The organism is Pseudomonas sp. UBA5666 (assembly GCF_002420785.1).
GTDB lineage: Bacteria > Pseudomonadota > Gammaproteobacteria > Pseudomonadales > Pseudomonadaceae > Aquipseudomonas > Aquipseudomonas fulva.
Genome location: NZ_DIIQ01000041.1, coordinates 1 through 56,717 on the forward strand (window position 1 = coordinate 1; position 56,717 = coordinate 56,717).

General features: G+C 61.1%; 51 protein-coding genes, 3 tRNA genes and 1 pseudogene (1 of these 55 running past the window's edge). 35 read left to right on the forward strand and 20 right to left on the reverse strand.

The genetic code is table 11. From position 1 onward, the window contains the following. Positions 1-230: 230 nt before the first annotated feature. The 10 genes from B2Y33_RS16980 (at position 231) to B2Y33_RS17025 (ending at position 10,943) form a co-directional block, all read left to right on the forward strand. The gene (locus B2Y33_RS16980) at positions 231-2,168 is read left to right on the forward strand and encodes a flavin monoamine oxidase family protein (protein ID WP_196110484.1); all 1,938 of its coding nucleotides are present in this window, start codon (positions 231-233) and stop codon (positions 2,166-2,168) included. Positions 2,169-2,313: 145 nt separating this feature from the next. Next, complete coding sequence (locus B2Y33_RS16985; RefSeq protein ID WP_206405722.1) at positions 2,314-3,210, forward strand: nitrilase family protein; 897 nt, start codon at positions 2,314-2,316, stop codon at positions 3,208-3,210. Between the two features lie 9 nt (positions 3,211-3,219). After that, positions 3,220-4,371: a hypothetical protein gene (locus B2Y33_RS16990; RefSeq protein ID WP_206405721.1), complete on the forward strand. Its 1,152-nt coding sequence runs from the start codon at positions 3,220-3,222 to the stop codon at positions 4,369-4,371. Then, positions 4,368-5,303 (forward strand): asparaginase, encoded by a 936-nt coding sequence (locus B2Y33_RS16995; protein WP_206405720.1) that lies wholly within the window; start codon positions 4,368-4,370, stop codon positions 5,301-5,303. The genes B2Y33_RS16990 and B2Y33_RS16995 overlap by 4 nt, the downstream gene beginning before the upstream one ends. A gap of 144 nt (positions 5,304-5,447) precedes the next feature. Further along, positions 5,448-5,999, forward strand: coding sequence for a UPF0149 family protein (locus B2Y33_RS17000; protein WP_206405719.1), 552 nt, complete (start codon positions 5,448-5,450; stop codon positions 5,997-5,999). A gap of 14 nt (positions 6,000-6,013) precedes the next feature. Further along, a complete protein-coding gene (locus B2Y33_RS17005) occupies positions 6,014-6,514 on the forward strand; it encodes a UPF0149 family protein (RefSeq protein WP_241194937.1) in 501 nt (166 codons plus the stop codon). A 208-nt stretch (positions 6,515-6,722) separates the two neighbouring features. Then, entirely contained in the window at positions 6,723-7,352 is a 630-nt protein-coding gene (locus B2Y33_RS17010) for a glutathione S-transferase family protein (protein ID WP_027914188.1), read from the forward strand. Positions 7,353-7,379: 27 nt separating this feature from the next. Next, a complete protein-coding gene (locus tag B2Y33_RS17015; RefSeq protein ID WP_206405717.1) occupies positions 7,380-9,404 on the forward strand; it encodes a pyridoxamine 5'-phosphate oxidase family protein in 2,025 nt (674 codons plus the stop codon). 71 nt (positions 9,405-9,475) lie between these two features. Then, positions 9,476-10,372, forward strand: coding sequence for a LysR family transcriptional regulator (locus B2Y33_RS17020; protein ID WP_027914190.1), 897 nt, complete (start codon positions 9,476-9,478; stop codon positions 10,370-10,372). A gap of 112 nt (positions 10,373-10,484) precedes the next feature. Continuing rightward, positions 10,485-10,943, forward strand: coding sequence for a hypothetical protein (locus B2Y33_RS17025; protein ID WP_027914191.1), 459 nt, complete (start codon positions 10,485-10,487; stop codon positions 10,941-10,943). Positions 10,944-10,998: 55 nt separating this feature from the next. Here the strand turns inward: B2Y33_RS17025 and B2Y33_RS17030 are convergent, their stop codons facing one another. From B2Y33_RS17030 to B2Y33_RS17045, 4 genes and pseudogenes are all read right to left on the reverse strand, one after another. After that, a complete protein-coding gene (locus B2Y33_RS17030) occupies positions 10,999-12,285 on the reverse strand; it encodes an MFS transporter (protein ID WP_027914192.1) in 1,287 nt (428 codons plus the stop codon). Between the two features lie 281 nt (positions 12,286-12,566). Next, positions 12,567-12,731, reverse strand: a pseudogene (locus B2Y33_RS17035) (IS5/IS1182 family transposase); the annotation flags it as partial. A 154-nt stretch (positions 12,732-12,885) separates the two neighbouring features. Further along, positions 12,886-14,139, reverse strand: coding sequence for a ribonucleotide-diphosphate reductase subunit beta (locus B2Y33_RS17040; RefSeq protein ID WP_023536270.1), 1,254 nt, complete (start codon positions 14,137-14,139; stop codon positions 12,886-12,888). Positions 14,140-14,354: 215 nt separating this feature from the next. Beyond that, entirely contained in the window at positions 14,355-17,234 is a 2,880-nt protein-coding gene (locus B2Y33_RS17045) for a ribonucleoside-diphosphate reductase subunit alpha (protein ID WP_023536265.1), read from the reverse strand. A 675-nt stretch (positions 17,235-17,909) separates the two neighbouring features. Between B2Y33_RS17045 and B2Y33_RS17050 the strand changes: the two genes are divergently transcribed. Beyond that, positions 17,910-18,608 (forward strand): response regulator transcription factor, encoded by a 699-nt coding sequence (locus B2Y33_RS17050; protein WP_206405716.1) that lies wholly within the window; start codon positions 17,910-17,912, stop codon positions 18,606-18,608. Next, positions 18,599-20,209, forward strand: a complete 1,611-nt coding sequence (locus B2Y33_RS17055) for an ATP-binding protein (RefSeq protein WP_206405715.1) — start codon at positions 18,599-18,601, stop codon at positions 20,207-20,209. The genes B2Y33_RS17050 and B2Y33_RS17055 overlap by 10 nt, the downstream gene beginning before the upstream one ends. A gap of 3 nt (positions 20,210-20,212) precedes the next feature. Here B2Y33_RS17055 and B2Y33_RS17060 read toward each other — a convergent pair whose 3' ends face one another. Further along, entirely contained in the window at positions 20,213-20,914 is a 702-nt protein-coding gene (locus B2Y33_RS17060) for a 4'-phosphopantetheinyl transferase family protein (protein ID WP_111475394.1), read from the reverse strand. 156 nt (positions 20,915-21,070) lie between these two features. After that, complete coding sequence (locus B2Y33_RS17065; RefSeq protein ID WP_027914197.1) at positions 21,071-21,865, reverse strand: dienelactone hydrolase family protein; 795 nt, start codon at positions 21,863-21,865, stop codon at positions 21,071-21,073. Between the two features lie 129 nt (positions 21,866-21,994). On the opposite strand from B2Y33_RS17065, the gene B2Y33_RS17070 reads away from it, so the two are divergent. From B2Y33_RS17070 to B2Y33_RS17085, 4 genes are all read left to right on the forward strand, one after another. Then, positions 21,995-22,600 (forward strand): outer membrane beta-barrel protein, encoded by a 606-nt coding sequence (locus tag B2Y33_RS17070; protein WP_206405714.1) that lies wholly within the window; start codon positions 21,995-21,997, stop codon positions 22,598-22,600. A 150-nt stretch (positions 22,601-22,750) separates the two neighbouring features. Then, entirely contained in the window at positions 22,751-23,428 is a 678-nt protein-coding gene (locus tag B2Y33_RS17075; protein ID WP_023536231.1) for a response regulator, read from the forward strand. Next, the gene (locus tag B2Y33_RS17080) at positions 23,425-24,771 is read left to right on the forward strand and encodes an ATP-binding protein (protein WP_028687377.1); all 1,347 of its coding nucleotides are present in this window, start codon (positions 23,425-23,427) and stop codon (positions 24,769-24,771) included. Before B2Y33_RS17075 ends, B2Y33_RS17080 begins: the two co-directional genes overlap by 4 nt. Positions 24,772-25,055: 284 nt before the next feature. Beyond that, positions 25,056-26,378 (forward strand): dicarboxylate/amino acid:cation symporter, encoded by a 1,323-nt coding sequence (locus B2Y33_RS17085; protein WP_027914199.1) that lies wholly within the window; start codon positions 25,056-25,058, stop codon positions 26,376-26,378. Positions 26,379-26,496: 118 nt separating this feature from the next. Here the strand turns inward: B2Y33_RS17085 and tsaA are convergent, their stop codons facing one another. The 5 genes from tsaA to rimO all read right to left on the reverse strand — a co-directional run bounded on the left by tsaA (position 26,497) and on the right by rimO (position 30,384). Then, complete coding sequence (gene tsaA, locus B2Y33_RS17090) at positions 26,497-27,189, reverse strand: tRNA (N6-threonylcarbamoyladenosine(37)-N6)-methyltransferase TrmO (protein ID WP_027914200.1); 693 nt, start codon at positions 27,187-27,189, stop codon at positions 26,497-26,499. Between the two features lie 6 nt (positions 27,190-27,195). Further along, positions 27,196-27,657 carry a DUF1456 family protein gene (locus tag B2Y33_RS17095; RefSeq protein ID WP_027914201.1) on the reverse strand — a complete coding sequence of 154 codons (462 nt, stop codon included), beginning with the start codon at positions 27,655-27,657 and terminating at the stop codon, positions 27,196-27,198. 49 nt (positions 27,658-27,706) lie between these two features. Next, positions 27,707-28,417, reverse strand: coding sequence for an rRNA pseudouridine synthase (locus B2Y33_RS17100; RefSeq protein ID WP_023536258.1), 711 nt, complete (start codon positions 28,415-28,417; stop codon positions 27,707-27,709). 75 nt (positions 28,418-28,492) lie between these two features. Further along, positions 28,493-28,948, reverse strand: a complete 456-nt coding sequence (locus B2Y33_RS17105; RefSeq protein ID WP_027914202.1) for a GNAT family N-acetyltransferase — start codon at positions 28,946-28,948, stop codon at positions 28,493-28,495. Positions 28,949-29,052: 104 nt separating this feature from the next. Continuing rightward, positions 29,053-30,384: a 30S ribosomal protein S12 methylthiotransferase RimO gene (gene rimO, locus B2Y33_RS17110; RefSeq protein WP_023536322.1), complete on the reverse strand. Its 1,332-nt coding sequence runs from the start codon at positions 30,382-30,384 to the stop codon at positions 29,053-29,055. A gap of 235 nt (positions 30,385-30,619) precedes the next feature. Between rimO and B2Y33_RS17115 the strand changes: the two genes are divergently transcribed. Continuing rightward, positions 30,620-32,530, forward strand: coding sequence for a potassium transporter Kup (locus B2Y33_RS17115; protein WP_027914203.1), 1,911 nt, complete (start codon positions 30,620-30,622; stop codon positions 32,528-32,530). A gap of 410 nt (positions 32,531-32,940) precedes the next feature. Here the strand turns inward: B2Y33_RS17115 and B2Y33_RS17120 are convergent, their stop codons facing one another. From B2Y33_RS17120 to B2Y33_RS17140, 5 genes are all read right to left on the reverse strand, one after another. Then, positions 32,941-34,233: a virulence factor family protein gene (locus B2Y33_RS17120; protein ID WP_104925898.1), complete on the reverse strand. Its 1,293-nt coding sequence runs from the start codon at positions 34,231-34,233 to the stop codon at positions 32,941-32,943. Then, entirely contained in the window at positions 34,233-36,875 is a 2,643-nt protein-coding gene (gene mprF / locus B2Y33_RS17125) for a bifunctional lysylphosphatidylglycerol flippase/synthetase MprF (protein ID WP_027914205.1), read from the reverse strand. Before mprF ends, B2Y33_RS17120 begins: the two co-directional genes overlap by 1 nt. Positions 36,876-37,134: 259 nt before the next feature. Beyond that, a tRNA-Met gene (locus tag B2Y33_RS17130) sits at positions 37,135-37,211 on the reverse strand. A 160-nt stretch (positions 37,212-37,371) separates the two neighbouring features. Further along, a tRNA-Met gene (locus B2Y33_RS17135) sits at positions 37,372-37,448 on the reverse strand. Between the two features lie 135 nt (positions 37,449-37,583). Beyond that, a tRNA-Met gene (locus B2Y33_RS17140) sits at positions 37,584-37,660 on the reverse strand. A gap of 214 nt (positions 37,661-37,874) precedes the next feature. On the opposite strand from B2Y33_RS17140, the gene dinB reads away from it, so the two are divergent. Further along, positions 37,875-38,933, forward strand: a complete 1,059-nt coding sequence (dinB, locus tag B2Y33_RS17145; protein WP_371920340.1) for a DNA polymerase IV — start codon at positions 37,875-37,877, stop codon at positions 38,931-38,933. Between the two features lie 178 nt (positions 38,934-39,111). Here dinB and B2Y33_RS17150 read toward each other — a convergent pair whose 3' ends face one another. From B2Y33_RS17150 to B2Y33_RS17160, 3 genes are all read right to left on the reverse strand, one after another. Further along, positions 39,112-40,062 (reverse strand): hypothetical protein, encoded by a 951-nt coding sequence (locus B2Y33_RS17150; RefSeq protein WP_288633187.1) that lies wholly within the window; start codon positions 40,060-40,062, stop codon positions 39,112-39,114. Positions 40,063-40,082: 20 nt separating this feature from the next. Beyond that, on the reverse strand, positions 40,083-41,798 hold the full coding sequence (locus tag B2Y33_RS17155; RefSeq protein WP_027914208.1) for a proline--tRNA ligase: 1,716 nt from the start codon (positions 41,796-41,798) through the stop codon (positions 40,083-40,085). Between the two features lie 159 nt (positions 41,799-41,957). After that, complete coding sequence (locus tag B2Y33_RS17160; protein WP_027914209.1) at positions 41,958-43,229, reverse strand: OprD family porin; 1,272 nt, start codon at positions 43,227-43,229, stop codon at positions 41,958-41,960. A 586-nt stretch (positions 43,230-43,815) separates the two neighbouring features. On the opposite strand from B2Y33_RS17160, the gene B2Y33_RS17165 reads away from it, so the two are divergent. Continuing rightward, positions 43,816-44,247, forward strand: a complete 432-nt coding sequence (locus B2Y33_RS17165) for an HIT domain-containing protein (RefSeq protein ID WP_140174662.1) — start codon at positions 43,816-43,818, stop codon at positions 44,245-44,247. Beyond that, positions 44,237-44,443, forward strand: coding sequence for a SlyX family protein (locus B2Y33_RS17170; protein WP_206405712.1), 207 nt, complete (start codon positions 44,237-44,239; stop codon positions 44,441-44,443). Before B2Y33_RS17165 ends, B2Y33_RS17170 begins: the two co-directional genes overlap by 11 nt. A gap of 78 nt (positions 44,444-44,521) precedes the next feature. Here the strand turns inward: B2Y33_RS17170 and B2Y33_RS17175 are convergent, their stop codons facing one another. Further along, the gene (locus B2Y33_RS17175) at positions 44,522-45,115 is read right to left on the reverse strand and encodes a cold-shock protein (protein ID WP_027914212.1); all 594 of its coding nucleotides are present in this window, start codon (positions 45,113-45,115) and stop codon (positions 44,522-44,524) included. A gap of 273 nt (positions 45,116-45,388) precedes the next feature. On the opposite strand from B2Y33_RS17175, the gene B2Y33_RS17180 reads away from it, so the two are divergent. From B2Y33_RS17180 to ybgF, 15 genes are all read left to right on the forward strand, one after another. After that, positions 45,389-45,862: a Dps family protein gene (locus B2Y33_RS17180; protein ID WP_023536324.1), complete on the forward strand. Its 474-nt coding sequence runs from the start codon at positions 45,389-45,391 to the stop codon at positions 45,860-45,862. 138 nt (positions 45,863-46,000) lie between these two features. Beyond that, complete coding sequence (locus B2Y33_RS17185; protein ID WP_027914213.1) at positions 46,001-46,330, forward strand: ribbon-helix-helix domain-containing protein; 330 nt, start codon at positions 46,001-46,003, stop codon at positions 46,328-46,330. A gap of 92 nt (positions 46,331-46,422) precedes the next feature. Next, on the forward strand, positions 46,423-46,644 hold the full coding sequence (locus B2Y33_RS17190; RefSeq protein WP_023536249.1) for an FmdB family zinc ribbon protein: 222 nt from the start codon (positions 46,423-46,425) through the stop codon (positions 46,642-46,644). Between the two features lie 93 nt (positions 46,645-46,737). After that, the gene (aspS, locus tag B2Y33_RS17195) at positions 46,738-48,513 is read left to right on the forward strand and encodes an aspartate--tRNA ligase (RefSeq protein ID WP_027914214.1); all 1,776 of its coding nucleotides are present in this window, start codon (positions 46,738-46,740) and stop codon (positions 48,511-48,513) included. A 107-nt stretch (positions 48,514-48,620) separates the two neighbouring features. Then, positions 48,621-49,367, forward strand: coding sequence for a YebC/PmpR family DNA-binding transcriptional regulator (locus B2Y33_RS17200; RefSeq protein ID WP_023536325.1), 747 nt, complete (start codon positions 48,621-48,623; stop codon positions 49,365-49,367). Between the two features lie 160 nt (positions 49,368-49,527). Continuing rightward, on the forward strand, positions 49,528-50,052 hold the full coding sequence (ruvC, locus tag B2Y33_RS17205) for a crossover junction endodeoxyribonuclease RuvC (RefSeq protein ID WP_023536229.1): 525 nt from the start codon (positions 49,528-49,530) through the stop codon (positions 50,050-50,052). Positions 50,053-50,160: 108 nt separating this feature from the next. Then, entirely contained in the window at positions 50,161-50,778 is a 618-nt protein-coding gene (ruvA, locus tag B2Y33_RS17210) for a Holliday junction branch migration protein RuvA (RefSeq protein ID WP_027914215.1), read from the forward strand. Next, on the forward strand, positions 50,775-51,821 hold the full coding sequence (gene ruvB / locus B2Y33_RS17215) for a Holliday junction branch migration DNA helicase RuvB (RefSeq protein ID WP_023536242.1): 1,047 nt from the start codon (positions 50,775-50,777) through the stop codon (positions 51,819-51,821). Before ruvA ends, ruvB begins: the two co-directional genes overlap by 4 nt. 125 nt (positions 51,822-51,946) lie before the next feature. Then, a complete protein-coding gene (gene ybgC / locus B2Y33_RS17220; protein ID WP_027914216.1) occupies positions 51,947-52,399 on the forward strand; it encodes a tol-pal system-associated acyl-CoA thioesterase in 453 nt (150 codons plus the stop codon). 2 nt (positions 52,400-52,401) lie between these two features. Beyond that, positions 52,402-53,097, forward strand: coding sequence for a protein TolQ (gene tolQ / locus B2Y33_RS17225; RefSeq protein WP_027914217.1), 696 nt, complete (start codon positions 52,402-52,404; stop codon positions 53,095-53,097). Between the two features lie 14 nt (positions 53,098-53,111). Next, the gene (gene tolR, locus B2Y33_RS17230) at positions 53,112-53,564 is read left to right on the forward strand and encodes a protein TolR (RefSeq protein WP_003254760.1); all 453 of its coding nucleotides are present in this window, start codon (positions 53,112-53,114) and stop codon (positions 53,562-53,564) included. Further along, on the forward strand, positions 53,564-54,685 hold the full coding sequence (gene tolA / locus B2Y33_RS17235) for a cell envelope integrity protein TolA (RefSeq protein ID WP_033694990.1): 1,122 nt from the start codon (positions 53,564-53,566) through the stop codon (positions 54,683-54,685). The genes tolR and tolA overlap by 1 nt, the downstream gene beginning before the upstream one ends. A 26-nt stretch (positions 54,686-54,711) precedes the next feature. After that, entirely contained in the window at positions 54,712-55,983 is a 1,272-nt protein-coding gene (tolB, locus tag B2Y33_RS17240) for a Tol-Pal system beta propeller repeat protein TolB (protein WP_023536327.1), read from the forward strand. Between the two features lie 54 nt (positions 55,984-56,037). After that, positions 56,038-56,541, forward strand: a complete 504-nt coding sequence (gene pal / locus B2Y33_RS17245; protein ID WP_023536326.1) for a peptidoglycan-associated lipoprotein Pal — start codon at positions 56,038-56,040, stop codon at positions 56,539-56,541. A gap of 6 nt (positions 56,542-56,547) precedes the next feature. Then, positions 56,548-56,717 carry the beginning of a tol-pal system protein YbgF gene (gene ybgF, locus B2Y33_RS17250; protein ID WP_028687384.1) on the forward strand. The gene runs 637 nt beyond the window's last position, so the window shows 170 of its 807 coding nt (coding positions 1-170); it begins with the start codon at positions 56,548-56,550; its stop codon lies off the right edge, out of view.

The following is a 56,717-nucleotide window of genomic DNA, read 5'->3' on the forward strand; positions in this document are numbered from 1 at the left end:
GCAGGTAGGGGTTTTGTCTTTTTGCATTAATATATTTTCGATGCTCTGACTAACGCTCTCTCAATCTGGACGACCCGACTACTGCAGTTGAATATAGACGCCGTTGTGAACTATATAGATGCATCACGCCGCCCTTGGCAACGCTATGAGCAGGATGCTGTATTTAGTTAACACCGCCCGGTTGAGCAGAACAATCATCCTTCGCTCTCCAACAAGGAGAGCGTCCAATAATGACCATCGGCTCAACACATAATCACCCTGCAGATCTGGATATAGACCCGTCGCTCAGTCTTGAACCATGGGCGGTCCGTTTTCCTAATCCGCCTGACCTCTGCTTTGACTACCGTCGCGTAGTTGAGCAGCAGGGTGGTGTGGCTCAAGCCACTCAACCCTCCCATCGTATTTGTATCGTTGGTGGCGGTGTTACCGGGCTCACTGCAGCACGCGAGTTACTTCGATGTGGTTTTGAACGCGTGACTTTGATTGAGCAGTCCAATCGTATAGGTGGACGCCATCTGACAATTGCCAATCGCGCCAACGATCATAAGGCACAGAATACGCCATTTGAAATGGGCGCTATGCGCATGCCATTTTTCAATAGAACGGGCGAGACACCTCAGCAAGGACGCTCTCTTATGGCCTACTACGCCAGTCTGTTTGAGTTACGTCTCTCTCCTTTTCCAAACCCTGGGACACCCTGGGTTAAAGCAACCGGAATTTACTTACGAAATGGCCAGCTCGATGCAGAAGATGATCCTAAGCTTTTAATTTGGAAAAATTCCGAAGGCGCATCGCCTCCACCGGGCGCCATGCTTCAGCAGGTCTTCGATAAATGGCAACGATTTGCTCAGCGCTTTGCCGCTCATATCGCTTCGATCTACGGAACACACGAGTGGCCTAAGGCATGGTCTGCAATCGTTGAGCACTACCATCAGATGTCTTTCAGGGATCTTGTTAGGCTGCCTGAGCGAGACACATGGGATCCCGCGACTCCAGGTGACTTCGGCGGGTTGGGCATGGGTCCAGATGAGTCCGCCATTTTCTATTCCATTGGTATAGGCGATGGCAGCTGGGGCGCCTTCTATGATGTATGCTGTTTGTACCCGCTGCGTACAGCACTATTTGGGTTCAGCAGCCATCTACAGTTAGTACACGGCCGCGTCGATGGGGAAGGTGAGCCCTATGCCGCACCGTATCTTGGGGTTGAGAAGGTGTTAGACAGCAAGGGGGTAGGTTTTCAAGCTCCCTGCTACATCGGTTTGGCTGCATTAGATGAGAGTCTGATGTTCATGAGCATCGCTGAACGGGGCATATCACTATATGAACACCTCGTTCAGCGGCCGGATGGGTTACTGACCGACAGCTCCGTATTCTCATTACGGAAGCTAGAAAATGGTCGTATTCAAGTTGGATACAAGTGGCTACACAGTGACCCTGAAACGAGCACGTTGGCGTACGAGGACTTCGATACTGTCATCTTGACTACGCCTTCCTGGCTCATCGAAACCAATATGAACCTAAGCGGCTTCACCCAGGAGATGTTACCTCAAAGGATTATAGACGCCTGGAAACATGCTCATTGGGAAACGAGCTGCAAGGTTTATGCCCCTTTAAAAAAAAGCTTTCTAAGTAGCCAATCATCTATTCCTCAGATTCTAATCACCGACAGTTTTGTGCATGATGTGTACGCCTATCGCTATAATGAATCCTATCCTGATGATTGTATTCTGCTTAGCTACACATGGGAGGACGATGCCACGAAGTTGGCATCGTTTTCCGACGGTGAATTGGTTGGTAAATGTTTATCCGAATTAGATCGTATCCTTCTCCGCTGCTCTAATGTGGCCCAGCCTATTTCGCCCTACGTTGATCATCAAAACGTTCGAGTTCAGCGTTGGATAACAGACAGCAATGCGTTGGGTTGTGCCAAACTCTATCGGGCCGGCACGTACTATGAGGCGATGGGGTTGATGAAATACAATCGCGATATTAGTGTTCATTCTGGATTATATTTGGCGGGTGAATCATTTTCTGTAGATGCTGGCTGGACAGAGCCTTGTCTGCGTACAGCCCTAGACACAGTGATCAATATTTGCGACCGCACATCAGCCGTGTTCAATGGTGGATTTACCCTCGATCACTACCCTCACTATCAAGCGGAGGGTTGACGCTGGAGGCAAATATTGCCGCGAAAAATCCCACACGATCGTCCTCTTGATCCTACGGGCGTGTAGGAACTGCCTGGCTTTAAACTCGAGATCAAACCCCGCTCTACTGGCCTCCTTCAAAAATAATCACAAGAAGGAGGCTGTCATGCCAGATATCCCCACGTCCATCAGCCCTGTACGCATTGCAGTGGTTCAGTCCGACCCTCAGGTGGGTCTTGAACAGCGCAGCGCTAACCTGACTAAGACGCTAGCGTTTGCTCGTAAAGCGATCAGAGCCGGAGCAAACATAATCGTGCTGCCGGAGCTGGCAAATACCGGATACACCTTCAACTCCCGCGCTGAGGCCTACGCCCATGCGGAGACGCTGCGAGACGGGTCAAGTGTTGCTGCATGGGCAGAGGTGGCCAGGGACTACAACGTGTACGTGGTAGCCGGTTTCGTCGAAAAGGAGGGAATGAAACTCTATAACAGCGCGGTTCTATTGGGACCTGACGGGTTACTTGGACATTATCGAAAAACGCATTTGTGGAATCAGGAGAAATTGTGGTTCACCCCCGGTGACCTCGGGTTTCCAGTATTCGAGACGCCGCTTGGACGGATAGGTTTGCTGATTTGCTGGGATATCTGGTTTCCGGAAGTGCCGCGCATCATGGCTGCGCAGGGGGTAGACCTTATCTGCAGCCTCAATAATTGGGTCTGGACACCGCCACCTCTCTTCGATGCATCAGACCGCTGTATGGCCAATTATCTGACCATGACAGCTGCGCACGTGAATAATGTCTATATCGCGGCGGCCAATCGTGTAGGAAGCGAACGCGGCGGACGATTCCTCGGTTGCTCGATGATTGTCGGAACCCATGGCTGGCCGATTGGTGAGGTAGCAAGCCCGGAAGAGCAGACGATTCTGTACGCTGACATTGACCTGAGCAGCGCACGCTCCGCGCCAATTTGGAACAGTTTGAACGATCTTCCGCGTGACCGCCGGACCGACATGTATGACGCAACGCTTGGTTATCGTTTACATGCAGCTATGCCCCGGTGAGGAGGAGTCATGAACCCTGTTCAACTCATGGATTCTCAGCGCACGGCGCTTTGCGTACTTGCCGGCCTTTTCATACTGTTGGCTACAGCACTCGTAGCCAACCACTGGCTTGATTACGGCCAGCTGACTGCAACCCTCGAACAACCACTGAGTCGACTGCGATGGATAGCGGGTGATATCAGCGAAGTCGTATTTTACAAGCACGAGCTCCCGGCGCTTGGCTTGCTGATTGGCGCATGCCTCGCGCACTGGGCAGGTCTGCGTGGTTATCGCTGGCAGGGCTTTGCCATTTGCTATGGAAGTGGACTGTGGCCTTGGGTGTTCGTCAGCTCGTTGTTTGGATTGTTGTTAAGCCATCTACTGTGGGGATGGACGCTCACCGCCGGTATCTGGCAACCAACCTTCGTTGCTTTTGTATCCCTGCCGGCAGCAATGGTGCTTCTGTATGGGGGCGGCTGGCAGGTCGCAATCAGTGGAGCCGTTCTTGGTGCCGTGCTTGTAACGCCGGCGAGCCTGTTGATGGTCAATTACATCTGCTATCCACTGGGATTGCCGGCCGTAGTGGGCAATGTGAGTGGTATGGCCGTGGCGAGTATCCTGGCATTCATACTGTGCAAGCGGTTTCCTTCACTCGTACGGTCTGTGCACTTCTCAGCTCCCCGTGCACAAGCCCGCCAACCTGACTACGGAATACTATGGGTGATGCGCCGTGTACTTGCAGATTTTACAGAAGCCCCATTTTTCGGTAACGAACTGGCCAGCCTTGGGCTACTGCTGGGCGTCGGTGCAGCTTACGTGCTCGCGCCTGGTGCGCCTGTATACGGGTCGATGCTTCTGATTCCTATCATTGCCGGTCAAGCGCTGGCCTCGCTCACTGGAGTTTTATTCTGGCGAGGACAGTGGCGGATGCGAGGCTGGTATCCCACCTACATCCCCATCGTCTCAATCGTTCCGGCGGCCGTGCTCGTATACGGTGGCAGTTGGCAGGTCGTAGTCGCCAGTTCAGTCTTGGGGGCCCTCACTGCACCGCCTTTGGCTGTCGCAATTACACAGCGACTGCCAGCCTACGTGCATGGCTACGTCGGCAACGTTGCGTCCATGGCAATTGGTGTTCTAACAATTGTGCCACTCGTCGGGTTGATTACTGGGGGTAGAATATGACTGCGCAGAAAAAATTACCCACGCTCGCGATTGCCAGTCTGGGCGGCACTGTCAGCATGAAAAGTGACGCACTGGCAGGTGGTGTCAAACCTGCGCTTGGTTGCGGTATGCAGGTGGCGCAAGTGCCTGAGTTGCGAAACATGGCTTTGCTTGTGTTAGAGACATTGGCGCTCTTGCCGAGTGCATCGCTGAGTTTTTTATCCTTGCTCGATGTTTTTGCGTGGGCTAAAGCTCAGATAGAAGCCGGCGCTGTAGCGATTGTAATGACCCAAGGCACCGATAGCCTGGAAGAGACGGCATATTTTCTTGACCTGATTTGGCCATTCGATGCGCCAGTGGTCATGACAGGGGCTATGCGCTCTGCCAGCCAGCCCGGTCATGATGGGCCTGCCAATCTTCTTGCTGCAGTACAGGTTGCCCTGGCTGGAGACAGTCGCGGCCGCGGTGTGTTGGTGGTAATGGGGGATCAGGTCCATGCCGCGTCTCAAGTCCGTAAGACAGCCAGCTTATCCGCGTCGGCCTTCGAATCCCCTGGATACGGCCCGCTGGGGATGTTGATTGAGGGTTCAGTCCTTTACCATCATGCAATCAAGCGAACCGAAGCATTGCCGTTACCTTTTCGTACTGATCACAGGGTTGCGTTGCTTGAATCATGCCTGAGTGCCGATGTAGACCTTCTGCTGGCCGTTAAGGAGCTTGGATACGAGGGATTGGTCATCGCCGGCTTTGGCGCAGGTCATGTATCCGAGAGCTGGTCAACAGCCTTGGGACGCATTGCACCCATGCTGCCGGTAGTTGTCGCCACCCGCACCGGAAGTGGTTCAACGGCGCGGGCGTCTTATGGATTTGTCGGGGGTGAGATCGACCTGCAAGCAAAAGGCATCCACATGGCAGGCCGGCTTTGTCCGCGCAAATGTCGGATTCTTTTATGACTATTGTGCGCAAGTAACAACCAGCATCGTCTTGAAAGCTGGTTAACGTGAATCCAGAGTCGCCCACACGAGGATTGCGTGGGCCTCTCTAACGAAGGGCTATGTTAGTGTACCCCTACGTCTCACTTGCCAGGATATCTGTAGATGCTCCCCACGCTTACCGAAAAAGAGCTCAATCGCCTCGAAGACATGTTGATCGTCTACGGCAATGATTACTCGGTCATCAATCTGGCAGAGCTCAACGGGTTCTTCACCGCCCTGGCCAGCTCACCCAATACCGTCCAGCCTATGGAATGGCTGCCAGCAGTAGCCGGCGGTCATGTTCCCAAGTTCAAGAAGCTGGCTGACGAAGAGGCCTATACGGCATTGATGCTGCGCTACGCCAGTCAGGTGGCCGAAGACCTGGAAGACAATGTCGATGGTTTCCAGCCGCTTTTCGAGCAAGGCGAGGGCGACCAGGGGACCGAAGTCGTCATGGAGGAGTGGTGCTTTGGCTACATGCGTGGCACCCAAGTCGCGGGTTGGGCTGCTCTGCCTCCAGAACAGGATGCGCTGCTCAAGACCATCTCGCTGCATGGGCTGGAAGATAACGTCGAACTGTTGGACCAGATGTCCGAACAGGATATCCAGCAGTGCGTGCCCCACGTCATCGATGCCGTTCGCCAGCTTTACCGATTTCATTCACAGCAGCGGTAAGGCAATGAGAGTTGTTGTTCAAGCACGGTAACGACAACGCCATACTTACCCTGTCCGAGCTGGACGGCTTCATGAACGCGCTGTGCAGCACACCGCGCGTTGTACCCCCAAGCGAATGGCTACCCGTGGTAGGTGGGGGAGAGCTGCCTCATTTCAAAAGCAAGGCGCAGAGCCAGCGTTATTTTGATCTACTCATCAAGTTCCACAACCGTGTGTTGCAGATGCTTGCGCAGGCAACCGATGAACTTGAACTGCTATTCGAAGTACGAGAATTTCCAGACGGCGATGTCGTGGTTCTCAAGGACTGGTGCTTTGGCTACATGAAAGGGGTAGAAGTAGGTCAGTGGCCGCCTTTGCCTGCTGGGCTTCGACATCACTTCGATGCAATCGCGCTCCATGGCGAGGAGAAGAGTTTTCCATTGCTCGATAAGATGAGCTCTGAGGAACATCAAGCCACAGTTCCCCGCGTCGTAGAGGCTGTGCACCGGCTCTATCTCCACAACCGTCATTCCTGAAACACAAGCCCTTGCAGTCACTGCCGCACAGAGCTTGGTACATACGTGTGTCCGGTCACTGCATCACCCTTTATAGCCAGCGCTACACAGGCCAATTGTTTCGACCAGCGAAATTGAGGCTTGCTCCAGGCGCTGATTCTGCTCCTGCACCGATACATGCAGTATGGCTCTACCAGCGCTATGCCGGCGCTGATCAGGAGCCATGCCGATGTCCACCCCAATAAAGCTCTACAACTTCCCCAAGTCCGGTCACGCGCACCGCATCGAGCTCATGCTTTCCCTGCTTGGGTTGCCAACCCAACTGGTTTTCGTTGACCTGGCAGCAGGCGCACACAAGCAACCCGAGTTCCTGGCCCTCAACCCTTTCGGCCAGGTGCCGGTGATCGATGACAACGGCACGGTGATCGCTGATTCCAACGCCATCCTGGTGTACCTGGCCAAGAAATATGACAGCGGCGCATGGCTGCCCGAAGATCCGGTGGCAGCCGCTGCCGTGCAACGCTGGTTGTCGGTGGCTGCCGGCCCGCTGGCCTTCGGTCCGGCCGCCGCGCGCCTGGTGACCGTGTTTGGTGCGGCATTCGATACCGACGAGGTCATTGCACGCGCCCATGGGCTGCTCAAGGTGATCGATACCGAACTGGCCAAAAGACCGTTCCTGGTAGGCCATACGCCAACCATCGCCGATATCGCCAACTACTCGTACATCGCCCACGCACCTGAAGGCAATGTGTCGCTGGAGCCCTATGCCAATGTGCGCGACTGGCTGATGCGAATCGAAGCGTTGCCCGGCTTCGTGGCCATGCCACGTACCCAGATCGGGCTGCAGACCAACGCCTGACACCGTACCGCCCCCGAGGACGTCGCCATGCAGCACATACACGACCATCGCCCATCGCCCTGGCACCCAGGCGAGAAAACCCTGCAGGAAAAGGTGGGTGTAGCAGCGCGCATGGAGGCGGTGGGGCATAAGGTCATTCGCGACTACATGCCCGATCAGCACCGCGCCTTCTACCACCAGCTGCCGTTCATTGTTGCCGCCAGCGTGGACGCGCAGGGCCGTCCGTGGGCGACCTTGCTGGAGGGGCCGGAAGGTTTCATCCGCTCGCCCCATCCTCGTGAGCTGACAATCGATATCCAACCGCCAGCCGACGATCCGGCGACGCCAGGGCTGGCCGCCGGGCAGGCAGTCGGCCTGTTGGGCATCGAACTGCACACCCGTCGGCGCAACCGTCTCAACGGCCGCATCCACCAGGCCACCCATGAGCAGTTGCAGGTGACTGTGGCTCAGTCATTCGGCAACTGCCCGCAATACATCCAACGGCGCGACTACACCCGGGTCGCGCAAATGCCCCAAGGGCGTATCGATTCCACAGCGCTGGATGCCGATGCCGTCAGTCTGATTCAGGCAGCCGATACCTTCTTCGTCGCCAGTTATGTCGAGCACGCCGACGGCCAGCGAGCGGTGGACGTCTCCCACCGCGGCGGACGACCTGGGTTCGTGAGGGTTGAAGGCAGTCTCCTGACCATCCCCGACTACGCCGGGAACCTGCACTTCAATACTCTGGGCAACCTGCTGGCAAACCCCCGTGCTGGGCTGCTGTTCGTCGACTTCAGCAATGGCAACGTGCTGCAACTGTATGGGCGTGCCAAGCTGCTGCTGGACGGCCCCGACATCCCATTGTTCGAGGGCGCCGAGCGCCTCTGGACGCTGGAGGTCGAGCATGTGGTATGGCGTCCGGGCGCAGTTGGCCTGCGTTGGGCATTCAAGGACTACGCGCCTACCACGTTGGCGACCGGCACCTGGAGCCGTCTGTCGCAACGCTCGCAACAGGCGCCATGGCAACCCTGGCGCGTGGTGCGGGTGGAGCAGGAAAGCCGTGATATCCGCTCGTTCTACCTCGAGCCGCCTGGCGCTAGCGCAGTGACGTTCGCGCCAGGGCAACATGTGCCGGTGCAAATCCCGCTGGACCCGCATAAGCCGCTGATCCGCACCTACAGCCTGTCCAGCGCGCCTTCCGACGGCCATGTGCGCATCAGCGTCAAGGCACAGGGGCCCGCTTCGCGCTACCTGCATGAGCGCGTCGTGGCAGGCGATGTGCTGCAGGTGCGGCCGCCGGTAGGCGGCTTCACGCTGGATCTGAACAGCACTCGGCCGCTGGTGCTGATTGGCGCTGGCGTAGGCATCACCCCTTTGCTGGCCATGTTGCGCGAGCAGTTGAAGCAAGGGCCGGCGCGGGTCATTCATCTTTTCCAGGGCGCCCGTAGCTTGGCTGATCTGGCATTCCCCAAGGAATTGGCCCACTTGCAACACCACGCCGCAGGGCTGCTGCACGTGCACCGCACCCTGAGCCAACCCGAAGATCACGCCCGGCCAGGCCGTGATTATCAGTTTGCCGGCCGGCTGAGTATCGAGCACGTCAAAGCCACACTGACATTGGATGACTACGATTTCTACCTGTGCGGCCCAGGCAGCTTCACCCAGGACCTCTACCAGGGGCTACGCGGCCTGCATGTGCCGGACACGCGGATTCATGCCGAGGCGTTCGGCCCGTCTAGCCTTCGCCGCCACTTCGACGCCGGCCAGCCGACCCTGCAGCAACCGCCTGCTGCCAGCGAGTCAGTCGCGGTCCATTTTGCGGCATCAGCCAAACAGGCGCAGTGGTCACCCTCCAGCGGCACACTGCTGGAGTTGGCCGAGGCACATGGCCTGTCGCCGGAGTTCAGTTGCCGGGGTGGAACCTGCGGCACCTGCAAAACGCGGTTGCTCAGTGGCCAGGTGCATTACCCTAACCTCCCAGGCGAAATGCCGCAGAGCGGGAGCGCGCTGATCTGTTGTGCGGTGCCCGCGAAGGTGGATGAGCCAGGGCAGGCGCTGGTGCTTGATATCTGATCGGCCAGAACAGGCAGCACAAGCGCCTTGAATCAAACATAATGCCTGCATTCCCACCCCAAGGAGCCCGCATGGACCAGATCCACCTGATGAAGGTGTTTGTCGCCGTAGGCGAACTGGAAAGCTTCGCCGCGGCTGCGCGTCGCCTGGATATCTCCCCAGCGGCCGTCACCCGTGCTGTCGTCGCCCTCGAGGAACAACTCGGGGTCAAGCTGGCGCTGCGCACCACCCGCAGTGTGCGCCTGACTGAAGCCGGCGGCCGCTACCTGGAGGACACCCGGCACATCCTCGCCAGCATTCACGAGGCCAACGAAGCCGCTGCCGGCATCAACGCCACCCCCAAGGGCGATCTGGCCATCACCGCCCCGAGCCTGTTCGGCAAGAAGTTCGTCATGCCGTGCATCGTGCAGTACTTGCAACGGTTTCCGGAGGTCGACATTAGCGCCTACTTCCTGGACCGCATCGTGAATATGGTCGAGGAGGGCATGGACGTGGCCGTGCGCATCGGCCCCTTGCCCGATTCGGGCCTCAAGGCATTGCGCGTGGGCAAGGTACGCCGCATGTTGTGCGCCTCGCCTGAATACCTGGCCCGCTATGGCACACCCGAACATCCTTCCGACTTGGCAAGCCATGCGGTGATTGGCACCACCGACCTGTCACCGCGCGCTGGTTGGCGCTTCGGGGTGACCGACGAATCGACCTTGGTGCGGGTCAAGCCACGGTTGACCGTCACCAGCAACGACGGGGCGATTGCCGCCGCCAGTGGCGGGCTGGGAATCGCCCGCCTGCTGTCCTACCAGGTGGCTGACGAGCTGGCCAGCGGGCAACTGCGAGTGATCCTGGCTGAATACGAAGAAGCCCCGTGGCCGATTCATGTGCTGCATCGGGAGAGCAAATACGGTTCAACCAAGGTCCGGACCTTCATCGACCTGCTGGCACAAAGCCTGAGGGCCCAACAGTTGGATTGACCTGCTACCCAGCCCATGGGCGGGGTGGGTCTGTCTGGTAAAGTACCGAACTGTTCGCTGGCAGCCCGCCAGCGCGCAATGCTCACAAAAGATTACGCAAGGAAGCCGCTGGATGAACAAACGCTTCACACGCACCTGGCTCGCCGCGCTGCTGTTGCCATGGCTTGCCGCATGTAACGGCCAAAAAGTCGAGCGCGTGCTGGTTTATCAGAACACGGTCTACGACTGGCGCATCGAACACGTGGTGGCCCACAACTGGCCGGCCGGCCCGCACCAGTACTACGAGGTGTTCCTCAAGGGTCGCTTACTGATACTGCCGGCCAACACCTTCAACGACGTGCGCGACATCCGCGAGTTCGTCGCCGCAGGCGGCTTCGATACCAACAACTGGCGCAACGATACGATCATCGTGGCGTTCGAGAATGTACAGGCGCGCAAGGGCGGCAACGAGCACTTTGTCCGCTCGCTGATGATCACCCCGACGCACCAGGAAGGGGAAGTGATACTGGCCGACATGACCACCCGCCAGCAGGTTGCCGTGCAGCGGGTGGAGCCGGGTGGTGATCACTAAAAGTGGATAATGACTTGCGCTGCAACTATAAGGTGAACAGCGGACTCAGGATGGTTCAAACTGGAACCCGGTCCTTCCTTGCTATTCGACGATACAACACAAGCGTCGCGCACAGCGCACACAGTGCAGCGAATGCGACCCAGTAAGCAGGCGCTGCTTTGTCACCGGTTTCATGGATCAACCAGGTCGACATGACCGGTGTGAAACCGCCGAACAGGGCCGTAGCCAAGCTGTAGGCTAGGGAGAAGCCCGCTACCTTCACTTCGACTGGCATGATTTCCGTGAGCGCCGGGATCATCGCACCGTTGTACATCGCATAGAGGAACGAGAACCACAGCAGTACCTCAAGCATGTGCGCGAAGCTTGCCGCATGGGCCAGGTAAGACAGTGCTGGGTAAGCGGTGAACAGGGTGAGTACGGTCATGGCGATCAGGATTGGTTTACGACCGAAACGGTCGCTGAGCGTGCCGCCGATGGGTAGCCAGATAAAGTTGGACACGCCTACCAGAAGCGTCACCAGCAACGCGTCATTTGTGCTCAGGTTGAGTACAGTCTTACCAAAGGTAGGAGCGTACACAGTGATCAGGTAGAAGGCACTGGTGGTCATGGCGACCATCAGCATGCCCGCGATGACTACCGATGAGTTGCGGCCTAGGGTAGCGATCACTTGCTTCATGGTCGGGCGATGCTGACGCTTCTCGAACGCTTCGGTTTCTTGCAGGTTACGGCGCAGGAAGAAGATGAACGGGATGATCATGCAGGCAGCGGCGAACGGAATTCGCCAGCCCCACTCGCTGATCTCGGCCGGCGCTAGGCTTTGATTCAGTCCGTAACCCAACGCGGCGGCGACCACGATGGCGACCTGTTGGCTGCCGGATTGCCAGCTGGTATAGAACCCTTTGCGACCCGGTGTAGCCATTTCGGCTAGGTAGACCGACACCCCGCCCAATTCAGCACCGGCGGAAAAGCCTTGCAGCAAGCGGCCAAGCAGTACGAGCGCGGGTGCCCAATAGCCGATCGTGGCGAAGCCGGGGACTAGGACGATGAGCAACGTGCCGCTAGCCATGATTGACAGCGTGACGATGAGGCCTTTGCGGCGGCCAACATCGTCGATGTAAGCGCCCAGAATTACCGCCCCCAATGGCCGCATGAGGAATCCGGCGCCGAACACAGCGAAGGTCATCATCAGCGAGGCGAATTCGCTGGAGGCTGGGAAGAAAGCTGAGGCGATTTGGGTGGCGTAGAAACCGAACAGGAAGAAGTCAAATTGTTCGAGGAAGTTACCAGATGTGACACGTAGAACCGCCGCGGCCTTGGACCGGGCGGGAGGCGAAGCAGGCATAGACGGTTCTCCAGCATGAATCTGTTCGTTGTTGAACGATCAATCCCCTCGATTATGCTGGACACATCCTGAAATGCTTAATGAAACATTCTGATCACTGCGGCGCAGGGCGCACAGGGGCCTTACGCGACAGGAGAGGTGACAAGCTCTAGTACCCACTCGCAAAGCTCATCGTTTGACGAAAGAATCGATTTCAGCCGCAGATCTGCCAGATCACCGGCTTTCTTCCAGGCTTCGGCTGCTTCCCAAGCCGGTACAACCCGGGTCGCCACAGATGACGCTACAGCGGCTACATTCGCCGCTATACCGTGTACAGGGTGAACCAGGCCCGATTCGGCATCGGCACTAACAGGCGCCTTCATGGCGAAGAAATATGAGTTACCTTTCTTCGCCTGGTGCATGTCGGGACCGCGCTTACGTTCCTTATTCCTGGTCGAACTGGGGTGCGTGGATGATGAATCAGAAAAATTTCAGAGGGATTAAGTGCACAATGAGCTCATCGGGGCATTGTGCACTTAATCAGCATCGCTTGTAGTATCAGGACTACGTTTAGTATTGGTGAAAAAATTCAGCCGGAGGTGAACACCTACGCCTTGAAGATCAATCCCAGCTCAACGCCCCACCGGTCTGGTACTCGATCACTCGCGTCTCAAAGAAGTTCTTCTCCTTCTTCAAGTCCATGATCTCGCTCATCCACGGGAACGGGTTGGTCGTGCCTGGGTACTCTTCCTTCAGACCGATCTGCGTCAGGCGACGGTTGGCGATGAACTTGAGGTAGTCCTCCATCATTGCCGCGTTCATGCCCAGTACGCCGCGTGGCATGGTGTCACGGGCGTATTCGATCTCCAGCTGAGTCCCCTGCAGGATCATCTGGGTGGCTTCTTCCTTCATCGCCGCATCCCACAGGTGCGGGTTTTCGATCTTGATCTGGTTGATCACGTCGATACCGAAGTTCAGGTGCATCGACTCGTCACGCAGGATGTACTGGAACTGCTCGGCAACGCCAGTCATCTTGTTGCGACGGCCCATGGACAGGATCTGGGTGAAGCCGCAGTAGAAGAAGATGCCTTCCAGAACGCAGTAGTAGGCGATCAGGTTGCGCAGCAGTTCCTTGTCGGTCTCGACGGTGCCGGTGTTGAACTCGGGGTCGGAGATGGCGCGGGTGTACTTAAGGCCCCAAGCCGCTTTCTTAGCGACCGACGGGATCTCGTGGTACATGTTGAAGATCTCGCCTTCATCCATGCCCAGCGACTCGATGCAGTACTGATAGGCGTGGGTGTGGATCGCCTCTTCGAAGGCCTGGCGCAGGATGTACTGGCGGCACTCGGGGTTGGTGATCAGGCGGTACACAGCCAGGGCCAGGTTGTTGGCAACCAGCGAGTCGGCCGTGGAGAAGAAGCCCAGGTTGCGCATGACGATGCGGCGTTCGTCCTCGGTCAAGCCGTCCTGGCTCTTCCACAGGGCGATGTCGGCGGTCATGTTGACCTCCTGCGGCATCCAGTGGTTGGCGCAGCCGTCGAGGTACTTCTGCCAGGCCCAGTCGTACTTGAACGGCACCAGCTGGTTAAGGTCGGCGCGGCAGTTGATCATGCGCTTTTCATCCACCGCCACACGGGCCGAGGAACCTTCCAGCTCAGCCAGGCCTTCGGCAACGTCCAGGGCGTCCAGGGCCGCCTTGGCGCGCTTGACGGCCTCGGAGTCCGACGCCGTGGCAGCGCGGGCTTCCAGGGCCGCGGCACCGCCGGCGCTGTCGAGTTTGTCGAGGGTGGCGGCGGCGTGAGCCTGCGCAGGGGTGTTGCCTTTGGCGGCGACTTCGCCGTCATCTTCTTTATCGAATTCGTCCCAGCTCAGCATGGTGAGAGTCTCCTGCTCGAGGGCCATCTGTGAAGTATGGCCGGTAGATCTTGGTTGCGGTGCGGTGCACGCAAATCAGCGGTGCCCGTGGCGGGCTGGCCCCAGCGGCGTGGCTGCGGCTTTTGTATCGGGTAGCGGGGCGGCAGCGCCACACCCGCAGGCTTGCATACGGCTCTACAAAAAAGAGGCTTCCCGCAGGAAGCCTCGGCCTGGCCTTACTGGCAGGCTTCGCAGTCCGGCTCGTCGATCGCGCAGGCCTTGGGCACTGGCGCAGGGCCGGCTGCCTGGACCGGGGCGCTGTCGCCACCGCTGGACACGGCGTTGAGCTTGCCGGTGTTGATGGTCGACTTCTCGGTGCTGGTGGCGGCCAGGGCACGGAGGTAGTAGGTGGTTTTCAGACCACGGTACCAGGCCATGCGGTAGGTCACGTCCAGCTTCTTGCCCGAGGCACCGGCGATGTACAGGTTCAGCGACTGCGCCTGGTCGATCCACTTCTGGCGACGGGAAGCGGCGTCGACGATCCACTTGGTTTCCACTTCGAAGGCCGTGGCGTACAGGTCCTTGAGTTCTTGCGGAATACGCTCGATCTGCTGCACCGAACCGTCGTAGTACTTCAGGTCGTTGATCATGACCGAGTCCCACAGGCCACGGGCCTTGAGGTCGCGAACCAGGTACGGGTTGATCACGGTGAACTCGCCCGACAGGTTCGATTTCACGTACAGGTTCTGGTAGGTCGGCTCGATCGACTGCGACACGCCGGTGATGTTGGCGATGGTCGCAGTTGGCGCAATGGCCATGATGTTCGAGTTACGAATACCTTTCTGTACCCGGGCACGGACCGGCGCCCAATCCAGGGTTTCGTTCAGGTCGACGTCGATGTACTTCTGGCCACGGGCCTCGATCAGGATCTGTTGCGAGTCCAGCGGCAGGATGCCTTTGGACCACAGCGAGCCTTGGAACGTCTCGTAGGCGCCGCGCTCGTCGGCCAGGTCGCAGGAGGCCTGGATGGCGAAGTAGCTGACCGCTTCCATCGACTTGTCGGCGAATTCGACGGCAGCGTCGGAACCGTAGGCGATGTGCTGCAGGTACAGCGCATCCTGGAAGCCCATGATGCCCAGGCCTACCGGACGGTGCTTGAGGTTCGAGTTACGCGCCTGCGGTACCGAGTAGTAGTTGATGTCGATCACGTTGTCGAGCATGCGCACGGCCGTGTTGACGGTGCGTTGCAGCTTGGCGGTGTCCAGCTTGCCATCGACGATGTGGTTCGGCAGGTTGATCGAGCCCAGGTTGCAGACCGCGATCTCGTCCTTGTTGGTGTTCAAGGTGATCTCGGTGCACAGGTTCGAGCTGTGCACCACGCCCACGTGCTGCTGAGGCGAGCGCAGGTTGCACGGGTCCTTGAAGGTCAGCCATGGGTGGCCGGTCTCGAACAGCATCGAGAGCATCTTGCGCCACAGGTCCTTGGCCTGGATGGTCTTGAACACCTTGATCTTGTTGTACTCGGTCAGGGCTTCGTAGTACTCGTAGCGCTCTTCGAAGGCCTTGCCGGTCAGGTCGTGCAGGTCCGGCACTTCCGAGGGCGAGAACAGGGTCCACTTGCCGTCGTCGAAGACGCGCTTCATGAACAGGTCAGGGATCCAGTTGGCGGTGTTCATGTCGTGGGTACGACGGCGATCATCACCGGTGTTCTTGCGCAGCTCGATGAATTCTTCGATGTCCAGGTGCCAGGTTTCCAGGTAGGCACACACAGCGCCCTTGCGCTTGCCACCCTGGTTGACCGCAACAGCGGTGTCGTTCACGACTTTGAGGAACGGCACGACGCCCTGGGACTTGCCATTGGTGCCCTTGATGTAGGAGCCCAGTGCACGCACCGGCGTCCAGTCGTTGCCCAGGCCACCTGCGAATTTGGACAGCATGGCGTTGTCGTGGATCGCGTGGTAGATGCCCGACAGGTCGTCCGGGACGGTGGTCAGGTAGCAGCTCGACAGCTGCGGGCGCAGGGTGCCGGCGTTGAACAGGGTCGGGGTCGAGGCCATGTAGTCGAAGGACGACAACAGGTTGTAGAACTCGATCGCGCGCGCTTCCTTGTCCTTTTCTTCCAGTGCCAGGCCCATGGCCACACGCATGAAGAAGACCTGCGGCAGCTCGAAGCGCACGCCATCCTTGTGGATGAAGTAGCGGTCGTACAGGGTTTGCAGGCCCAGGTAGGTGAACTGCTGGTCACGCTCGTGATCGATGGCCTTGCCCAGGCGCTCCAGGTCATAGGCTGCCAGGGCCGGGTTGAGCAGCTCGAACTCCACGCCCTTGGCGACGTAGGCCGGCAGGGCCTTGGCATACAGGTCGGCCATTTCGTGGTGCGTGGCGCTGTCAGCGACGTTCAGGAAGGCCAGGCCTTCGGCGCGCAGGGTGTCCATCAGCAGGCGAGCGGTGACGAACGAATAGTTCGGTTCACGCTCGACCAGGGTACGGGCGGTCATCACCAGGGCGGTGTTGACGTCCTTGATGGCCACGCCGTCGTACAGGTTCTTCAGGGTTTCGCGCTGGATCAGGTCGCCATCGACTTCGGCCAGGCCTTCGCAGGCTTCGCTGATGATAGTGTTCAGGCGCGCCATGTCCAGCGGCGCCAGGCTACCGTCGGCCAGGGTGATGCGAATGCTTGGGTGCGGCTCGACCACGGCGTCGGTGCTGACGCGGGTGGCGCGCTCCTTGGCGCGCTGCTCACGGTAGATGACGTAGTCACGGGCGACTTTCTGCTCGCCGGCGCGCATCAGGGCCAGTTCGACCTGGTCCTGGATTTCTTCGATGTGGATGGTGCCACCCGATGGCATGCGACGCTTGAACGTGGCCGAGACCTGCTCGGTCAGGCGCGCGACGGTGTCGTGAATGCGCGACGAAGCGGCGGCGGTACCGCCTTCAACTGCGAGGAACGCCTTGGTGATGGCCACGGTGATCTTGTCGTCGGTGTAGGGGACGACAGTACCGTTACGCTTGATCACGCGCAGTTGGCCAGGGGCAGTGGCGGCCAGATCCTGATTGGATTCGGCAACCTGCGGGGCCTTGGCCTGCGGGTTCTCGCGAGTCGTGTCGGTTTGCATGGGTGGGTGTCTCCACAGTTTCTATATTGATCAGGCGCCCAATTGGGCGCCCACCGTTCCGTCCACTTGCTCGATTGCCTGGCGGGGATGCGCAACGCAAGCGCATCCGTCCGCGCGGGCGTACCGACTTCGGGACAGACTCAGGAATAAGGGCAATGGCTTGCCGCTCCCTGGCCGAAGTCAAAAGTTCCGGGTTGCCGGAATCCGTTGCTGATGAGTGCCAGGCTCGCCTGGTTCACCCATGCCCGAACAAGGCCCTGACAGGGCTTGCCTCGGTCGCCTCCGCAGGAGCGGTTTGGCTGCTGAAACCACCGTAAGTTCAGCCGAAAAATCCGATGATTTTGCGGGTTGACTTTTTTAAGTGATTTTGCGCGAACCCCTATATCTAGTGGTTCGTCGCGATCGCGATACAAGATAATGCGGTATGGGGGTGTTTGCAAGGCGAGCGGCTGTGGATATCTTGTGGGTACTTTGTGAGTGAAACGTGAGTATTCGCTGTAGGCCTTGTGCCCACTGGTTTGAAGTGTTTTTCTGCGTCTGCTTGCCGCTGGGCAGTTTTTTTCAGGGGCCGCCGTCGCACCCGGATCATTGTCCACAGAACCACCCAAGTGGGTTGGCTCGGCAGGGTCCTGGTCGTACTATCCAGGAAAAAACAACACCAACAGGCCCTACGCCATGGATCCAACGCTACCGCGCATCCTCATCGTCGAAGACGACCAGCGTCTGGCCGAATTGACTGCCGAGTATCTGAGCGCCCAAGGGTATGCGGTCAGTGTCGAGGGCGATGGCGCTCGCGCAGCGCGACGCATCATCGACACCCAGCCGGACCTGGTCATGCTGGATGTGATGTTGCCGGGCGAAGATGGCATGAGCATCTGTCGGCGAGTGCGCAGCCAGTACCCTGGGCCCATCCTGATGCTCACGGCGCGCACCGACGAGCTGGATCAGGTGCAAGGACTGGACATTGGCGCAGACGACTACGTGTGCAAGCCCTTACGCCCCCGGCTGTTGCTGGCGCGCATCCAGGCCTTGTTGCGTCGCAGCGAGGCGCCTGCGGGCAAACGCCAGGACCTGACCTTCGGTGCGCTGCGCATCGACAGCCGGGTGCGTGAGGCGTGGCTTGGCGATCGGCAGATCGAGCTTACCGGCGCCGAATTCGACCTGCTTTGGCTGCTGGCCAGCAACGCTGGCAAGGTGCTGACCCGCGAGCAGATCTCCACGGCGCTGCGCGGTGTGGGCTATGACGGCCAGGACCGCTCCATCGACATACGCATTTCCCGTATCCGCCCTCGCATCGGCGACGACCCTATCCAGCCCCGGCTGATCAAGACCCTGCGCAGCAAAGGCTATCTGTTCGTGGGCCAATGCCCGTGAATTCCATTTTCCTGCGCATCTATGGCGGCATGCTGGCGGTCCTGGTACTGGTGGCGCTGCTGGGGGTGCTCAGCCTGCACCTGGTCAACGAAGTACGCGCCGCCCAGCACCGCGAGGGCCTGGCGCAAGGCACGTTCAGCCTCATGGCCGATAACCTGGCCGTGCAGAGCGACACCGAGCGCAAGCGTTCCCTGCTGCTGTGGGGGCGGCTGCTGGGGGTGCCGCTGCAGTTGCAGCCCATGTCGGCCTTCGCCCTCGATGGCGCACAACGCGCACGTCTGTACCGCAGCCTCGCCGTGGTCGAGAAGACCGGCCCGCATGCAGCTCGGGTGTTGCGCAGGGTAGGGCAGCAGGACCTGCTGCTGGTCGCCCAGGTCAGGCAGATCAGCGAGCAACTGGCGCGCGCTACCCTGTATCTACTGGCCGACGAGCTGGTGCGTTACCCGGTGACCGAACAGCAGCAGCGCCTGGAGCAGATCAAGCACGACAAGGGCTTCGGGTTTGGGGTTGCCTTGCAGCGTATCGAGCGGGCCAGCCTGGATGACGATCAGCGGCGCCGGGTGGAGGAGGGTGACACGGTGATGGCGCTGGGCATGGATGGCGATTCCATACGCGTGTTCGCTGGGCTCTCCGGCTCGCCGTGGGTGCTGGAGATCGGCCCCTTGCACCAGCTCAACCCCTACCCACCCCAGTTGCTGGTGTTGATCACCCTGGTTGGTTTGAGCCTCATTGGCCTGGTGGTCTACCTGCTGGTGCGCCAATTGGAGCGGCGCGTTTCCGGGCTGGCGCGGGCCGCGGCGGGCATCGCCCAAGGCAGCCTGGACACGCGTGTACCGGCAGGCGATGCCGATTCGATCGGGCGCCTGGCAGCGGCATTCAATGGCATGGCCGAGCACTTGCAGCGCTCGCTGTCCATGCAGCGCGAGCTGGTACGTGCCGTGTCGCACGAGCTGCGCACCCCCGTGGCCCGCTTGCGTTTTGGCCTGGAAATGGTCGAAAGCGCCGCCACCGAGCAGGCACGCGCCAAGCACCTTGCCGGCATGGACGGCGACATCCAGGACCTGGACAAGCTGGTCGACGAAATGCTCACCTACGCGCGCCTCGAGCAAGGCGCCCCGGCCCTGACGTTCCAGCGTATCGACCTGGATGCCTTGCTCGATCAGGTCATTGCCGAACTGGCCCCGTTGCGTCGCGACATACGCTTGTTGCGGGGCGATTGCCAGGGCGTCGAAGGCGAGACCGCCTGGGTCGAGGCAGAGCCCCGCTACCTGCACCGCGCCGTGCAGAACCTGGTGAGCAATGCCCTGCGCCACGCCGAGCACGAAGTGCGCGTGAGTTATCAGCTAGGCCCGCACGTGTGCCGTATCAATGTGGAAGATGACGGGCCAGGCATTCCGGAAGGGGTCTGGGACCGCATCTTCACGCCGTTCATGCGCCTGGATGACAGCCGCACCCGAGCCTCCGGTGGCCATGGCCTGGGTTTGTCGATCGTGCGCCGTATCATCTATTGGCACGCAGGCCGCGCCACGGTAGGCCACGGCACGGCCCTGGGTGGCGCCTGTTTCAGCCTTGCCTGGCCACGACAACAGGCGCCGTTGTAGGCCTCAGGCGCTAACCAGGCTCAGCAAGTGGCCATCCTGCAGACAGAATTGCCCCTGTAATTGGGCGCCCTTGCGCCATTGGGCGGACAGGTCGGTGAGCAGGCGCAGCGTGGCCAGCCCGTCAGCGGACCATTCCAGCAGCTCGGCATGTTCGAAGTAAAAGCGCTGGCCAGTCAGGGGGTAGAGCGTCTTGAACAGGCTTTCCTTGAGCGAGAAGGTCAGGGTCACGGCCAGGCCCAACTGCCGGTGGTCCAGACGCTCCAGCTCCATCGGTGTCAGGATCTCGCCCATCAAACGCTCGGCGCGCTCGTCATCGAGCAGCGCTTCCTGGTCCAACCCCAGCCCGCGGCAGTTGCTTTGAGCAGCAACCACCGCCGCCGCCCAGCCTTTACCGTGGGTAATCGAGCCCCGAATGCCGGCAGGCCAGATGGGGGAGCGGTCTTCGTGGGTGGTGGGCACGTAGTGCCGGCCGTCCAACTGCTGCAACGCCGCGCGCGCGCATACCCGCCCGGCGATGTATTCAGCCTGGCGCTTGGCAACTGAACGTTGCAGGCCCGCACTGGGCACGATGCCAGCACGCGCGAAGTCGTCCGGGGTCACGCTTGTGGGGTCGAAGGCGCAACTGACCAGTACCGCACCAGGCAAGGGACGGGGCAAGGGCCAGTGTTGCCGAAGCGAGGTACAGCAGGCAGGAAGGGTCGTCATGCGCGCTATTGTGCCAGCTGAGCAGGGGTTGCGGGAGGGGCAGGGCGATACAGCCCGGCACATGGGCGCAGTTTTCAACGCAAGCATGAAAACGCGCCCGCTGTTGCCTACCTATTACGGTGATCGCTGGCGTCCCAGCATGGCTGCCCCGCGTGATCACTCATTGAACACCTGCTTGAAAAACGCCTGCATGTCTGCCCAGGAGCGTTCGTCGGCCGCCTTGTCATAACCAATGTCCGGCCCGCCGTGAGCGCCATGGCTCAGGCGGTCGGCATCAGGGTTGGTGAACCCGTGCTTGGCCCCGTCGAGGCTGACGAAACGGTAATTCACCTTCGCCGCGTCCATCTCCGCCTTGAAGGCCTGCACCTGTTCGGCGGTCACCATGCTGTCCGCTGCGCCGTGCTCCACCAGAATTGCCGCCCTCACCACCCCAGGCTTTGCGGGTGTAGTGGTAGCCAGGGCGCCATGGAAACTCACCACACCGTCGAGCTTCTCGCCGCGCCTGGCGGCATCGAGTACCACCTTGCCGCCAAAGCAGTACCCCACAGCGCCCAGGTCATGCTTGTTGGTGTTGGGCTGCAACTTGAGCAATTCCAGCCCGGCGTCGAAGCGCCTGGCAGCAGCCTTGGGGTCCTTGAGTGCTGCCGCCATGAACGCCTGGGCGTCCTGAGGGTGCTCGGTGTGCTTGCCGTCACCGTACATGTCGATGGCCAGGGCGTTGTAACCCAGCGCTGCCAAGTCCCGGGCGCGTCGTTTGGCGTAGTCATTGAGCCCCCACCACTCATGCACCACGACGATGCCTGGCCGCTTGCCGGTGACAGCGTCGTCATAGGCGTAATAGCCGACCAGCCGGTTGCCGTCGGCATCCTGGTAGGGGATCTCGCGGGTCTGTACCGCCGCCTGGGCAAAGGCGGCAGTACACATCAAGGTCAAGGCCAGCAAGGCGCGCATGGTGACTACTCCTGGATTGCAATCGGTTCGTTCAGTCAATGTTCAGCAAGGGTTCAGTCGAGGTTCAGTGTGCCCTGCTTACTCTAGCTTCCAGACCTCAACAGCGCACTCGACTGGAGTAACCTCACCATGAAAACATTCAATACCCTGCTTGCCGCCGTAGCCGTCTGCGCCGCTGGCATGACCAGCGCCCAGGCGGCCGATGAAAACTTCGCCAGCCTCACCTACGGCCAGACCAGCGACAAGGTTCGCAAGTCAGGCCTGCTGCAACGCAACACCGACCACCTCAACACCGACGGCGTCATCGCCAAGGACGGTACCTGGGGCGTGCGCCTGGGGCGCATCAATGACCAGGGTCGCTACTACATGACCTACGACAACGTTTCCGGTGACCACAGCGGCTTGAAACTTCGCCAGGAAAACCTGCTGGGCAGCTATGACCTGTTCCTGCCCGTAGGCGATACCACCAAGCTGTTCGGCGGCGGTACCCTCGGCATGACCAAGCTGTCCCAGGAATCGCCAGGCCTGAGCCGCGACACCGACTACGGTTATGCCTACGGCCTGCAGGCAGGCTTCATCCAGGACATCACCGACAAGGCCTCGGTCGAACTGGGCTACCGCTACCTGCGCACCAATGCCGCCACCGAGGTCAGCCCCCACGGCGCGCCGAAGGCCGGCACATTGCGCCTGAGCAGCAGCGCGCAGACCTATCTGGCGGCTTCCTACAAGTTCTGACCTGCCCGTCGCGTTATCCTGTAGCGACCCGGGTCTGGCAAGCCAGCTCCAACCAGTGCCATGCTGGGCCATCAGGCCGGTAGGCGCGCGCGGTGGGGCTGGCTTGTCAGCATTGGGCACCGTACAGGCACATCCATCAAGGAGCTGCACATGAAACTGCTGGTGGTCGAGGACGAAGCCTTGCTTCGCCATCACCTCTATACCCGCCTGGGGGAAAGTGGCCACGTGGTCGAGGCGGTCGCCAATGCCGAGGAGGCGTTGTACCAGGCCGAGCAGTACCACTTCGACCTGGCGGTGGTCGACCTGGGGCTGCCGGGCATCAGTGGCCTGGAGCTGATCACGCGCCTGCGCAACCAGGCCAAGACCTTCCCCATCCTCATCCTCACGGCCCGCGGCAACTGGCAGGACAAGGTCGAAGGGCTGGCCGCTGGCGCCGACGACTACCTGGTCAAGCCGTTCCAGTTCGAAGAACTCGAGGCGCGCCTCAATGCGCTGCTGCGCCGCTCCAGCGGCTTCACCCAGTCAACCATCGCCGCCGGCCCGTTGGTCCTTGACCTCAATCGCAAGCAGGCGACGCTCGACGAGCAGCCACTGGGCCTGACCGCCTACGAATACCGCATCCTCGAGTACCTGATGCGTCATCACCAGCAGGTGGTGGCCAAGGATCGCCTGATGGAGCAACTCTACCCTGGCGATGAAGAACGTGATCCAAACGTCATCGAAGTGCTCATCGGGCGCTTGCGGCGCAAGCTCGAAGGCGAGTGCGGCTTCAAGCCCATCGATACCGTGCGCGGGCTTGGCTACCTGTTCACCGAGCGCTGCCGATGATTCGATCCCTGCGTGTGCGCCTGATGCTGGCCGCTGCCGTGTTGGCGGTGCTGTTCATGCTGGCGCTGCTGCCAGCTTTGCAGAAAGCCTTCAGCCTTGCCTTGCAGGAGTCGATCGAACAACGCTTGGCTTCGGACGTGACCACGCTGATTTCGGCGGCGCGTATCGAAAACGGGCAGTTGCAGATGCCGGCGTTGTTGCCGGACGAACGTTTCAACCTGCCCTATACCGGTCTGCTGGGGTACATCTTCGACCGTGCTGGCCAACTGGTCTGGCAGTCCCGGGCCACGGCGGCGCAGAACATCAACTATCAGCCTCGCTACGATGGCCGCGGAAACGAGTTCGCACGCATCCACCAGGCCAATGGCGAGGAGTTCTTCGTTTATGACGTCGAGATTAAGCTGCTGGGCGGCAAGAGTGCCGCCTTCAGCATCGTGGCCCTGCAGCCGGTGCGCGACTATCAGCGCACCCTCGATGGCCTGCGTGAAAAACTCTACCTGGGCTTCGGGGCTGCCTTGCTAGCACTGCTGGCGCTGCTCTGGGCCGGGTTGACCTGGGGGTTGCGCTCGCTACGCCGCCTTAGCCGCGAGCTCGACGATCTGGAATCCGGCGCGCGGGACGGCCTGAGCACACACCACCCCCGCGAACTGCTGCGCCTGACCGGCTCGCTGAACCGCCTGCTGCAAAGCGAGCGCGAGCAACGCCAGCGCTACCGGGATTCGCTGGACGACCTGGCGCACAGCCTGAAGACGCCCTTGGCCGTGTTGCAGGGGGTGGGCGAAAGCCTGCAGCAGCACAACGGTGAACGGGAGCAGGCCAGGGTCTTGCAGAGCCAGATCGAACGCATGAGCCAGCAGATCGACTATCAACTGCAACGTGCCAGCCTGCGCAAGAGCGGCCTGGTGCGTCATAGCGTGGTGCTACGCCCCTTGCTCGACAGCCTGTGTAGCACGCTGGCCAAGGTCTACCGCGATAAACACGTGGACGTGACCTTGCAGGTGCCGGACCAGGCGCGGGTACCCATGGAGCAGGGCGCATTGCTCGAACTGCTGGGTAACCTCCTGGAAAACGCCTACCGCCTGAGCCTGGGCCAGATAAGGGTCAGCCTGTTCAGAGAAGCTGGACGGCTCACGCTCTGTATCGAAGATGACGGTCCAGGCGTGCCCGCCAACCAGCGCCAGCGCATTCTGGAGCGTGGTGAGCGGTTGGACAGTCAGCACCCGGGGCAAGGCATCGGCCTGGCTGTGGTGAAGGACATCATCGACAGCTACGATGCCGAACTTAGCCTGGATGACTCGGCGCTTGGCGGCGCCGCCTTCCGTATCACCTTCAATCTGGAATGAGCCCAGGCGGTTTTCCGCCATCTGGGCCGCTCCAATTCCGCCAGCGGGCGGAAACCCGCCACCCTTCCTCACGTTTCGCCCCGACGTTGGGCATGGAAAGCCAGCAATAGCCCTGCCTGCACCCGGTTTGGGCATTTTGGCATCACCCTTGCTATCGCTATTGGCAGAGGCCTGCGAAGGCAGCTCTACCACAACGACAAATCCCTCCAAGTGCAGGAGGGTTAGCGATTCAGGTGCTGCACCCCTGGAACAGGGTGGCGCGGCACACTTGAGGAAAAACAGCCATGACGACACGTCAGCCGCTTTACAAATCCCTGTATGTCCAGGTGTTGGTTGCCATCACCATCGGTATTCTGCTCGGCCATTACTACCCGGAAACGGGCGTTGCCCTCAAACCCTTGGGTGATGGCTTCGTCAAACTGATCAAGATGGTCATCGCACCGATCATCTTCTGCACCGTGGTCAGCGGTATCGCCGGCATGCAGAGCATGAAATCCGTCGGCAAGACGGGCGGCTATGCGTTGCTGTATTTTGAAATCGTCTCCACCATCGCGCTGATCATCGGCCTGGTGGTCGTCAACGTGGTCAAGCCCGGCGCGGGCATGCACATCGACGTCAGCACCCTCAATGCCAGCAGCGTGGCTGCCTATGCCGCCGCTGGCGCGCAGCAGACCACCGTAGGCTTCCTGCTCAACGTCATCCCCAACACCGTGGTCGGTGCCTTCGCCAACGGCGACATCCTGCAAGTACTGATGTTCTCGGTGCTGTTCGGCTTCGCCCTGCACCGCCTGGGCAGCTACGGCAAGCCGTTCCTGGACATGATCGATCGCTTCGCCCATGTCATGTTCAACATCATCAACATGATCATGAAGCTGGCCCCGATCGGTGCCTTCGGCGCCATGGCCTTCACCATCGGCCAGTACGGCGTGGGCTCGCTGGTGCAGCTGGGTTACCTGATGGCGTGCTTCTACATCACCTGCCTGCTGTTCGTGCTGGTGGTGCTTGGTGGCATCTGCCGCGCCCACGGTTTCAGCGTACTCAAGCTGATCCGCTACATCCGTGAAGAGCTGCTGATCGTGCTGGGCACGTCCTCGTCCGAGTCCGCGCTGCCACGCATGCTGGCCAAGATGGAACGCCTGGGTGCCAAGAAGTCCGTGGTAGGCCTGGTCATTCCGACCGGTTACTCGTTCAACCTGGACGGCACCTCGATCTACCTGACCATGGCTGCGGTGTTCATCGCCCAGGCTACCGACACCCCGATGGACATCACCCACCAGATCACCCTGCTGCTGGTGCTGCTGGTCGCCTCCAAAGGTGCCGCTGGCGTTACCGGTTCGGGCTTCATCGTGCTGGCGGCCACGCTGTCTGCCGTGGGCCACTTGCCGGTTGCCGGCCTGGCGCTGATCCTGGGCATCGACCGCTTCATGTCCGAAGCGCGTGCCTTGACCAACCTGGTGGGCAACGCCGTTGCCACCGTGGTCGTAGCCAAGTGGGTCAACGAGATGGACAACGACAAGCTGGCGTCGGAGTTGGCTTCGGGTGGCGGTCCGCTGATCGACACCCGTCCGACCGACGACCTGGGCGTTGCCGAAGGTCCAGCACGTTGATTACAGCGTAACGGTACGAAAAAAGGCGACCCGGCGGGTCGCCTTTTTCATGGGCGGCTGTTGGTACTTGAGCCAGATGGCGACAGCACAACCCCCCAGATGCAGCGCTATTGCACCTTCAAGCCAGCACCACCTCCAGCACGCGGATCACATCCGTCTGCGGATAATGCCACCTGACCTGCACATCCCAGAATTTGACCCCATACACCCGTTCGGCCACAGGCACCTGATAGGCTGGCCGTGGGTCTTGCGCCAAGCATTGCTCGATCAATGCCACCAGGGGCTCGCCCAGGCGCAACGCATGCTCGCGGGCCTGGGGCAGGGCGCTGTCGGCCCACTGCACGGTAATGGCCACTGGCGCACCGCTGGCCATGTGGTTATGGGCACCCTCGACACTGTCGGCATAGGGTACGTAGGGCTTGATGTCCAGCACCGGCGTGCCGTCGAGCAGGTCGATGCCTGACAACAGCAAGCGGCCAGGTTCAACGCCCTCCAGCCGCACCACCGACTGGCCGATGCCGTTGGGCCGGTGGGTGGCGCGAGTGGCGAACACACCCATGCTCTTGTTGCCCCCCAGGCGCGGTGGGCGCACTTTGAGCCTGGGTTTTTCTTCCAGGGCCTGGTGGAACAGAAACAGCAGCCAGACGTGGCTGACCTGTTCCAGCCCTTCGACTGCCTCGGCTTGGTCGAACGGGGGCAGTAGCTCCAGCACACCGCGTGCGGCCGGCGCCAGTTGCGGCTGGCGCGGAATGGCGAACTTCTCCTTGAAACAGGAGCGCACGATCCCCACCGGCGCCACCGTATGCTGCATGACCATTCAGCCGTGCACGCGCTGGGTCAGGCCCTTCAGGAAGTTGCGCAGCAACTGGTCGCCGCACGGGCGGTAGTTGTCATGGCCGGCCTTGCGAAACAGTGCGCTGAGCTCAGGTTTGCTGACGGGGAAATCGACCGATTTCAAGATGGCGTGCAGGTCGTCCTCTTTCAGTTCGAAAGCCACTCGCAGCTTCTTCAGGATCTGGTTGTTGGTAACCGGCAGTTCGACAGGTTGTGCCGGACGGCTTTCATCCTTGCCGCGACGGTAGATGACCAGGCCGTCGAGAAAGTGCGCCATGACCCGGTCCGGGCAGCGCACAAAGCCTTCCTCTTCTTCTTTCTTCACATAGGTCGCCAGGACGACAGGGTTCACGTCCAGGCCGGTCAAACCGATGATCTCGGCCATCTTGGCGTCATTGACTTTCAACATGTAGCGCAGGCTGCGCAGGACGTCATTGTGGTTCATTGCTGCAAAATCCTGTTCTCGTGCCGCACGTAGTCGCACGGCCTCTCACTTAGAAACGTTCAGTGCCCATCAGGTAGCGCCATTGGCCCAGCGCCAGCTTGCCCATCGAAACACCGCCCAGGCGTATGCGGCGCATGCCCAGCAACTCCAGGCGCAGGTAGGCGCACAGTTCGGAAATCTGGCCGGGTTGCGGGTTTTTCAGCACCAGGCGCAAATGGGTTTCGTTCTGCCAGCTGGCCTTGGCCTTGGGCAATTCGCGGTCATTGCGGGTCACACCGCGTGCCAGGCGCTCGAGCATCTGGGCACTGGCTTCACCGCGCACCTGGACCACGAACTCCTGTTCAAGCTTGCGCAGGTCGGCGTTGATCTTGCGGGTTACCCGCCAGTCCTGGGTAAACACCTGCAAGCCGCTGGCACCCGGTTCCAACGGTGCTACACAGGCCTGGCGGGTGAAATGCCCGTGCAAGGGGCGCACGCCTTCGCGATGGGCCTCGCTGAGGCTGGTCATGTTCAGGCCAAGCCGGGCAGTTTCGTTGTCCATGCCCGCGCCTTGGTGGAGCAGCAGCGTGACCGGCTCCAGGCTCTCGGCGCGCGCGCCGGGCAGCAGCTCGACGTGCTGCTGCTCGACCTTGAACTGCGGTTGCTCGACCACCACGCCGTCGACCGTCACCCAGCCTCCTTCGATATACAACTCAGCCTCGCGGCGGGAACAGCCAAGCTGCTCGACAAGGCGTTTGGACAGACGGACGGGTTCGGACATGACGACGATTCGCAAAGGCAAAGAAAGGCTGCATTGTACCCTTCCCGCCGGGCGAGGGGCGGGAATCTGTGTCAATCAGGCCGCGCTGTGCCTGCGCATGTGCAGCAAGGGATACGGTTGGCCCAGACCGTCCTTGGGCGAACGGCCCACGATCTCAAAGCCCTGGTGCAGATAAAAGCCCAGCGCCTGGGTGTTCTGCTCGTTGACGTCGAGGGTCAGGGCGTCCAACGCCTGCACCGCATGCTGCAGCAATTGTTTGCCGATACCTCGGCCATGCCACTGCGGGTCCACGAACAACATGTCGATGCGCCCGCCTGCCACGCCGACGAAACCCTGGATGCTGCGATCAGGCCCACGGGCACAGACCAGCATCACCGCGTCCAGATACCGCCGCAGCACCTTGTCGCGCAGCAGCACGATGTAGGGTTCGGGCATAAAGGCGTGCGTCGCACGTACCGCGTCTTCCCATACGCTGACCAGCCTGGGGTAGTCGCTCAGGTGAGGCGTTTCCAGGGTCGAGAAGGTGCGCATCGGGTCCTTGCTCCAGTGGCCGTCAAAACAAGGATAGATGCTGGAGGAGGGCGCGACCCGGGGCAGGCCGCGCCACTGCGACAGGAGGCAGGCAGGGCGCCCTGTCAGATGGGCTCTGCCCACATGTCGTATTCGTCGGCGTCCACCACGCGGCAACGTACCTTGTCGCCAGGCTTGAAGCCGTGGTTGCCATCGATGAAGACACTGCCGTCGATTTCTGGCGCGTCGAAGAAACTGCGGCCCACCGAGCCTTGCTCTTCGACCTCGTCAATGAGCACGTCGATTTCCTTGCCGATGCGCATCTGCAGGCGGGCGGCGCTGATGGCCTGCTGGTGCGCCATGAAACGGTCCCAGCGATCCTGTTTGACGTCGTCCGGGACGTCGGCCAAGCCCAGGTCGTTGGCCGGGGCACCTTCGACAGGCGAGTACTGGAAGCAGCCCACGCGGTCGAGTTGGGCCTCGGTCAGCCAGTCCAGCAGGTACTGGAAGTCTTCCTCGGTTTCGCCTGGGAAGCCGACGATGAAGGTCGAACGAATGACCAGCTCCGGGCACTGCTCGCGCCACTGCTTGATGCGGGCCAGGGTCCGGTCTTCGAAGGCCGGGCGCTTCATCGACTTGAGCACCTTGGGGCTGGCGTGCTGGAACGGAATGTCCAGGTACGGCAGGATCTTGCCGGCAGCCATCAATGGGATCACATCGTCGACATTGGGGTACGGATACACATAGTGCAGGCGCACCCACGCACCCAGGCTGCTCAGGGCCTCACACAACTCGAGCATGCGGGTCTTGACCGGGCGGCCGTTCCAGAAGTCGGTCTTGTATTTGACGTCTACGCCGTAGGCGCTGGTGTCCTGGGAAATCACCAGGATTTCCTTGACCCCGGCCTTGACCAGGCGCTCGGCCTCGCTCAGCACGTCGCCCACCGGGCGGCTGACCAGCTTGCCACGCATCGACGGAATGATGCAGAAGCTGCAGCTGTGGTTGCAGCCTTCGGAAATCTTCAGGTAGGCATAGTGGCGCGGCGTCAGCTTGACCCCTTGCGGCGGCACCAGGTCGATCAGCGGGTTGTGGTCCTGACGCGGCGGCACCACTTCGTGCACGGCGTTGACCACCTGCTCGTACTGCTGCGGGCCGGTCACCGAAAGCACGCTTGGGTGCACATCGCGAATGCTGCCTTCCTCGACACCCATGCAGCCGGTGACGATCACCTTGCCGTTTTCCTTGATGGCTTCACCGATCACTTCAAGCGATTCGGCCTTGGCGCTGTCAATGAAACCGCAGGTGTTGACCACCACCACGTCGGCATCCTCGTACGTTGGCACGACTTCATAGCCTTCCATGCGCAACTGGGTGAGGATGCGCTCGGAATCGACCAGGGCTTTGGGACAGCCCAGGCTGACGAAACCGACCTTGGGGGTGGCGGGCGTGGTGGACATGACTAACCTCGGCGTTGAATACAGGTCGCCCAGCGTTGATCGGGGGCGACCTTGACGGGCGCTTTTGGCGCCTCTGATCAAAAAGTGCGCAATTCTAGCGAGCGATGGATCGATTGACCAGCAGAAATACGACGAACGCTGCGCTATGCTTCGCGCCGTTACGCCAGGCCCGGATGGGCGAACTGGCATGCACGCTGACAACAGTGGCCCTGAGGGCCTTTTGCGGGAGTGGTCGATGGTTCAGGCAAGCAGTCACGCCGAGGGCGGGCACGCAGCGAAGCAGGGGGCGACCCGGTCGCTGGGCCTACTGGTGGCGGCGGTCGGGGTGGTTTATGGCGATATCGGCACCAGCCCGCTGTATACCCTGAAGGAAGTGTTCACGGGCGGTTATGGGGTGCAGGTTAACCACGACGGTGTGCTGGGAATCCTGTCGTTGATCCTCTGGTCGCTGCTGTGGGTGGTGTCATTCAAGTACGTGGTGTTCATCCTGCGTGCCGACAACCAGGGGGAGGGCGGCACCATGGCCCTGACCGCGCTGGCGCGGCGTGCCACGGCTGCGTATCCGCGCCTGCGCACCCTGATGGTGATCTGCGGTTTGATCGGCGCCTCGCTGTTCTATGGCGACAGCATGATCACCCCGGCAGTCTCGGTGCTTTCGGCCGTCGAGGGCCTGGGCCTGGCCTTCGATGGCATCGACCATTGGGTGGTGCCGGTGTCGCTGGTGGTGTTGGTGGCTCTGTTTCTGGTGCAGCGCCACGGCACCGAGAAAATCGGCAAGCTGTTCGGCCCGGTCATGGTTCTATGGTTCGTGGTGCTGGCCGCGCTGGGGGTCCATGGCATCGCACAGACGCCCGAAGTGCTCCGCGCCTTCAATCCCGGTTGGGCGGTCAACTTCTTCATCGTCCATCCCGGCATGGGCGTGGCCATCCTCGGCGCGGTGGTGCTGGCGTTGACCGGTGCCGAGGCGCTCTATGCCGACATGGGGCACTTTGGCCGCAAGCCGATCGCGCGGGCCTGGTTCGCCCTGGTGCTACCGGCACTGGTGCTCAACTACTTTGGCCAGGGCGCCATGCTGCTGCAAAACCCCGAGGCTGCGCGCAACCCGTTCTACCTGCTGGCGCCCAGCTGGGCCTTGCTGCCGCTGGTCGGCCTTGCCACCCTGGCCACCGTGATTGCGTCGCAAGCGGTAATATCCGGCGCCTTCTCGCTCACCCGACAGGCCATCCAGTTGGGCTACATCCCGCGTATGCACATCCAGCACACCTCCAGTGACGAGCAAGGGCAAATCTACGTGGCGGCAGTCAACTGGACGTTGATGGTGGGCGTGGTGCTGCTGGTGATCGGCTTCGAGTCCTCGGGCGCTTTGGCCGCAGCCTATGGCGTGGCCGTCACCGGCACAATGTTGATGACGACCATTCTGGTGGCGGCGGTGATGTTGTTGCTGTGGAAATGGCCGCCGATCCTGGCCGTGCCCCTCTTGCTGGGCTTTCTGTTCGTTGACGGGCTGTTTTTCGCCGCCAACGTTCCGAAGATCGTCCAGGGCGGGGCCTTCCCTGTGCTGGCAGGCGGTGTGCTGTTCCTGCTGATGAGCACCTGGAAACGTGGCAAGCAAATTCTCGTCGAACGTATAGACGAAGGGGCGCTGCCACTGCCGCTGTTCATCAGCAGTATCCGCATCCAGCCGCCGCACCGGGTGGAGGGCACGGCCGTGTTTCTCACCGCCCGCTCGGACGCCGTTCCCCATGCGTTGCTGCACAACATGCTGCACAACCAGGTGCTGCACAGCCAGGTCGTGTTGCTGACGGTGCTCAGCGAAGATCGACCTCGCGTGCCAGAGCAGGAGCGATTCGAGGTCGAGGCCTATGGCGATGGCTTCTTCAGGGTGGTCCTGCATTTCGGCTTCATGGATGAGCCGGACGTGCCGGCGGCGCTGAAACTCTGCCACCTGGACGAGCTGGACTTCACGCCCATGCGCACCACCTATTTCCTGAGCCGCGAAACCGTGATCGCGTCCAGGCTCGAAGGCATGTCGCGCTGGCGAGGCAACCTGTTCGCGTTCTTGCTGAAGAATGCCAACGGCAATTTGAGGTTCTTCAACCTGCCGCTCAATCGGGTAATCGAGTTGGGTACTCAGGTCGAGATCTGAAAAGGGCAGGGGAGGCGCTGAGGGCATTCCCCTGGGGCCTAGTGATGTTTGCGGCGATGCGCAGATACTGGGGCTGGTGCGCAGCCCATCGCGGCCGGTCCGGCGCCCCGGCGAGGCCGCTCTGACACTGACCGCGTAACGCCTGAGTCAGTAGCTTCACAGGGCTTTGTAGGAGCAACTGTCTGGCACCGCCCCTGACAGCTAGCAGATTTCCGGGTAGGAGCGGCCCTTGTGCCGCGATGGGCCGCAGCGCGGCCCCGGCAATATACGCTGCGAAGCTGAAATCTAAGGGCTGCTGCGCAGCTTATCGCGGCATGAGGTCATGCAGGGGGGCAGGGTAACCCCTGATTCGCGCTATCAGAGCCACCCGCTCGACCTGACCCCAGTGACTGCTGTCCTTACCCCAACCCTCAATTCTGCTCGGCCACACTCGACTTGCCCTGACGGGTCTCGATCTCATCGATCAGCCGCTTGGCCAGGGCAGGGTAGTTTTCATCGAAGTGGTGCCCGCCCGGCAGTTTCAGACGCTCGCCCACGGCGGTCTTGTCGGTGCAACCGCTTTCGTCGCTTTCTTCCACCCCGTATACGCACACCACTTTCGCAGCCGGCAGCTTGGCCATCTCAGGTCCAGTGGGCGCCTCTTGACCTTCCTTGCCCAGCCAGCCTTCGACTTCGATCTCGAAGCTGCCGCTGCGGGCAAAGGCCAGCAGCATGACAGCGTCCACCCGTTGCTGGTCTTCAGCCGGCAGGCGGTTGTAGATGGCAGGCAGTACGTCAGCACCGAACGAGTACCCCGTCAGGACGAAACGCTTGGTCCCCCACTTCTGCCGATAGTGGTGCATCAGTTCGGACAGGTCGGCAGCACTTTGCTCCGGTGTCTTGTGTTGCCAGTAGTAGCGCAGGGTATCGATGCCCACCACCGGATAGCCCAGCTTGGCCATCTCCCCGGCCACGTCGCGGTCCAGGTCGCGCCAGCCGCCGTCGCCGGACAAGAACAGCGTGACGGTATCGGTGGTTTGACCGGCAGGGACCTCAACCACGGGAATCGCCAGTGCGTTGCCATCCTGGCCCACCAAGGCCTGGGTCAGCTGTGCCTTGAGCACTTGCGGCAGGTGGATGTCATAGTCGCTGATGCTGGTTTCGGCATTGTTCTGGTCACGCACGAAGGCCGCACTGGCATCGTCCGGATTATCGTTCCACGCCACGCTCCAGTGGCCGTGGGGCGCGGTCTTTGGCAGCGGTACCTGACACCCTGGCTGCTCGACCGTAAAGCCCACGGAAATTGCCCGGGCCTTGTCGTCGTTCTGGCTGGCCAGCCAGCGCCAGGCTTGGGTGGCACCCGGGCCAATGCCGGCGACCAGGGTCGGTTTGCTCGGCAACTGCGCCAGGGCCGTGTCCATGGCTTGCTGCTGCTTGGCGCAATCACCGGCAGGCAGCACCACTTGCACCAATTGCGCTTCGGCCGCCTGGCCAAGGTCCAGCAACTGCTTGTGGGTCAGGGCCTGGTCCTGTGGCACGCCGATCGCCACCCAGGCGGTGGGGTGCACCCCTGGGGTAACGCGGGTGATGCTGGCATCGTTGATTTGAAGTTGCTCAAGCTGTGCCTCAGGGGCCGGCCGCGTCCAGAACCAGAACGCCGTGGCGCCGGCCAGGGCGGCCAGCAGCAGGGTGATCAACGGGTAAAGCCAAAAGCGTCGGGTCATCAGCGTTTCACCAATCCAGTCAAGCCGCCGGCAATCAGGGCGGCAGTGTCGGCCAGTGCCACCAGCGGGTCGAGCCCGGCAGGCACGGCCATGTAGCGAGGTTCCCAGTCAGGCTGGAACTTGTCCTTGAACCGGCGCAGCCCCTGGAAGTTGTAGAGTTGCTCGCCACGGCGGAACACCATCGAGCCCAGACGCTGGGTCAAGGGCGCACCGCGCCGTGGTTGCAGCCCCGACAGCGGCACCATGCCCAGGCTGAACCGGCCGTAGTCATGGCTTTTGTAATGCAGGATCAAGCCAATCATCATGAACTCCATGGTCAGCTTGGGGGCCTCCGGGTGTGCACGCATCAGGTCGAGGCTGGCCAGCTCGTTGCTGTGGGTCTCGAGCAGGTTGGCAAAGGCCACGGGGCGGCCTTGGAAGCGAATCAGGGCGATACGGAAGTGCTGCAGGTAATCCGGGCTGAAACGGCCCAGCGAAAAGCCCTTTTCGCGAACGTTCTTGCCACTGAGCCATGCATCGGAAATTTCCTTGAGCTCAGCCAGCGGCGCATGGCCTGGCTCATGGATTTCCAGGCTCAGCCCGTCACGGCCGCCTCGGTTCCACGTGTAGCGCAGGTCCTTCATTTCCTTGCCTTTGGCATCGAGGTCGAAGCGGCGCAGGTCGACACGGGCTTCCTCGCCCAGCTTCAGGGCAGTCAGGCCGATGTCCATGTAGAAGGGCAGGTTCTCTGCGCGCACCTGGTAAAACACTGGTCGAGCATGGTGCAGGTCGCACAGGTCGCGGAACTGCCAGATCATCTCGGCACGCTCCTGGGCCGGCCCGATCGGATCGTACAGCGCAACCAGACTACGACCACGGCGGGCATACATCAGAAACGCGTTGTCCCGGGGATGGAACAGCAGCGCCTTGTCGCCGGTCAGGGCCAGGCCGCCATCAGGCTGGTCGGAGGCCTGCAGAATACGGTGAGCCCGTTGCAGTTCGGCTTCATCGGGCAGGTGGATCACCGGCGGTGCGGTGCGCAGCAACCAGGTTAGCGCCAGCGCTGCCAGCAGCAAGGCACTGCCCATCGCCGCACGCAGGCCACGGGGGGCATCGGCGTCCAGGGTGAACTGCCACCACAGTTGATGGCTGTAGGGCACATCCTGGTAGGCGAACAACAGCAGCCACACCGAGGCGCCCACCGCGCAGGCACTGGCCACCAGATACACCGGCGAGAACGGCAGTTCCATCAAGCGGCTGGGCCGATAGAACGAGCGGCGGAACAAAGCCAGGAGCGCGGCCGTGAACGTCAGCAGGCAGGCCTCTTCCCAGTCGAAGCCCTTGAGCAGCGAAAGCAATGCCCCCACCAGCAGCAGCACCGTGGTCAGCAGCCACGCGGCCGACAGGCGCCGGCGCAGGCCTTGGGCCAGCAACAGGCACAGCACGCCGATCAGGCTGGCGCCGAAGTGGGAGGCATCGATCAGCCGATGGGGGATCAGAAAGCCCATGTGCTCAAGGCGGGTATCGATCTCGGGCGTGGCGCCGGAAAACAGCAATACCACCCCCGAGAGGAAGACCATGATGGCCAGGATAGGCGCTGCCAGCCCAGAGGCAGCCTTCATGGCCTGCCGCGCGAACAGCAGACGCCGGGCTTCGTTGGCCAATAGCAGGACGCAGGCCAGCAGAAGCGGCAGCACCACATAGATGATGCGGTACAACAGCAATGCGGCTGCCAGCGGCGCAGCGCCCAATTGGTTGGCGAACGCGGCCAGCAGGATGGCCTCGAACACCCCAACACCACCGGGCACATGGCTGAGCACACCCGCGGCCAGCGCCAGTAGGTAGACCAGTACGAAGGCGCCGAAGGGGGGCGCTTCGGGCAGCAGCAGGTAGAGCACGGTGGCCGCGGCGGCCACGTCCAGGGCCGTGATCAGCAGTTGCAGGCCAGTCAGCCGTGCGCCGGGCAGTCGCAGCGTGCGCCGGCCCAGTTGCACCAACAGGTTGTCAGGCACTGGCTGCTCGGCCAACCGCTTGCGATACAGGCCAACTGCCAACAAGGCGCAAGCGGCCAGGACGGCAACCGCAACGCCAGCCAGCAAGCCCTGCGGCAACCGCAGGGCAGTCGAGGCGGCAGGCAGATTGCTCAGGGTGGCCAATGCCGCAAGCGGTGGCAAAGCACAACCGAGTGAAAGGCTGGCGAAGACCGTCATGCGTGCGACTTCGCCCGCGCCCACGCCTTGGCGTGCATACAGGCGGTAGCGCACCGAACCGCCGGATAGCATGGACAGGCCGATAGCATTGCCGATGGCAAAGGCGCTGAAACCACCCAGTACCAACGTTCGCGCAGGCAGCTTGACCCCAGCGTAGCGGCTGGCCGACCACTCGTAGCCCAGCAGGATCACGAAACCGATCACGGTCGCCAGCAGCGCGCCAAGCAGTGACTGCACTGGCACTTCGAGCATGGCATCGTGCAAGGCATAGATGTCCAGCTCGCTCAGCAGGTGGCGGCAGGCGATCAAGGCCATGGTGAACAGCACCAGCGTCACCGCCAGCCCAATCGGCTGACGATAGCGGCTTATCCGTTCAAGCAAAGGCAGGCGCTGCACGGCTCCGGGCAGCGCTGTGGCCAGCGGCACCGAAGGTTCAGGGTTCTGAGCGGTCATGGATTACCTCGGGCGTCAGGCACGAGGTGAAGAAGAGGCGCGGCCAAGTGAAAGTCCCTTTGGAAAACGTATCCAATATTACTCCGGCCATGGGCGCTTAACAGCCCGGCAGGGGTTAAAGATAGTTCATCCACGCAAGGGTAGCGCCCGCCGCTAATCGGGTATGCGCCAAGGCATGCAAGCGTCGCTTGCAAGTAAGGGGGGTAGAAACGAAAAACCCCGCGCGTATCGCTACGCACGGGGTTTGTTCTGACGAATATGGTTGCGGGAGCCGGATTTGAACCGACGACCTTCGGGTTATGAGCCCGACGAGCTACCAGACTGCTCCATCCCGCGTCAGAGGTGCGCATTCTACAGCGAAGCGCATTGGTGTCAAGCGTTTAATGAAGCGCGAGGCCAACGCTTGAACAGAGCAGGGCGCATCCATGCTTACCCTGTTGCCGTTTGACAGGCAAAGAAAAAGGCCACTGCGTTAACAGTGGCCTTTTCTTGAACTTGGTTGCGGGAGCCGGATTTGAACCGACGACCTTCGGGTTATGAGCCCGACGAGCTACCAGACTGCTCCATCCCGCGTCTGTGGGGCGGATTCTACAGCTTCAGCCGGTGGTGTCAAGTGCTACTCATTGATTTAGCGAGGTTTTTTACGAATTGCTTTTCGCGCGCGCAAAGAAAAAGGCCACTGCGTGAACAGTGGCCTTTTCTCGAATCTGGTTGCGGGAGCCGGATTTGAACCGACGACCTTCGGGTTATGAGCCCGACGAGCTACCAGGCTGCTCCATCCCGCGCCTGTGAAATCGAATTCTACGGATTTATCATGCAGTGTCAAGCAAATAGTGTGAAAAGCCCTTTTTGTTCAATCCTTTAGGTGTGTAAGGCGCGGGCTTGGGTAGCGCTCATGCAGTGAATGCCGGCGCTGCCCAACCATGCCCATGCTGTTTGAACCTGAAACCATGCGCTATTATCTGTATGAATTTACAGTGCTTATGGTCATACATGTCCCTGCGCAAGATCATCCACGTCGACTGCGACTGCTTTTATGCCGCCATCGAAATGCGCGACGACCCTCGTCTTGCAGGTCGTCCCATGGCAGTGGGCGGGTCGGCCGAAAGGCGTGGGGTCATCGCCACGTGCAACTATGAAGCGCGTGCCTACGGGGTGCGTTCTGCAATGTCGTCCCGTCACGCCCTCAAGTTGTGCCCGGACCTGCTGATCGTCAAACCTCGCTTCGAGGCTTACCGTGAGGCTTCTCGAGAGATACATGCCATCTTTCGTGACTACACCGACCTGATCGAGCCGCTGTCGTTGGACGAGGCCTACCTGGATGTCAGCGAAAGCCAATGGTATGCCGGCAGCGCTACACGCATCGCCGAAGACATCCGTCGGCGCGTGGCCCGTACCCTCCACATCACCGTCTCGGCCGGGGTGGCGCCCAACAAGTTTCTGGCCAAGATCGCCAGCGACTGGCGCAAGCCCAATGGCCTGTTCGTGATCAAGCCTGATGAAATAGAAGCGTTCGTGGCGGCGCTGCCGGTCACCCGTTTGCACGGTGTGGGCAAGGTCACTGCAGACAAGCTGACCCGCCTGGGGATCGAGACCTGCTCGCAGTTGCGCGACTGGTCTCGCCTGGCGCTGGTACGTGAGTTCGGCACCTTTGGCGAGCGGTTGTGGGGGCTGGCGCGTGGTATCGATGAGCGCGTGGTTCAAAACGACAGTCGACGGCAGTCGGTCAGCGTGGAGAATACCTACGACACCGACCTGCCGGACCTGCCCAGTTGCCTGGCACGGTTGCCGGAGTTGCTGCAGAGCCTGAACGAGCGCATCGAGCGAATGGACAGCACCTACCGGCCGGAAAAGCCTTTCGTCAAGGTCAAGTTCCATGACTTCACCCAGACCACCCTTGAGCAGGCAGGCGCCGGCAGGGACTTGGACAGTTACCGGCAGCTGGTGACGCAGGCGTTCGCGCGCGGTGGTAAACCTGTGCGATTGCTCGGTGTAGGGGTGAGATTACGGGACTTGCGCAGCGCGCATGAACAGCTGGAGCTTTTCCCGCCGGCATAGCGTGCAGTTGAAGGAAGGTGTTGAGAGACGCGAAAGTGCCGCTGTCATGGCGTACTTCAGGTTTATCGCCGACATGTAGGCTTCCATTATGGGGCCAGGCAGCGCGTAAGGCCTTTTAAAAGCAGTTGCCGGCGTTGAACCCACCACGGGTTCAACGCAGGTCAACCACAGGCGGCCATCAATGCCCGGGGTCGGCAACCAGTCGGCCAGTGGCTTTGGTCAAGGACTGCAAGAACTCCTGTTGCAACTCAGGATCGTTGCGCGTCAGCTCGATCAGGCTCTGCTCCAACTCACTGGCTTCCTCTTCAAGGCCCAGCTCGGACAGCCGCTTGACCCGGTGCACCCACTGGCTCACCTCATCATCTTCGAGGTCGTCGAAAATCAGCTCGTGAGCTTCACGCAGCTTGTTGCGCAGCGTGGCGCTGATCAACAAACTGGCATCACCGCGCACGGCATTGTCCTCATCGACCACTTGCAGGTGCAAGGTGCCGACGTGGTTGAGGTTCTGCTCCGAGAAGGGGCTTTCGAGCAGGTTCAGGCGCAGAATGCCCGCGCGGTCAGTGGTCAGCTCATAGGTGTTCTTGCCGGCCTTGACCTCCACCAGGCGCTCGCTCCACGGCATGCTCGTGGCCTCTTCGCGCTTGGCTTTCTGCACTTCGCTGATGCCTGCGAGGTTCTGCTGGGCGCGGCCATTGGAGGGCACGTTCATGAACGGATTAAGGCCGTCCACGCCATAACTGAGCCAATCGTGGGTAATGCTCTGGGGCAGGTTGCCCAGGGCGAAGACGTTGACCACGTTGGCACCCACGCCCGCCACCACCGCCACGGCGCCCAGCGGAATCTCGTAGATTTCCCGCCAGGGTTGGTAAGGGGTGTAGCGGTCGTAATGGCGCGTCACCTCGAACTCGGTGACCTCGAAACGCTTCTGCTCATGCACGCGTACACGTCGTTGCGGCAGCTCCATCACCTTCGGCTCGCCAACGTCGATCTGCAGGGTGTGTTCGAGCAGTTTGCGCTCGACGCGCTCCTCGTGGTCGCTGCGCTGGGGCATCTGGTTGGCGCAGCCGCTGACGAGCAGGACGCCGCACAGTGCGGCGCCCTTGAGCTTATAGGTACTTCGCTTGGACATGATCACTCGTGCATTGATTATCAGCGGCGAACGCGGGCCTGCAGGAAGGTCAGCACTTCTTCGAGTGGCAACACCTGGGCATCCTGCTCGGTACGGTGTTTGTATTCCAGGTTGCCATCGGCCAGGCTGCGATCGCTGACGACGATACGGTGCGGAATGCCGATCAGCTCCATGTCGGCAAATTTGATGCCGGGGCTGGTCTTCTTGTCGCGGTCGTCGAGCAGCACTTCGTAACCTGCCGCAGTCAGCTCGGCATACAGCTTGTCGGTGGCTTCGCGAACCACTTCGGTTTCATAGCGCAGGGGTACCAGGGCGATCTGGAAGGGCGCCAGGGCGTCGTTCCAGATAATGCCTTTCTCATCGTGGTTCTGCTCGATGGCCGCGGCCACCACGCGGGACACGCCAATGCCATAGCAGCCCATGGACAGCATGACCGGCTTGCCGTTTTCGCCCAGGACCTGGCACTTGAGCGCCTCGCTGTACTTGGTGCCCAGCTGGAAGATGTGACCCACTTCGATGCCACGCTTGATCACCAGGGTGCCCTGGCCATCCGGGCTTGGGTCGCCCTCGACCACATTGCGCAGGTCGGCCACCTGTGGCACTGGCAAGTCACGCTCCCAGTTCACGCCGAAATAGTGCTTGTCGTCGATGTTGGCACCGATACCGAAGTCGCTCATCAAGGCGACCGAACGGTCGATCACGCATTCGAGCGGCAGGTTCAGCGGGCCCAAAGAGCCTGCGCCAGCACCAATGGCCTCGCGCAGTTCGGCATCGGTGGCCATGACCAGGGGGTCGGCCACCTGTTCCAGCTTCGCGGCCTTGATTTCGTTGAGCTCGTGATCGCCGCGCACGATCAGGGCGACCAGCTTGCCTTCCTCGGCGCCGCGTACGATCAGGGTCTTGACGGTCTTTTCGATTGGCAGACCGAAGTTTTCGACCAGTTGGGCGATGGTCTTGGCATCGGGCGTGTCGACCAGGCGCAGTTCTTCGGTAGGGGCAGGGCGCACGGTTTCGCGCGGCACGGCCTCGGCCTTTTCGATGTTGGCGGCGTAGTCGGAGCTGTCGCTGAAGATCACATCGTCTTCACCGGACTGGGCAAGGACGTGGAATTCATGGGAATAGCTACCACCAATGGAACCGGTGTCGGCCTGCACTGGGCGGAAATCCAGCCCCAGACGGGTGAACACATTGGTGTACGCCTGGTGCATGCGGTCGTAGGTTTCCTGGAGGGAAGCCTGGTCGGCATGGAAGGAGTAGGCGTCCTTCATGATGAACTCGCGGCCACGCATCAGGCCGAAGCGCGGACGGATTTCATCGCGGAATTTGGTCTGGATCTGGTACATGTTCAAAGGCAGCTGCTTGTAGCTCGACAGCTCGTTGCGTGCCAGGTCGGTGATGACCTCTTCGTGGGTCGGACCCACGCAGAAATCGCGCTGATGCCGGTCCTTGACCCGCAGCAGCTCGGGGCCGTACTGCTCCCAGCGGCCGGACTCCTGCCACAGTTCGGCAGGCTGGATGCTGGGCATGAGCACTTCAAGAGCGCCGGCGGCGTTCATTTCCTCGCGCACCACGTTCTCGACCTTGCGCATTACCCGCAGGCCCATTGGCAGCCAGGTGTACAGGCCGGAAGCCAGTTTGCGGATCATGCCGGCACGCAGCATGAGCTGATGGCTGATGACCACTGCGTCGGCAGGGGTTTCTTTTTGGGTGGCGAGCAAATATTGACTGGTGCGCATGGTTAGCCGTGTCGATTGCCTAAGACGTTGAAATAGCCCCGCATTGTACGGGGGTGAAGCCAAGGCGTACAGGATGCCCCAGGGCGTCCTGCTTGTCAGCCAAGAAAAAGCCCGGCGCGGTCGCCGGGCTTTTCAGGTGCGAAGCGTTGCAAGCCAGGCTTACAGGATGCTCAGCGGGTACTCCACGATCAGGCGCAGCTCGTCCAGGGATGGGGAGCCGTAGTAGACGCCATCGGAGGAACGGTAGGTGGCTTGACGAACGCGGAAGCTCAGGTCCTTGGCCGGGCCTTCTTGCATCACGTACTTGATGTCGATGTCGCGTTCCCATTCCTTGCCGTTGCTGGTGGTGCCGGTGTCGGCGCCGCTGCCACGCACGTAGCGGGTCATGAAGCTCAGGCCTGGAATGCCATACTCGGCGAAGTTCAGGTCGTAGCGAGCCTGCCAAGACTTCTCGCCCTCGGCGTTGAAGTCGGAACGGGCCACGGAGTTGGCCAGGAACACGGTACCGCCACCGTCGACGCCGTAGCCATAGTCGCCGTCGCCGGTGACTTTCTGGTAGGCCAGGGTGAAGGTGTGAGCGCCGATGTTGTACGCACCGGACAGGCTGAACGCACGGTTGTCGAGCTTGGTCACGCCGTCTTTTTCGGCGCGCTGCAGGCCTTGGCCGTCGCTCTTGGTGTCATAGAAGTTGAAGTCGAACACCAGGCCTTGCTTGTCCGACAGCGGCAGCGCCCAGTTGACGTTGGCGTAGTATTTGCGCCAGTAGTCTTCGACCTTGGAGTAGTACAGGCTGGTGGACAGGCTGTCGGTGAAGGCATAGGTGCCGCCGAATACGTCGGCTTCCTTCAGGCGCAGGCTGTCGCGGTTGGTCTGCTCCTGACCGGTCAGGCTGGTGAAGCGACCGGCGTGCAGGGTCAGGCCCTTGATGTCGTTGCTGGTCAGCAATGCGCCCTGGGCGATTTCCGGCAGCAGGCGGCTATCGTCGGTGGCGAATACCGGCAGGGCGGTGAACTGGTCGCCGACTTTCAGCACGGTGTCGGAGATACGGAATTTGACCGCGCCGCCACCCTTGGAGTAGTCATCCTGCGCACGGCCGTCCGAGCCGTTCGGGAACAGGCCGGTGCCAGCACGGCCCTTGCCGCTGTCCAGTTTCAGCCCGAGCATGCCGATGGCGTCGATACCCACGCCGACGGTGCCCTGGGTGTAGCCCGACTCGTAAGTGCCCACGAAGCCGAGGCCGGTTTCTTCACGGCGGCTCTGGCCGCCTTCGTTGTTGCGGAAATCACGGCTGAAATACAGCATGCGAGTTTTGACGCTCAGCTTGCTGTCTTCAATGAAACCTTTGGACTCATCCTGCGAAGAGGCCAGTGCCATCTGCGAGGACCCCGCCGAAACGGCCAGGGCGATCATGCTCCACTTCATCACGCGCATCGTGACTTGCTCCTTTGGTTTTTTTAGGAAGAGTACCGCTGCATCCAGGTGTTCTAGTTATAGGGTGCAGCTCTTTCTTGTTATGTCGGCGAAAATGTATAGCACGCTGAAGGTCGTTGGCGATATGGCGCAAAGCACTCTGAATGGAACTTTTTGGCCGTGTCGCTGTCGGGCACTTCAGCGTCGCATCCGAGGGTGGTAACGCCCGGTGTGCAGGTGTTGCAGAGAGCATGCCGACTTGGCGTGAAGGCAATGCAACAAGCGTGCTCAACCTGGGCTTGCATTGATGAATTTTTCACGAAATTTTCAGGAAACCGTTTTAACCGCCGTAAATACGGGGGTTGGTCGGACTGGGCGTCCAGCCCGCTCATCGCGTCCATTCAGTTGGCTAGCTTGCTATCAAAGTCAATGTGTTACCGCAACATGTTAAGGCGGTGTCAATTGTGGTGGGTCAAGGCGCCAGTCAGCGTGGCGAAGCACCTTATTGGTGCGAAAAGTAGCGCTGTGTTACCGCAATCGCGCAAGGTATCCTTGCCGCCGTCTCTACCGCCACCGTGCGGGTCGCTTTGCCTGAAGGAGGTACGCCGTGTTCGTTCTTGATCCACGCTTGCAGCAGGACACTTGGGTGCTGGGCGATTTCGCCCTGTGCCAGTTGCTGCTGAGCCGAGATGCCAACTACCCCTGGTTCATCCTGGTGCCCAGGCGTGCCGAGGTCAGCGAATTGTTTGACCTCAGCCTGGCTGACCAGCACCTGCTCTGGCAGGAAACCACACAGCTTGCCGAGGCACTCAAGCGCAGCTACGGGGCCGACAAGATGAACGTGGCGACGCTGGGCAATGTGGTCAGCCAGATGCACATGCATGTGATCGTTCGCCAGCACGATGATGTGGCCTGGCCTGCACCGGTCTGGGGCAAATGCCCGGCCGTGGCCTATACCGACGCACAAGTACAGGCGGTACGCGCCCGCGTGCGAAATCTGCACCTTGAAGGTTTCCAGGAGGCCGCCCATGTCGCTTGAGCCAAGAATGGTCGAGCTGGAAACGCGCCAGGCATTCCAGGACGACACCCTGCAGGCGCTCAACGATGTGGTGGTCGAGCAAGGGCGCGTGATCGAGCGGCTGCAGTTGCAGATGGCCGAGCTGATCAAGCGTTACGAGGAGATGGCGGGTCAGCATGGCAGCGAGGGTGAAGAGGCGCCGCCGCCTCACTATTGATCATCGGGTCGTCAGGCCTGTCGCAGCCTTGGGCTGAGCGACAGGCCTGGTTTGAACGTGTTTAAGCCTGCTCGCCTGTCAGCGGCGCGTGACGGCGACCACGTCCTCGGCCTGCAGGCCTTTGTCGCGGTGCATCACCGAGAACTCGACGCGTTGACCTTCTACCAGGATGCGATGGCCTTCGCCGCGGATGGCGCGAAAGTGCACGAAGATGTCATCGCCTGAGTCCCGGGAAATGAACCCGAACCCCTTGGACGTGTTGAACCACTTGACCGTGCCCGTATCTCGGTTGCCGGCCTCGGTCAGTGGCTGTTGGCTGCTGCGTACCTTGCGCGCGCCCTGGGCAAAGCCTGCGCCCAGGTGCAGGGCCACAGCCAGTGCGGCGCACACCAGCGCCGCCAGGTTGCCAAGCTCTGGTCGAGCGAGCACGGTAAGGGTTTGAAGTACCACAGCCACCACCAGCAGGGCACAGGCGAGATATTGCAGTTGCTGCCTGGCACCTCGGTAGTACAGCGGTACGACAGGGGCCAGGATCAGGTTGAGCAAGCCGAACAGGGCCAGATAGACCGCGTCGGGTTGTTGCAGGAAAGGCGTTGCCTCGGTTTTAAGACTGGGAATGAACGCTAGCAGCAAGGCTGCCGCGCCTGTCACCAGGTGGACGATCTTGAACATGGGATTGGCTCACATTGATTGAAGCTGATCACGGGAAGAGCTGACGGCCCGGTGCGCATGAAGTGTTGGCGCGAACACGTGGCCTTCTGCCTATGCATTCGGCAATTACAGTCCGCACGAATGGCACGCTGCCTATTTAACCGTAAACCTGCAGGGTACTCAAACTGCCACCCGGCGCCCTGCCTGCGGCCACCTGGCAGAGGCACGGCGCTCAGAGTGTTGCTAAAGTGGTCGGCACCCGCTTGGGTTTCACGTTTTCCGAAGGGGAGCATCATGGCAATCGATATAGGCATCAGTGAAGAAGATCGCAAGTCCATCGTCGATGGGCTTTCCCGCCTGCTTTCAGATACCTACGTGCTGTATCTGAAAACCCACAATTTCCATTGGAACGTCACCGGACCCTCGTTCCGTACCCTGCACCTGATGTTCGAGGAGCAGTACAACGAGCTGGCCCTGGCGGTGGACGCCATTGCCGAGCGCATCCGCGCCCTGGGTTTCCCGGCGCCTGGGTCCTACGCGTTCTACGCCAAGCACTCTTCCATCAAGGAAGAGGAGGGCGTCCCTCCAGCCGACGAGATGATCCGGCAACTGGTGCAAGGGCAGGAAGCGGTGGTGCGCACCGCCCGCAGCATCTTCCCGGCAGTGGACAAGGTCAGCGATGAGCCAACCGCCGACCTGCTCACCCAGCGCATGCAGGTGCACGAAAAGACCGCATGGATGCTGCGCGTACTGCTCGACGAGAAATAACCGGGCCATGCCGGCAGGCCTTTCCAGGGTGACTGGGCGGGCCTGCCGCTTTCTGTGCGGGAAGGGTTTGCCGCTGCTCTGCAATGGCCCGTTCGGCGCTTGATACACCCCTTGGTTCAATCATCAGGAGGTGTGCAGATGGCTCAGTCTGGGAAACGGACGGCAGGTCAGGGGCGCTGGCCCGGCAAGCAATGCGTCGACCCATTCACGGCAGATTTCGACATGCTGCAGACCCAGCCTGTGTCTCGCTCGGTGCGGCTCAACGGTTTTTCCACCTGCCTGCGCCTCGAGGCCGTGTATTGGGGTATCCTCGAGCGCATTGCCGCTGCCAACCAATGCTCGGTCAGTGCGGTGTTGTCCTATGTAGACCGTGAGGTGCACCTGCGCCAAGGGGGCGTGCGCAACTTCAGCGGCCTCATACGGGTGATCTGCGTGGCCTGGTTGCAGCAGCCGCCGACGTCGCACTGATCGCCCGGCGGGCTGCGCAGCGCTGGTTAACCATATATAATCCCGCCTTTTGCTGCCCAGGCAGCCAGCGTTATGGTTGACGAGAGACATCCATGCCCCTTTACGACTATCAATGTGCATCCTGCGAGCATCGCATGGAAGTGCTGCAGAAAATCAGCGCCGCGCCGCTCACCGACTGCCCGGCCTGCCAGGCGCCGGCGATGAAGAAACTGCTATCGGTGCCCGGCTTTCGCCTGAGCGGCAACGGCTGGTACGAAACCGACTTCAAGACCGGTGCGAAAAAGAATCTGGCAGGCGGCGACAAGGCCGACTGAGTTGAATGCTATGACCGGGTCTTGCAGTATTAGCCCTCCGGGCGGCCAAGGCCTCCATCGAATACACGAATCACGAGAAGCGAAACCACCATCATGATGCGCAGCCATTATTGCGGCCAACTGAACGAGAGCCTGGACGGCCAGGAAGTCACCCTTTGCGGCTGGGTCCATCGTCGCCGGGACCACGGCGGGGTGATCTTCCTCGACATCCGTGACCGCGAGGGCATGGCCCAGGTCGTTTTCGATCCGGATCGCGCCGACACCTTCGCCGCAGCCGACCGTGTGCGCAGCGAGTACGTCGTGCAGATCACCGGCAAGGTCCGCCGTCGCCCGGAAGGTGCTGTGAACAGCAACATGGCCTCCGGTGCCATCGAAATCCTCGGCTATCAGCTCAACGTGCTGAACGAAGCCGAAACCCCGCCGTTCCCGCTCAACGAATACTCCGACGTTGGTGAGGAAACGCGTCTGCGCTACCGTTTCATCGACCTGCGTCGTCCTGAGATGGCCGACAAGCTGCGCCTGCGCTCGCGCATCACCAGCAGCATTCGACGCTTTCTCGACGAAAACGGCTTCCTCGATGTGGAAACGCCGATTCTGACCCGCGCCACGCCTGAAGGCGCGCGCGATTACCTGGTGCCAAGCCGCACCCACGCCGGCAGCTTCTTCGCCCTGCCGCAATCGCCACAGCTGTTCAAGCAGTTGCTGATGGTCGCCGGTTTCGACCGCTACTACCAGATTGCCAAGTGCTTCCGTGACGAAGACCTGCGTGCCGATCGCCAGCCAGAATTCACCCAGATCGACATCGAGACCAGCTTCCTGGACGAGTCCGAGATCATGGGCCTGACCGAGAGCATGATCCGCAAGCTGTTCAAGGAAGTGCTGGACCTGGAGTTCGGCGAATTCCCGCACATGACCTTCGAGGAAGCCATGCGTCGCTATGGCTCCGACAAGCCAGACCTGCGCATCCCGCTGGAACTGGTCGACGTCGCCGACCAGCTCAAGGACGTGGATTTCAAGGTGTTCGCCGGCCCTGCCAACGATCCTAAATGCCGCGTCACCGCGCTGCGACTGCCAGGCGGCGCCAGCATGCCGCGCAGCAAGATCGACGAGTACACCAAGTTCGTTGGCATCTACGGTGCCCGCGGCCTTGCCTACATCAAGGTCAACGAGCGTGCCAAGGGCGTTGAAGGCCTGCAGTCGCCGATCGTCAAGAACATCCCCGAGGCCAACCTCAACACCATCCTCGACCGCGTGGGCGCCGTTGACGGCGACATCGTGTTCTTCGGTGCCGACAAGTTCAAGGTGGTCAGCGAAGCGCTGGGCGCCCTGCGTATTCGCCTGGGTCACGACTTCGAACTGTTCACCTGCGAGTGGGCACCGATGTGGGTCGTTGACTTCCCCATGTTCGAAGAAAACGAAGACGGCAGCTTCACCGCGCTGCACCACCCGTTCACCGCGCCCAAGTGCACGCCCGAGGAACTGGAGGCCAACCCGGCCACGGCCCTGTCCCGTGCCTATGACATGGTGCTCAATGGCACCGAACTCGGTGGCGGTTCGATCCGTATCCACCGCAAGGAAATGCAGCAGGCCGTGTTCCGCCTGCTGGGTATCGAAGCGGCGGAACAGGAAGAGAAGTTCGGCTTCCTGCTCGATGCCCTGAAGTTCGGTGCACCGCCTCACGGTGGCCTGGCCTTCGGCCTGGATCGCCTGGTCATGCTGATGACCGGCGCCCAGTCGATTCGTGAAGTGATTGCCTTCCCGAAAACCCAGAGCGCTGCGTGTGTCATGACCCAGGCACCGGGCATGGTCGACGCCAAGGCATTGCGCGAGCTGCACATCCGTCTGCGCGAGCAGACCAAGGTCGAGTAATCGGCCCGGGCGCAGTCGGCGGTTGCGCCCACGCGCTTCGGCGCAGTCTTTCCACGTTCCGCCCTTCGGGGCGGAACCTGTTTCTGTTACAAGGATCGGGAGTCGTTATGGCGGGTCATTCCAAGTGGGCGAACATCAAGCACCGCAAAGAGCGCCAGGATGCCAAGAGGGGCAAGGTATTCACCAAGTGGATCCGCGAGCTGACGGTCGCCGCCAAGCAAGGCGGCCCGGACCCTGCCTCCAACCCGCGCCTGCGCCTGGCGCTGGACAAGGCACTGGGTGCCAACATGAGCCGCGATATCATCGATCGCGCGGTGGCCCGTGGCGCCGGCACGAACGAAAGCGACAACGTCGAAGAGCTCAGCTATGAAGGTTACGGGCCGGGCGGTGTGGCGATCATGGTCGAGGCCATGACCGATAACCGCAACCGCACAGCTGCGGCAGTGCGCCATGCCTTCACCAAGTGCGGGGGCAACCTGGGCACCGACGGTTCGGTCGCCTACCTGTTCGAGCGCAAGGGGCAGATCAGTTTTGCTCCGGGCGTGGAGGAGGATGCCTTGATGGAGGCGGCGATGGAGGCCGACGCCGACGACGTGGTGGCCCACGAGGATGGCTCGTTTGACGTGTTCACCTCGTTCAACAGCTTCTACGCCGTGCGCAATGCCTTGGAAGAGGCCGGCTTCAAGGCGGCCGACGCCGAAATCGTGATGCAGCCGACCACCAGCGCCGAACTCGATCAGGAGGGCGCCGAGAAGGTACTCAAGCTGATCGACATGCTCGAAGACCTGGACGACGTACAGAACGTCTACTCCAATGCGCAGATTTCCGACGAGATCATGGAAAACCTCGGCTGAGGGCTTTCTGGCGCACCATACTGACGCCTTCGGGCGTTTGTACAGGCCCTTTCGCAGGGCGCCCGTGGCACAGGTGGCAGCACTGGCGACCTGGCCAGGGGGTTGACCTGCGAAAGGGCCTGTACTGTTTGCACACCGCTTCACTTCAACGACAGGCGCTATGACTCTGATTCTAGGTATCGACCCCGGCTCGCGCATCACAGGTTATGGCGTTGTTCGCCAGACCGCACGTGGTTGCGAGTACGTGGCCTCAGGCTGCATCCGCACAGGCAGTGGTGAACTGCACGAGCGTTTGCAGATCGTGTTTCGTGGGGTCAGCGAAGTCATCGGCCAGCATGGCCCGGTGACCATGGGCATCGAGCGGGTGTTCATGGCCCGCAACGCCGATTCGGCCCTCAAGCTGGGGCAGGCCCGAGGCGCGGCCATCGTCGCAGCGGCTGAAGCAGGGCTGGAAATCGCCGAGTACAGCGCCACCCAGGTCAAGCAGGCGGTGGCTGGTACGGGCGGGGCGAACAAGGACCAGGTGATGATGATGGTCATGCACCTGCTCAAGCTGACCCAAAAGCCCCAGATCGATGCTTCCGACGCGCTGGCCATTGCCTTGTGCCATGCCCACACCCGTTCGAGTCTGGTGCCCCATGGGCTGTCTACGGCGCGTCGGCGCGGTGGGCGCTTGCGTCTGTAAGCGCTTCATGCGCTGATACACATTTTGTGCAGGCGGAGCGTCCGCCTGCCGTATTTGCTGATAGGGTTGAGCGGCCATCGGGCAGCTCCCCGTGAAAAGGATCGAAACGTGATCGGACGTTTGCGCGGCACCCTGGCGGAAAAGCAGCCGCCGCACCTCATCATCGACGTCAATGGCGTGGGCTACGAACTGGAAGTCCCCATGACGACGCTCTATCGCCTGCCCAAGGTCGGCGAGCCGGTAACGGTGCACACGCACCTTGTGGTGCGTGAAGACGCCCACCTGCTCTATGGCTTTGCCGAAAAGCGCGAGCGCGAATTGTTCCGCGAGCTCATTCGGCTCAACGGTGTGGGCCCCAAGCTGGCCCTGGCACTGATGTCCGGGCTTGAGATCGATGAGCTGGTGCGCTGCGTGCAGGCCCAGGACGCCTCGGTATTGGTACGCGTACCCGGTGTAGGCAAAAAAACGGCAGAGCGCCTGCTGGTCGAGCTCAAGGACCGCTTCAAGGCTTGGGAAACGTCCCCGGCCATGTTCGCGCTGGTGTCCGATGGGCCATTGCCGGCCGCCAGCGAGTCCAGCGCCGAGGCGGATGCGGTCAGCGCCCTGGTGTCCCTGGGCTACAAGCCCCAAGAAGCGAGCAAGGCCATCGGCGCGATCAAGGACAAGTCGGGGCTTTCCAGTGAAGAGCTGATTCGCCGCAGCCTCAAGGGGATGATTACCAAGTGATCGAAGCCGACCGCCTGATCGCTGCCAGTGGCCGCGACCGCGAAGAAGTCCAGGATCGCGCCATCCGGCCCTTGCGGCTGGAGGAGTACATTGGCCAGCCTGTGGTGCGCGAGCAGATGGCACTGTTCATCCAGGCGGCGCGCGGGCGCAGCGAGTCGCTCGACCACACGCTGATCTTCGGCCCGCCAGGCCTGGGCAAGACCACCCTGGCCAACATCATCGCCCACGAGATGGGGGTGTCGGTCAAAAGCACCTCGGGGCCGATCCTCGAGCGCCCTGGCGACCTGGCCGCCATGCTGACCAACCTTGAGCCTCATGACGTGCTCTTCATCGACGAGATCCACCGGCTGTCGCCGGTCGTCGAAGAAGTGCTCTATCCAGCCATGGAAGACTTTCAGCTCGACATCATGATCGGCGAAGGCCCGGCGGCCCGCTCGATCAAGCTCGACCTACCACCTTTCACGCTGGTCGGTGCCACGACGCGCGCCGGCATGCTCACCAACCCGCTGCGCGACCGTTTCGGCATCGTGCAGCGGCTGGAGTTCTACAGCGACAAGGACCTGGCGACCATCGTCAGCCGTTCGGCCAACATCCTGGGCCTGGTCATCGAGGACCTCGGTGCCTATGAGATCGCGCGCCGTGCCCGCGGCACACCGCGCATTGCCAACCGCTTGCTGCGGCGGGTGCGCGATTACGCCGAGGTACGCGGCAAGGGCCAGATCACCAAGGCCGTGGCCGACATGGCGCTCAACCTGCTGGACGTCGATGAGCGCGGCTTCGACCATTCCGACAGGCGCCTGCTGCTGACCATGATCGAGAAGTTCGACGGTGGCCCGGTCGGCGTCGACAACCTTGCCGCCGCCATCAGCGAAGAGCGTCACACCATCGAGGACGTGCTTGAGCCTTACCTCATCCAGCAGGGCTACATCATGCGTACGCCCCGTGGCCGTGTAGTGACCCGACACGCCTACCTGCACTTCGGGCTGAATGTTCCCGGGCGATTGGGGGAGGGCGCGGATTTTTCCGAGCCGGGTGATGAATGACAGATCGAAACACGCTTTTCGTGGTCCTACCGCTGGCATGCCCAGGGGGCCATGGCACCCGGATATCGATAGTGAAAAAACAGTTGTCACAGCGGATTGGCAAGCCAAGGAGTAAGCACTAGAGTATGCGCGCGCAAAAAGGCCTGGAACCGTTCGCACACCGTTGTCGCGTCTATTACGAAGATACCGATGCCGGTGGTGTGGTGTATTACGTCAATTACCTGAAATTCATGGAGCGCGCGCGCACCGAACGCTTGCGGCACCTGGGCTTTTCCCAGTCGCAACTGGCTGAAGACAACCTGCTGTTCGTGGTCCATTCCAGCGAAGCGCGTTACCACGTGCCGGCGCGGCTGGACGATGAATTGCGGGTGACCGCGCAAGTACTTGAACTCAATCGCGCCAGCTTGCGCTTCGTGCAGCAAGTGTGGCGGGAAAAGGACGACGCACTGCTTTGTGAAGGGCGGTTTCTGATCGCCGCCGTGCGCGCCGACACTTTCAAACCCCGAGCCATACCTCCCCAGCTGCGCGACGCCTTTGCGGCAGACGGCTCGGGTAATCAATCGAATGCAGGAGAATAAGCGTGGAAGCTAACGTCGTCGACCATACCTCCATGTGGAGTCTGGTCAGTAACGCCAGCGTTGTGGTGCAGCTGGTGATGCTGACCCTGGTGGCCGCCTCGGTCACCTCGTGGATCATGATTTTCCAGCGCAGCACCATGCTGCGCGCCGGTCGTCGTGCGCTCGATGCTTTCGAGGAGCGCTTCTGGTCGGGTATCGACCTGTCCAAGCTGTACCGTCAGGCAGGCAGCAACCCGGACCCGGACTCGGGTGTGGAGCAGGTCTTCCGTGCAGGCTTCAAGGAGTTTTCCCGTCTGCGCCAGCAACCTGGCGTTGATCCGGACGCCGTGATGGAAGGGGTTGGCCGTGCCATGCGCGTCGCCATCTCCCGCGAAGAAGAAAAGCTCGAGCAGAGTTTGCCGTTCCTGGCGACCGTGGGTTCGACCAGCCCCTATATCGGCCTGTTCGGTACCGTGTGGGGCATCATGAACTCCTTCCGCGGCCTGGCAAGTGCGCAACAAGCCACGCTGGCTACCGTTGCCCCCGGCATCGCCGAAGCGCTGATCGCCACGGCCATCGGCCTGTTCGCAGCCATTCCGGCGGTCATCGCATACAACCGCTTTGCGGCCCGCAGTGAAACGCTGATCAGCCGTTACTACACCTTCGCCGACGAGTTCCAGGCGATCCTGCACCGCAAAGTGCACACCAGCGAAGAGTAATCAGGTACAAGCCCATGGCCCGAGTTCGCCACAAACGCAAGCCCGTCGCCGAGATGAACGTGGTGCCCTACATCGACGTGATGCTGGTGCTGCTGGTCATCTTCATGGTGACGGCGCCCATGCTCAATCAGGGCGTGAAGGTCGATCTGCCCAAGGTTTCCAGCGAAGCCTTGCCGCAGGACAACAACGTCCAGATCCTCACCATTTCCATCAAGGCCGACAAGACCTACTACTGGAACCTTGGCAGCGAAGTCGATACCGACAAGCAAATGGACAAGGCTATGACCTTGCCGGCCATGACCGACGCCGTTACCAAGATCATCGCGGCCGGTCGCGACCAGGGCAAACAGACCCAGGTATTCATCCGTGGCGACAAGGCGGTGGACTACGGCGCGGTCATGGGTGCCATGGGCGGGCTGCAGAAAGCCGGTGTCGGTAACGTCGGCCTGATTACCGAGGCACCCTGATGCAACAGCGAGAGCCCTCTGCCTCGGAAAGCTACTTCTGGCCCAGTGTCTGGGCCATCGGCCTGCATGTGCTGGTGTTTGGCATGCTGTTCGCAAGCTTTGCCATGACGCCTGAACTGCCACCGTCCAAGCCGATCGTTCAGGCTACGCTCTATCAGCTCAAGTCCAAGAGCCAGGCGACTACCCAGACCAACCAGAAGATTGCCGGGGAAGCGAAGAAAACCGCTTCGCGTCAGACCGAGGTCGAGCAGCTTGAGCAGAAGAAGGTCGAGCAGGAAGCGGTGAAAGCCGCGGAACAAAAGAAAGCCGACGCTGCTCAAAAGGCCCAGGAGGCACGCGAGGCTGCCGAGGCCAAAAAGGCCGAGGACGCGGCCAAGGCTGCCGAAACGGCCAAAGCTGCTGAAGCCAAGAAAGCGGCCGAAGCCAAGAAGGCCGATGAGGCGAAGAAGGCTGCCGAGAAACAGCAAGCTGACATCGCCAAGAAAAAGGCTGAAGAAGAAGCGAAGAAAAAAGCCGAAGAAGAGGCCAAGAAGCAGGCCGCTGAAGAGGCGAAGAAGCAAGCTGCCGAGGAGGCCAAGAAGAAAGCCGCCGAGGATGCGAAGAAAAAAGCGGCCGAAGACGCCAAGAAGAAGGCGGCAGCGGCCGAAGAGGCGAAGAAGAAGGCAGCCGAGGACGCCAAGAAAAAGGCCGCAGCGGATGCCCAGAAGAAAAAGGCACAGGAAGCAGCTCGCAAGGCGGCTGAAGACAAGAAGGCACAGGCCCTGGCCGAGCTCTTGTCCGACACCACCGAGCGGCAGCAGGCGCTGGCCGACGAGCAGGGTGACCAGGTGGCCGGCGACTTCGACGACCTGATCCGTATGCGCGCGGCAGAAGGCTGGGCTCGCCCGCCATCGGCGCGTAAAGGCATGACGGTGGTACTGCAGATCAACATGTTGCCCGATGGCACCATCACCAGCGTCAGCGTGGCCCGGTCAAGCGGTGACGGCCCCTATGACAGCTCGGCGGTGGCAGCGGTGAAGAACATCGGTCGCCTGACTGAAATGCAGGGCATGAAGCCGAGCGATTTCAACCAATATCGCTCGTTCAAGATGACATTTACACCTGAGGATCTAGCGTTGTGATTAAACGTCTGAGAGGACTGCTGGTCATGCTGTGCTGCGTGGCAGGCATGGCCGTAGCAGAGGAAAAAAACATCCTGGTCACCAGTGGCAGTGACCGGGCAACGCCAATTGCAGTGGTGCCGTTCGCTGTTCAGGGTGGCAGTGTGCTGCCTGAAGACATGGCCGACATCATCGGCAACGACCTGCGCAACTCCGGCTACTACTCGCCCATCCCGCGCCAGAACATGATCAGCCAGCCCTCCCAGGCCAGCGAAGTCATCTTCCGCGACTGGAAGGCGCTGGGTGCCCAGTACGTGATGGTGGGCAGCATCGTGCCCTCCGGTGGTCGCCTGCAGGTGCAATACGCCCTGTTCAACGTTGCCACCGAGCAGCAGGTCCTGACCGGCAGCGTTGCCGGCACCACCGACCAGTTGCGCGACATGTCGCACTACATCGCCGACCAGTCGTTCGAGAAGCTCACCGGTATCAAGGGTGCCTTCTCCACGCGCATGCTGTACGTGACGGCCGAGCGCTTCTCTACGAACAACACGCGCTACACCCTGCAGCGTTCGGACTATGACGGTGCCCGCGCCGTGACCCTGCTGCAGTCCCGCGAGCCGATCCTGTCGCCGCGCTTCGCGCCCGATGGCAAACGCATCGCCTATGTATCGTTCGAGCAGAAGCGCCCGCGTATCTTCGTTCAGCACATCGACACCGGTCGCCGTGAACAGGTCACCAACTTCGAGGGCCTCAATGGCGCACCTGCCTGGTCGCCCGATGGTTCGCGCCTGGCCTTCGTGCTGTCCAAGGATGGGAACCCGGACATCTATGTGATGAACGTGGCCTCGCGTCAGATCAGCCGCGTGACTGCCGGCCCTGGCATCAATACCGAGCCATTCTGGGGTAAGGACGGCAACACCCTGTACTTCACGTCCGACCGTGGCGGCAAACCGCAGATCTACAAACAGTCGGTCAGTGGCGGCAGCGCCGAGCGCGTAACGTTCGTGGGTAACTACAACGCCAACCCGAAACTCTCGGCAGACGAAAAGACCCTGGTGATGATTCACCGCCAACAGGGTTTCACCAACTTCAAAGTTGCCGCTCAGGACTTGCAACGCGGAAGTGTAAAGATTCTCTCGGAAACAAGTCTTGATGAGTCTCCCACTGTTGCGCCCAACGGCACCATGCTAATCTACGCCACCCGCCAGCAGGGCCGGGGAGTCTTGATGCTCGTGTCGCTTAATGGCCGCGTGAGGCTCCCACTTCCTACCGCTCAAGGCGAAGTCAGAGAACCGTCCTGGTCCCCTTACCTGAACTGATTGCGGCGTAATACGTTTTGCTTAACACACTGGGGTTTCATTAGGAGTTTCACGATGGAAATGCTGAAGTTTGGTAAATTCGCTGCGCTGGCTCTGGCCATGGCTGTGGCTGTAGGTTGCTCCTCCAAGGGCGGTGACAACGCAGGTGAAGGCGCTGGCGCCGTTGATCCGAACGCTGGCTACGGTGCCAACACCGGCGCAGTCGACGGTTCCCTGAGCGAAGAAGCCGCTCTGCGCGCAATCACCACCTTCTACTTCGAATACGACAGCTCGGACCTGAAGCCAGAAGCCATGCGCGCTCTGGACGTTCACGCCAAGGACCTGAAAGCCAACGGCAACCGCGTTGTCCTGGAAGGCAACACCGACGAGCGCGGCACCCGCGAGTACAACATGGCTCTGGGTGAGCGTCGTGCCAAGGCCGTTCAGCGCTACCTGGTTCTGCAGGGCGTTTCCCCTGCTCAGCTGGAAGTGGTTTCCTACGGCGAAGAGCGTCCAGTTGCTACCGGCAACGACGAGCAGTCCTGGGCTCAAAACCGTCGCGTAGAACTGCGTAAGTAAGTTCCTATGCGTAAGTGCCGCCGTGCAGTAACCGTCCTCGCACTCAGCCTGCCCCTTTCGGCGTGGGCTGCAGTCCCTGTAGTAGATGACAACACAGGCAGCTATCCGCCTGCGGGTTATGGCACGAGCGGCGCCTATGCCGGGTCAGGGGCTTCGGCCCCTGCCTCTGCACAGGG

Bases quoted from the DNA above. Each gene is read 5' to 3' on its own strand.
- B2Y33_RS16980 (WP_196110484.1), top strand. From the start codon at position 231: ATGACCATCGGCTCAACACATAATCACCCTGCAGATCTGGATATAGAC.
- B2Y33_RS16985 (WP_206405722.1), top strand. From the start codon at position 2,314: ATGCCAGATATCCCCACGTCCATCAGCCCTGTACGCATTGCAGTGGTT.
- B2Y33_RS16990 (WP_206405721.1), top strand. From the start codon at position 3,220: ATGAACCCTGTTCAACTCATGGATTCTCAGCGCACGGCGCTTTGCGTA.
- B2Y33_RS16995 (WP_206405720.1), top strand. From the start codon at position 4,368: ATGACTGCGCAGAAAAAATTACCCACGCTCGCGATTGCCAGTCTGGGC.
- B2Y33_RS17000 (WP_206405719.1), top strand. From the start codon at position 5,448: ATGCTCCCCACGCTTACCGAAAAAGAGCTCAATCGCCTCGAAGACATG.
- B2Y33_RS17010 (WP_027914188.1), top strand. From the start codon at position 6,723: ATGTCCACCCCAATAAAGCTCTACAACTTCCCCAAGTCCGGTCACGCG.
- B2Y33_RS17015 (WP_206405717.1), top strand. From the start codon at position 7,380: ATGCAGCACATACACGACCATCGCCCATCGCCCTGGCACCCAGGCGAG.
- B2Y33_RS17020 (WP_027914190.1), top strand. From the start codon at position 9,476: ATGGACCAGATCCACCTGATGAAGGTGTTTGTCGCCGTAGGCGAACTG.
- B2Y33_RS17025 (WP_027914191.1), top strand. From the start codon at position 10,485: ATGAACAAACGCTTCACACGCACCTGGCTCGCCGCGCTGCTGTTGCCA.
- B2Y33_RS17030 (WP_027914192.1), bottom strand. From the start codon at position 12,285: ATGCCTGCTTCGCCTCCCGCCCGGTCCAAGGCCGCGGCGGTTCTACGT.
- B2Y33_RS17040 (WP_023536270.1), bottom strand. From the start codon at position 14,139: ATGCTGAGCTGGGACGAATTCGATAAAGAAGATGACGGCGAAGTCGCC.
- B2Y33_RS17045 (WP_023536265.1), bottom strand. From the start codon at position 17,234: ATGCAAACCGACACGACTCGCGAGAACCCGCAGGCCAAGGCCCCGCAG.
- B2Y33_RS17050 (WP_206405716.1), top strand. From the start codon at position 17,910: ATGGATCCAACGCTACCGCGCATCCTCATCGTCGAAGACGACCAGCGT.
- B2Y33_RS17055 (WP_206405715.1), top strand. From the start codon at position 18,599: ATGCCCGTGAATTCCATTTTCCTGCGCATCTATGGCGGCATGCTGGCG.
- B2Y33_RS17060 (WP_111475394.1), bottom strand. From the start codon at position 20,914: ATGACGACCCTTCCTGCCTGCTGTACCTCGCTTCGGCAACACTGGCCC.
- B2Y33_RS17065 (WP_027914197.1), bottom strand. From the start codon at position 21,865: ATGCGCGCCTTGCTGGCCTTGACCTTGATGTGTACTGCCGCCTTTGCC.
- B2Y33_RS17070 (WP_206405714.1), top strand. From the start codon at position 21,995: ATGAAAACATTCAATACCCTGCTTGCCGCCGTAGCCGTCTGCGCCGCT.
- B2Y33_RS17075 (WP_023536231.1), top strand. From the start codon at position 22,751: ATGAAACTGCTGGTGGTCGAGGACGAAGCCTTGCTTCGCCATCACCTC.
- B2Y33_RS17080 (WP_028687377.1), top strand. From the start codon at position 23,425: ATGATTCGATCCCTGCGTGTGCGCCTGATGCTGGCCGCTGCCGTGTTG.
- B2Y33_RS17085 (WP_027914199.1), top strand. From the start codon at position 25,056: ATGACGACACGTCAGCCGCTTTACAAATCCCTGTATGTCCAGGTGTTG.
- tsaA (WP_027914200.1), bottom strand. From the start codon at position 27,189: ATGCAGCATACGGTGGCGCCGGTGGGGATCGTGCGCTCCTGTTTCAAG.
- B2Y33_RS17095 (WP_027914201.1), bottom strand. From the start codon at position 27,657: ATGAACCACAATGACGTCCTGCGCAGCCTGCGCTACATGTTGAAAGTC.
- B2Y33_RS17100 (WP_023536258.1), bottom strand. From the start codon at position 28,417: ATGTCCGAACCCGTCCGTCTGTCCAAACGCCTTGTCGAGCAGCTTGGC.
- B2Y33_RS17105 (WP_027914202.1), bottom strand. From the start codon at position 28,948: ATGCGCACCTTCTCGACCCTGGAAACGCCTCACCTGAGCGACTACCCC.
- rimO (WP_023536322.1), bottom strand. From the start codon at position 30,384: ATGTCCACCACGCCCGCCACCCCCAAGGTCGGTTTCGTCAGCCTGGGC.
- B2Y33_RS17115 (WP_027914203.1), top strand. From the start codon at position 30,620: ATGGTTCAGGCAAGCAGTCACGCCGAGGGCGGGCACGCAGCGAAGCAG.
- B2Y33_RS17120 (WP_104925898.1), bottom strand. From the start codon at position 34,233: ATGACCCGACGCTTTTGGCTTTACCCGTTGATCACCCTGCTGCTGGCC.
- mprF (WP_027914205.1), bottom strand. From the start codon at position 36,875: ATGACCGCTCAGAACCCTGAACCTTCGGTGCCGCTGGCCACAGCGCTG.
- B2Y33_RS17150 (WP_288633187.1), bottom strand. From the start codon at position 40,062: ATGTCCAAGCGAAGTACCTATAAGCTCAAGGGCGCCGCACTGTGCGGC.
- B2Y33_RS17155 (WP_027914208.1), bottom strand. From the start codon at position 41,798: ATGCGCACCAGTCAATATTTGCTCGCCACCCAAAAAGAAACCCCTGCC.
- B2Y33_RS17160 (WP_027914209.1), bottom strand. From the start codon at position 43,229: ATGCGCGTGATGAAGTGGAGCATGATCGCCCTGGCCGTTTCGGCGGGG.
- B2Y33_RS17170 (WP_206405712.1), top strand. From the start codon at position 44,237: ATGTCGCTTGAGCCAAGAATGGTCGAGCTGGAAACGCGCCAGGCATTC.
- B2Y33_RS17175 (WP_027914212.1), bottom strand. From the start codon at position 45,115: ATGTTCAAGATCGTCCACCTGGTGACAGGCGCGGCAGCCTTGCTGCTA.
- B2Y33_RS17180 (WP_023536324.1), top strand. From the start codon at position 45,389: ATGGCAATCGATATAGGCATCAGTGAAGAAGATCGCAAGTCCATCGTC.
- B2Y33_RS17185 (WP_027914213.1), top strand. From the start codon at position 46,001: ATGGCTCAGTCTGGGAAACGGACGGCAGGTCAGGGGCGCTGGCCCGGC.
- B2Y33_RS17190 (WP_023536249.1), top strand. From the start codon at position 46,423: ATGCCCCTTTACGACTATCAATGTGCATCCTGCGAGCATCGCATGGAA.
- aspS (WP_027914214.1), top strand. From the start codon at position 46,738: ATGATGCGCAGCCATTATTGCGGCCAACTGAACGAGAGCCTGGACGGC.
- B2Y33_RS17200 (WP_023536325.1), top strand. From the start codon at position 48,621: ATGGCGGGTCATTCCAAGTGGGCGAACATCAAGCACCGCAAAGAGCGC.
- ruvC (WP_023536229.1), top strand. From the start codon at position 49,528: ATGACTCTGATTCTAGGTATCGACCCCGGCTCGCGCATCACAGGTTAT.
- ybgC (WP_027914216.1), top strand. From the start codon at position 51,947: ATGCGCGCGCAAAAAGGCCTGGAACCGTTCGCACACCGTTGTCGCGTC.
- tolR (WP_003254760.1), top strand. From the start codon at position 53,112: ATGGCCCGAGTTCGCCACAAACGCAAGCCCGTCGCCGAGATGAACGTG.
- tolA (WP_033694990.1), top strand. From the start codon at position 53,564: ATGCAACAGCGAGAGCCCTCTGCCTCGGAAAGCTACTTCTGGCCCAGT.
- tolB (WP_023536327.1), top strand. From the start codon at position 54,712: ATGCTGTGCTGCGTGGCAGGCATGGCCGTAGCAGAGGAAAAAAACATC.
- pal (WP_023536326.1), top strand. From the start codon at position 56,038: ATGGAAATGCTGAAGTTTGGTAAATTCGCTGCGCTGGCTCTGGCCATG.